This window comes from Roseateles chitinivorans (assembly GCF_050632145.1).
Taxonomy (GTDB): Bacteria; Pseudomonadota; Gammaproteobacteria; order Burkholderiales; family Burkholderiaceae_C; genus Roseateles; species Roseateles chitinivorans_B.
Map to the genome: position 1 here is coordinate 4,674,269 of NZ_CP192577.1, position 57,671 is coordinate 4,731,939.

Annotated in this window: 48 protein-coding genes and 1 pseudogene (1 of these 49 cut by a window edge); 13 read left to right on the forward strand and 36 right to left on the reverse strand. The window is 70.9% G+C overall.

Going from position 1 to position 57,671, the window contains the following annotated elements:
- The 8 genes in view from ACQ86G_RS21510 to ACQ86G_RS21545 are tightly spaced (at most 2 nt apart) and all read left to right on the forward strand, a layout consistent with a single transcriptional unit that may run on beyond the window.
- Positions 1-754, forward strand: partial view of a hypothetical protein gene (locus tag ACQ86G_RS21510; RefSeq protein ID WP_431257213.1) — the 3' portion only. 680 nt of this gene lie to the left of the window's left edge; 754 of the gene's 1,434 nt are visible here — the last part of the coding sequence; the start codon falls outside the window, past its left edge; it ends in the stop codon at positions 752-754.
- Positions 755-756: 2 nt separating this feature from the next.
- Positions 757-1,440, forward strand: a complete 684-nt coding sequence (locus tag ACQ86G_RS21515) for a glycoside hydrolase family 24 protein (RefSeq protein WP_431257214.1) — start codon at positions 757-759, stop codon at positions 1,438-1,440.
- Entirely contained in the window at positions 1,437-1,688 is a 252-nt protein-coding gene (locus ACQ86G_RS21520; RefSeq protein ID WP_431257215.1) for a hypothetical protein, read from the forward strand. The genes ACQ86G_RS21515 and ACQ86G_RS21520 overlap by 4 nt, the downstream gene beginning before the upstream one ends.
- Before the next feature lie 2 nt (positions 1,689-1,690).
- Complete coding sequence (locus tag ACQ86G_RS21525; protein WP_431257216.1) at positions 1,691-1,846, forward strand: hypothetical protein; 156 nt, start codon at positions 1,691-1,693, stop codon at positions 1,844-1,846.
- The gene (locus ACQ86G_RS21530) at positions 1,846-2,232 is read left to right on the forward strand and encodes a hypothetical protein (protein WP_431257217.1); all 387 of its coding nucleotides are present in this window, start codon (positions 1,846-1,848) and stop codon (positions 2,230-2,232) included. Before ACQ86G_RS21525 ends, ACQ86G_RS21530 begins: the two co-directional genes overlap by 1 nt.
- Positions 2,232-2,618 (forward strand): hypothetical protein, encoded by a 387-nt coding sequence (locus ACQ86G_RS21535; protein WP_431257218.1) that lies wholly within the window; start codon positions 2,232-2,234, stop codon positions 2,616-2,618. The genes ACQ86G_RS21530 and ACQ86G_RS21535 overlap by 1 nt, the downstream gene beginning before the upstream one ends.
- Positions 2,615-2,761, forward strand: coding sequence for a hypothetical protein (locus ACQ86G_RS21540; RefSeq protein WP_431257219.1), 147 nt, complete (start codon positions 2,615-2,617; stop codon positions 2,759-2,761). The genes ACQ86G_RS21535 and ACQ86G_RS21540 overlap by 4 nt, the downstream gene beginning before the upstream one ends.
- Positions 2,758-2,913 (forward strand): hypothetical protein, encoded by a 156-nt coding sequence (locus ACQ86G_RS21545; protein WP_431257220.1) that lies wholly within the window; start codon positions 2,758-2,760, stop codon positions 2,911-2,913. The genes ACQ86G_RS21540 and ACQ86G_RS21545 overlap by 4 nt, the downstream gene beginning before the upstream one ends.
- A gap of 185 nt (positions 2,914-3,098) precedes the next feature.
- On the opposite strand, the gene ACQ86G_RS21550 is transcribed toward ACQ86G_RS21545, so the two are convergent.
- Positions 3,099-3,350 carry a hypothetical protein gene (locus ACQ86G_RS21550; protein WP_431257221.1) on the reverse strand — a complete coding sequence of 84 codons (252 nt, stop codon included), beginning with the start codon at positions 3,348-3,350 and terminating at the stop codon, positions 3,099-3,101.
- Between the two features lie 347 nt (positions 3,351-3,697).
- On the reverse strand, positions 3,698-4,144 hold the full coding sequence (locus ACQ86G_RS21555; RefSeq protein WP_431257222.1) for a hypothetical protein: 447 nt from the start codon (positions 4,142-4,144) through the stop codon (positions 3,698-3,700).
- Between the two features lie 418 nt (positions 4,145-4,562).
- On the opposite strand from ACQ86G_RS21555, the gene ACQ86G_RS21560 reads away from it, so the two are divergent.
- Positions 4,563-5,675 carry a hypothetical protein gene (locus ACQ86G_RS21560; RefSeq protein ID WP_431257223.1) on the forward strand — a complete coding sequence of 371 codons (1,113 nt, stop codon included), beginning with the start codon at positions 4,563-4,565 and terminating at the stop codon, positions 5,673-5,675.
- Positions 5,672-7,105, forward strand: a complete 1,434-nt coding sequence (locus ACQ86G_RS21565) for a hypothetical protein (RefSeq protein WP_431257224.1) — start codon at positions 5,672-5,674, stop codon at positions 7,103-7,105. The genes ACQ86G_RS21560 and ACQ86G_RS21565 overlap by 4 nt, the downstream gene beginning before the upstream one ends.
- A 1,190-nt stretch (positions 7,106-8,295) precedes the next feature.
- On the opposite strand, the gene ACQ86G_RS21570 is transcribed toward ACQ86G_RS21565, so the two are convergent.
- The 28 genes and pseudogenes from ACQ86G_RS21570 to ACQ86G_RS21705 all read right to left on the reverse strand — a co-directional run bounded on the left by ACQ86G_RS21570 (position 8,296) and on the right by ACQ86G_RS21705 (position 46,461).
- Positions 8,296-12,303, reverse strand: coding sequence for a BadF/BadG/BcrA/BcrD ATPase family protein (locus tag ACQ86G_RS21570; protein WP_431257225.1), 4,008 nt, complete (start codon positions 12,301-12,303; stop codon positions 8,296-8,298).
- Positions 12,300-12,644, reverse strand: coding sequence for a hypothetical protein (locus tag ACQ86G_RS21575; RefSeq protein WP_431257226.1), 345 nt, complete (start codon positions 12,642-12,644; stop codon positions 12,300-12,302). The genes ACQ86G_RS21570 and ACQ86G_RS21575 overlap by 4 nt, the downstream gene beginning before the upstream one ends.
- A 37-nt stretch (positions 12,645-12,681) precedes the next feature.
- A complete protein-coding gene (locus ACQ86G_RS21580) occupies positions 12,682-13,812 on the reverse strand; it encodes a prolipoprotein diacylglyceryl transferase family protein (protein WP_431257227.1) in 1,131 nt (376 codons plus the stop codon).
- 31 nt (positions 13,813-13,843) lie between these two features.
- Positions 13,844-14,320 carry a hypothetical protein gene (locus tag ACQ86G_RS21585; RefSeq protein ID WP_431257228.1) on the reverse strand — a complete coding sequence of 159 codons (477 nt, stop codon included), beginning with the start codon at positions 14,318-14,320 and terminating at the stop codon, positions 13,844-13,846.
- 58 nt (positions 14,321-14,378) lie between these two features.
- Positions 14,379-15,731 (reverse strand): eCIS core domain-containing protein, encoded by a 1,353-nt coding sequence (locus ACQ86G_RS21590; protein ID WP_431257229.1) that lies wholly within the window; start codon positions 15,729-15,731, stop codon positions 14,379-14,381.
- 859 nt (positions 15,732-16,590) lie between these two features.
- A complete protein-coding gene (locus ACQ86G_RS21595) occupies positions 16,591-19,131 on the reverse strand; it encodes an eCIS core domain-containing protein (RefSeq protein ID WP_431257230.1) in 2,541 nt (846 codons plus the stop codon).
- 1 nt (position 19,132) lies between these two features.
- Positions 19,133-20,974 (reverse strand): eCIS core domain-containing protein, encoded by a 1,842-nt coding sequence (locus ACQ86G_RS21600; protein ID WP_431261462.1) that lies wholly within the window; start codon positions 20,972-20,974, stop codon positions 19,133-19,135.
- Between the two features lie 198 nt (positions 20,975-21,172).
- Positions 21,173-22,735 carry an AHH domain-containing protein gene (locus ACQ86G_RS21605; protein WP_431261463.1) on the reverse strand — a complete coding sequence of 521 codons (1,563 nt, stop codon included), beginning with the start codon at positions 22,733-22,735 and terminating at the stop codon, positions 21,173-21,175.
- A 312-nt stretch (positions 22,736-23,047) separates the two neighbouring features.
- Positions 23,048-23,164 (reverse strand): annotated as a pseudogene (locus ACQ86G_RS21610) (DUF4157 domain-containing protein); the annotation flags it as partial.
- 180 nt (positions 23,165-23,344) lie between these two features.
- Positions 23,345-24,241, reverse strand: coding sequence for a hypothetical protein (locus tag ACQ86G_RS21615; RefSeq protein WP_431257231.1), 897 nt, complete (start codon positions 24,239-24,241; stop codon positions 23,345-23,347).
- Between the two features lie 11 nt (positions 24,242-24,252).
- Complete coding sequence (locus ACQ86G_RS21620; RefSeq protein ID WP_431257232.1) at positions 24,253-25,110, reverse strand: hypothetical protein; 858 nt, start codon at positions 25,108-25,110, stop codon at positions 24,253-24,255.
- A 20-nt stretch (positions 25,111-25,130) separates the two neighbouring features.
- Positions 25,131-27,290 (reverse strand): phage tail protein, encoded by a 2,160-nt coding sequence (locus ACQ86G_RS21625; protein ID WP_431257233.1) that lies wholly within the window; start codon positions 27,288-27,290, stop codon positions 25,131-25,133.
- Positions 27,291-27,294: 4 nt separating this feature from the next.
- Complete coding sequence (locus tag ACQ86G_RS21630; RefSeq protein ID WP_431257234.1) at positions 27,295-28,281, reverse strand: hypothetical protein; 987 nt, start codon at positions 28,279-28,281, stop codon at positions 27,295-27,297.
- A gap of 2,771 nt (positions 28,282-31,052) precedes the next feature.
- Complete coding sequence (locus ACQ86G_RS21635; RefSeq protein WP_431257235.1) at positions 31,053-33,410, reverse strand: putative baseplate assembly protein; 2,358 nt, start codon at positions 33,408-33,410, stop codon at positions 31,053-31,055.
- Between the two features lie 4 nt (positions 33,411-33,414).
- Complete coding sequence (locus ACQ86G_RS21640; RefSeq protein ID WP_431257236.1) at positions 33,415-36,951, reverse strand: putative baseplate assembly protein; 3,537 nt, start codon at positions 36,949-36,951, stop codon at positions 33,415-33,417.
- A complete protein-coding gene (locus ACQ86G_RS21645) occupies positions 36,948-37,361 on the reverse strand; it encodes a GPW/gp25 family protein (protein WP_431257237.1) in 414 nt (137 codons plus the stop codon). Before ACQ86G_RS21645 ends, ACQ86G_RS21640 begins: the two co-directional genes overlap by 4 nt.
- A 4-nt stretch (positions 37,362-37,365) precedes the next feature.
- A complete protein-coding gene (locus tag ACQ86G_RS21650; protein WP_431257238.1) occupies positions 37,366-37,647 on the reverse strand; it encodes a PAAR domain-containing protein in 282 nt (93 codons plus the stop codon).
- A gap of 15 nt (positions 37,648-37,662) precedes the next feature.
- On the reverse strand, positions 37,663-38,328 hold the full coding sequence (locus ACQ86G_RS21655) for a phage baseplate assembly protein V (RefSeq protein WP_431257239.1): 666 nt from the start codon (positions 38,326-38,328) through the stop codon (positions 37,663-37,665).
- Between the two features lie 27 nt (positions 38,329-38,355).
- Positions 38,356-39,552, reverse strand: coding sequence for a phage late control D family protein (locus ACQ86G_RS21660; protein WP_431257240.1), 1,197 nt, complete (start codon positions 39,550-39,552; stop codon positions 38,356-38,358).
- A complete protein-coding gene (locus ACQ86G_RS21665; RefSeq protein WP_431257241.1) occupies positions 39,549-40,202 on the reverse strand; it encodes a LysM peptidoglycan-binding domain-containing protein in 654 nt (217 codons plus the stop codon). Before ACQ86G_RS21665 ends, ACQ86G_RS21660 begins: the two co-directional genes overlap by 4 nt.
- A gap of 3 nt (positions 40,203-40,205) precedes the next feature.
- Positions 40,206-40,997: a hypothetical protein gene (locus ACQ86G_RS21670; protein ID WP_431257242.1), complete on the reverse strand. Its 792-nt coding sequence runs from the start codon at positions 40,995-40,997 to the stop codon at positions 40,206-40,208.
- 16 nt (positions 40,998-41,013) lie between these two features.
- Complete coding sequence (locus ACQ86G_RS21675) at positions 41,014-41,223, reverse strand: DUF6760 family protein (RefSeq protein ID WP_431257243.1); 210 nt, start codon at positions 41,221-41,223, stop codon at positions 41,014-41,016.
- Complete coding sequence (locus ACQ86G_RS21680) at positions 41,175-41,540, reverse strand: hypothetical protein (RefSeq protein WP_091724608.1); 366 nt, start codon at positions 41,538-41,540, stop codon at positions 41,175-41,177. The genes ACQ86G_RS21675 and ACQ86G_RS21680 overlap by 49 nt, the downstream gene beginning before the upstream one ends.
- Positions 41,541-41,553: 13 nt before the next feature.
- Positions 41,554-41,979 (reverse strand): phage tail protein, encoded by a 426-nt coding sequence (locus ACQ86G_RS21685; RefSeq protein WP_431257244.1) that lies wholly within the window; start codon positions 41,977-41,979, stop codon positions 41,554-41,556.
- Between the two features lie 11 nt (positions 41,980-41,990).
- The gene (locus ACQ86G_RS21690; RefSeq protein ID WP_431257245.1) at positions 41,991-42,929 is read right to left on the reverse strand and encodes a phage tail sheath family protein; all 939 of its coding nucleotides are present in this window, start codon (positions 42,927-42,929) and stop codon (positions 41,991-41,993) included.
- 258 nt (positions 42,930-43,187) lie between these two features.
- Positions 43,188-44,018, reverse strand: a complete 831-nt coding sequence (locus tag ACQ86G_RS21695) for a Pvc16 family protein (protein WP_431257246.1) — start codon at positions 44,016-44,018, stop codon at positions 43,188-43,190.
- Positions 44,008-46,200: an ATP-binding protein gene (locus ACQ86G_RS21700; protein WP_431257247.1), complete on the reverse strand. Its 2,193-nt coding sequence runs from the start codon at positions 46,198-46,200 to the stop codon at positions 44,008-44,010. The genes ACQ86G_RS21695 and ACQ86G_RS21700 overlap by 11 nt, the downstream gene beginning before the upstream one ends.
- 15 nt (positions 46,201-46,215) lie before the next feature.
- Positions 46,216-46,461, reverse strand: a complete 246-nt coding sequence (locus tag ACQ86G_RS21705; RefSeq protein WP_431257248.1) for a hypothetical protein — start codon at positions 46,459-46,461, stop codon at positions 46,216-46,218.
- Between the two features lie 314 nt (positions 46,462-46,775).
- Here ACQ86G_RS21705 and ACQ86G_RS21710 point away from each other — a divergent pair, with 314 nt between their 5' ends.
- Positions 46,776-47,873 (forward strand): sigma-54 interaction domain-containing protein, encoded by a 1,098-nt coding sequence (locus ACQ86G_RS21710; RefSeq protein WP_431257249.1) that lies wholly within the window; start codon positions 46,776-46,778, stop codon positions 47,871-47,873.
- 62 nt (positions 47,874-47,935) lie between these two features.
- On the opposite strand, the gene ACQ86G_RS21715 is transcribed toward ACQ86G_RS21710, so the two are convergent.
- The 5 genes from ACQ86G_RS21715 to ACQ86G_RS21735 form a co-directional block, all read right to left on the reverse strand.
- On the reverse strand, positions 47,936-49,477 hold the full coding sequence (locus ACQ86G_RS21715; RefSeq protein WP_431257250.1) for a methyl-accepting chemotaxis protein: 1,542 nt from the start codon (positions 49,475-49,477) through the stop codon (positions 47,936-47,938).
- Between the two features lie 199 nt (positions 49,478-49,676).
- The gene (locus ACQ86G_RS21720; RefSeq protein WP_431257251.1) at positions 49,677-50,189 is read right to left on the reverse strand and encodes an MBL fold metallo-hydrolase; all 513 of its coding nucleotides are present in this window, start codon (positions 50,187-50,189) and stop codon (positions 49,677-49,679) included.
- The gene (locus tag ACQ86G_RS21725; protein ID WP_431257252.1) at positions 50,171-50,659 is read right to left on the reverse strand and encodes an MBL fold metallo-hydrolase; all 489 of its coding nucleotides are present in this window, start codon (positions 50,657-50,659) and stop codon (positions 50,171-50,173) included. The genes ACQ86G_RS21720 and ACQ86G_RS21725 overlap by 19 nt, the downstream gene beginning before the upstream one ends.
- Positions 50,660-50,709: 50 nt before the next feature.
- Complete coding sequence (locus ACQ86G_RS21730) at positions 50,710-51,726, reverse strand: zinc-dependent alcohol dehydrogenase family protein (protein WP_431257253.1); 1,017 nt, start codon at positions 51,724-51,726, stop codon at positions 50,710-50,712.
- Between the two features lie 297 nt (positions 51,727-52,023).
- Positions 52,024-52,983: a LysR family transcriptional regulator gene (locus ACQ86G_RS21735; protein WP_431257254.1), complete on the reverse strand. Its 960-nt coding sequence runs from the start codon at positions 52,981-52,983 to the stop codon at positions 52,024-52,026.
- Between the two features lie 90 nt (positions 52,984-53,073).
- Here ACQ86G_RS21735 and ACQ86G_RS21740 point away from each other — a divergent pair, with 90 nt between their 5' ends.
- Positions 53,074-53,502 carry a nuclear transport factor 2 family protein gene (locus ACQ86G_RS21740; RefSeq protein WP_431257255.1) on the forward strand — a complete coding sequence of 143 codons (429 nt, stop codon included), beginning with the start codon at positions 53,074-53,076 and terminating at the stop codon, positions 53,500-53,502.
- 88 nt (positions 53,503-53,590) lie between these two features.
- Positions 53,591-55,165 (forward strand): cation:proton antiporter, encoded by a 1,575-nt coding sequence (locus ACQ86G_RS21745; RefSeq protein WP_431257256.1) that lies wholly within the window; start codon positions 53,591-53,593, stop codon positions 55,163-55,165.
- Positions 55,166-55,263: 98 nt separating this feature from the next.
- Here the strand turns inward: ACQ86G_RS21745 and ACQ86G_RS21750 are convergent, their stop codons facing one another.
- Positions 55,264-57,510: a diguanylate cyclase domain-containing protein gene (locus tag ACQ86G_RS21750; protein ID WP_431257257.1), complete on the reverse strand. Its 2,247-nt coding sequence runs from the start codon at positions 57,508-57,510 to the stop codon at positions 55,264-55,266.
- Positions 57,511-57,671 lie beyond the last annotated feature (161 nt).

A 57,671-nucleotide genomic window follows, 5' to 3' on the forward strand; every position in this document is an offset into this window, starting at 1 on the left:
CAAGGTGGATCAGTCGTGCATCTTCAGCGACACGCCCAACGGCCGAAGCGTGAAGATCACCAACGGCGTGAACATCACGATTGACACCCTGATCAGCGAGAACACGGGCGGAATCGAGCTGCTCGGGCTGTCGAACCGCAACATCGCGATCACCAACAGCTACCAAGAGAACACGGTCGGAACCGAGTGGGTCACTCTCACCGGGTCGGGCGTGGGCCTGCGCATGTACGGCAACTACGGGGTGGGCTATCGCATCACGCCGTCCGCCAACTGGGACCGCGTGGTGATCGGAGGAGACAACACCTTCGACATCGCATCGGGCGCAATCCCGGCTGGATGGAAGCTTCTGCGGGGTACTAGCATCCAGATCGTGGGCGGCGCCGAGACGACGACCGCCACGCTGGGCGGCGTCAACTTCACGGCCTGTCAGTGCACGCTGCCGCCGGGGATCTGGATGATCCAGGGCACCATGCAGACTATCAACAGCGCGGGTGCGACGCTGGTGAGCGCAGGGTTCCGGCTCACCAATTCGCCGGCCGCCAACGTGGTCGCGACGACGGGCGGCGGATTCATCTCTGACGAAATCCTGGTTGGGCCTTACAGCGCCGCCAACGCTGCATCGAGGCCTAGCCTGACCGTCATCTACGAGAACACGACGGGCGCGAACGAGACGTTCTATATGCGCGGCTTCATCAACATCAGCGCGGGGACGATTGCGTACAAGGGCGCCATGCGTGCCGTGCGGATCGGCTGACCATGAGGCCCGCCCAAGCCCTCGTCCTCACTGCGGCGGCCTCCGTGCTGATCGTGGCGTCTCGCCGCTCCGGCGGCCAGATCGAGGCCGGGGAGGGCGACTACCTCGGCGGCTTCAGCACCAGCGCGCTCATCGACTCCGGAGAATCGCTCTTGAACCAGATCACCCAGGCGCCGGCCAACGTCGACGGCGACACGGCGGCGCGCAACACCGCCGCATTCCTCACGATGCTCCAGTACGCAGAGGGCACAGCGGGACAGTTCGATCCGTACCGGGTCTGCTACGGCTACAGCCACACCATCCAGGACCTGAGCAACCACCCGGCCGTGACCGGCGAGTGGCGAGGCCAGCCGCTCTCGGACTCGATGTGTGAGCTCGCGGGCTTCGGCCCTGGCTGCGTCAGCTCCGCGGCCGGCGCATACCAGCTGATCAAGGGCACGTGGCTCAGCGTGCAGCGAGCGCTGAGCCTGCCCGACTTCTCCGGCCCGAGCCAGGACGCCGCGGCCGTGGAGCTGATCCGCCGCCGCGGCGCGCTGGAGGATGTGAAGGCAGGGCGCTTCACCACGGCCGTGGGCAAGTGCCGCAACGAGTGGGCCAGCCTGCCGGGCAACTACGCGCAGCAGGGGCAACGCAGCATCGAGACGCTCGCCGGCTGGTACGGCGAAGCCGGAGGGACCATCGCATGAACACGAATCAGCTCATGACCATCGGCGCCGTCGGCTTCGCCGGCTTCGCGCTGTACTACATCACGCGCACGCCGGGCAAGACCCTGGCGAGCCAGCCCGGCCAGCAGCAACGCGACGCCGGGCTACAGCAGTGGATCGACCAGCAGCTCCCCACCGATTGGTACAAGTCGGGCGTGTTCGATTACTCGGCGCGTGTCACCCCGGCCCTCAACGGATCGGCCCTCTTCGGCACCGGATACCTCTTCTGACCATGAAAACCGAACACATCATCGGCGGCCTCATCCTGGCCGTGCTGGCCTACCAGGCCGGCAAGAACAAGTCCGCGCAGCTCGCCGCGCAGGTCCCGTACAACGCCGTCAACACGCCCGCCGATTGGTGGACGTTCGCCGGCATGTGGAACACCTGATGGACGCGGGCGACGCCAAGGTGATCGCGATCGGCGCCGCCGTGGCGGTCGTCGGCGTGCTCGTGTGGAAGGGCGCCGGCAAGATCGGCGAAGTCCTGTCCACGGACCTCAATCCGGCCAGCGACAAGAACCTTGCCTATCGCGGCGTCAACGGCATCGGCTCATGGCTGTCGGGCGATCCGGATTGGTCGCTGGGCACCGCGATCTATGACGGGCTGCACAACGCGGACGGCTCGTTGAAAGAGGGCGGTTACGACTACTTCGGGTCGTACTGGCAGGGCCTCTACGCTGGCACCGCCAACAGCTCGGGGTCGAGTGTGGCCACACCGACGCCCACGCAGGCCGTGGACGAATACTTCAAGAATCCAAGCATGTGGGGCTTCTGATGATCGATCCATTGACCGTCCTGGCCGCCTTCGGGCCGCTCGCCGTCGACCTGGGCAAGTCGCTGATCAACCGGTTCGTGGCCACGGACAACTTCAAGCCGGCGTCCATCGCCGAATGGCTCCAGATGCGCACCAGCGAGCTGGAGCTGTTCAAGGCGATGCAGGACACCGGCGCCGGCCAGTCGTACCCGTGGGTGGAGGCCATCGTGAAGCTCCAGCGGCCGACCGTGGCCGTGCTGGTGCTGGGCACCTGGGCGTGGCAACAGATGACCCTGCCGGGCGGCGCAACGGCCGACTGCACGAACTTCGCATCGGCCGTCGGCTTCTACCTATTCGGCGACCGGACCCTGTTCTACGCCAAGCGGGCGGGAGGCCCGACGAAATGAGCGAAAGCCTGCTGATGGCCCTCGCGACGGTCGCCATCAACGGCGCCGTCACGTGGGGCGTGGTGTCCACCAAGCTCGCGTGGATGCGCCGCGACCTCGATGCGCATGACTCGCGGATCACCTACCTGGAGCGCCAGGCGTGAAGGCCCCCGCATTCGTTCCCAAGCCCGCGGAGATTGGCCGGGAGGCCATCATCGTCATGGGCGGTGCGCTGCTCGCGGCGCTCATCATCGGCCAGCTACCCGGCGTGCGCGCCTGGATCAAGAAGCAGTGGGACGGAGCGCCGCAGGTCTGACCTGCAGGACCGTCACAACCGGCGATGAACGCCGGCCGCCACCGCCAGAGATGACGGCGCTCGAGCCCCGGTGATGCTGGCGATGCCAGCTCGAGGACTTGCCGGCGACATCGCCACCGGGAGCGATGTGCGATCGCGTCGACCAGCGTCATGGCTGACGGTGCTACCAGGTGGATCCAGCAGCGTCAGAACTGGCGGGCCGGCACCGGACGCGCGAGAAGTTGGGCCGGTAATGGCGCGCTGAAGCTTGGCGTGTTGGCCGCACCGAAGTCCCCCAACACCAGCAGGCGCGCCAGCTCGCGCTCCAGGGCCGTCCTATCGCACCGCATCGCGTCCACCAGTTGGAGGGCGAGGCGTCGGCCTTCCTCTGCGTGCTGGACGCGATTGGCGGCCTCCCGCTGGCCGTAGCTGGGTGCCGCCAGATACAGGGCAAGCATGACCGGCCTCGGTGCGCGGTCGACCTTGAGCCAACGGTGGGCGGTGCTCCGTGAGACACCGAATGTGCGTGCCAGATTGGCGGCGGAAGGACGGGAAAAGTCGGACAAAAGCACCGACAGAGCCGGCATCCCGGCTGGAATTTGACCCCCTAACATGAAGCTCCCGAAGACGTCTAACGTCAGTTGTTCTTATTGACGTCCCAGCGTATGTGCGCTAACGAACGGCGATCAGACGATAAAACAGGGCTTCAGCCGCCAGCTTTAAAAGGCTGACAATGTGCATTATGTGACGTTATGGAAACGCACAAAGGCTGGTCCCGGCTCAGCCAGATCCGCTCTGCTGGACATCACTCGACGCTCCGCCCGGACGGAGTCGCCGCACCGGGCGTTGCGCGTCGAAACTGTCGCGCCAAAAATGCGCCCAACGCCCCTGCAAGCCAGCCGCCCAATAGAACGCAAAGAGTCGCCTCAATCACCAGCGCGTCCACCGCGCCATACGAGCCGTCGCTGAACTTCGCGGCCTCTCGATGTGGGTCAAAGTACTTCGCAACCTGCAGAGCAAGAAGCGAAGACAGATATCCCGCCACCGCTCCAACCACCACGGCGGTCCACCGACGGCGCTCGCCGTGGAGGAACAGCGCGATCAGTGACAAGCTGGTCAAGACCGACGTGCTGATCAAGTATGGCCATTGCATCTGAGGCACGCGGACAAAGGCAGTGATGATTGGCCACACTGCCGCGTTGACGATGACAACAGAAAAGATGATCAGCAGAGTGAACTGAGATCGTTTCATGGCGCGTGTCCTCGCAAGGCCTGCTCTTGTGCTTCGGCGGCATCAAGCGCGATGGCTTCGACCGCACTGTCGGTGGAGCGTCGGTAGTCTATCTATTTGCCCAGTCAGCGCCATCAGCAGGTAGGCCAGGGAGGCCAGGTAGTGCGACGCGTGGTCAGGGGACTACCCTCGCCTTCCGCGTTCTCCGCGCTCGGCGCGCCCACGATGAGCCGGCGCTCGACGCCGGGAACGATGCGTCCAAACGCGCACAGACGCTACCCGTTTCGAGGCATGTCCGTCGCCGCGGTCCCGATGGCGTTCATCGGCTTACACCTCGTACTGGCTCGACATTGACAGTCCCTGGCCTCGCCCGTAGCCTTCGCTGCCGAAGTTAAGCGTTTAACTTCCGACTAGACGCCCCTGGCGAAGGAGACCTCCCGTGAAGCCTTTCCACCGTACCCCGCACTGGCGGCAGACGGCCGTCATGGCCGCCGTGCTGGCCCTCGGCGCTTCTGCGCAAGCGCTTGACCTGAGCGCCGGCAATCGCCGCATGCCGCTGCCCGGTCTCTACGACTGGCGCAAGGCCGGCTACGACGAAGGCGCCACGCTGCCGACCGAGGCCGACGTCGCCACGACGATCTTCGCCGTCAACTTCGGCGTCACCGCCAACGACGGCAGCGACGACAGCGCGGCCCTGCAGGCGGCCATCGACTCCGGCGCCGGCGGCGGACCCCACGCCTACCGCAAGCTGGTGCTGCCGGCCGGCACGCTCAACCTCTCGCGCGAGATCCACGTCCGCTCCAGCTACCTGTGGATCGTCGGCGCCGGCAGCGACCCGGCCAGCGGCACCAGGCTGGTCTTCAAGCCCGACGCCAACACCCGCTACGACGTGCTGAGCGCGGACAAGAGCCAGCCCGACATGGCCGGCATGGGCTCGGGCGCCGGACAGATGGGCTGGGCCTGGCCCGGCCGCGGCATGTTCCGGGTGCAGACCACCGCCGTGCACGCCGACTACGCGAGCGACTACGCCGCCGCGCCGGCCAACCGCAAGGACATCTTCGAAGGCAGCGTGAACCAGCACTGGAAGGCCGGCGTGAAGGTGCGGCAGAGCGCGCCCTACGCCGCCTTGAAGGGCGCCACCGTCATCCCGCTGGACACCTCTGCGGCCATGTCGCGCTTCAGCGTCGGCGGCTACGTGCTGATCGCGGCCGCCAACACCCGCAAGATGTTCGTCGACGAGATGGGCGCCGATTGCGCGGCCACGCCCGACGAATGCGTGAACGGGTTGATGAAGTCGCAGATGTTCAAGGTCGTCGCGGTGGACGCGGCGAACCGCACGCTCACCCTCGACAAGCCGCTGGAGTTCGATCTCAACCGCGACAACGTGGCCGACGGATCGGCCACCCTGCCCTCCACCGAGGGAGGCCCCGGGGTCGCGTACTACAGCAAGGCCGTGCCGCTGCAGGTGGTGCGCGGGGTCGGCTTCTCGAACCTCTACGCCGAGATGGCGCTCAACGGCCTGCCCAAGCTGGGGGCGGCAACTATGCGGTGACGCCCGCCCAGGCGATCCACAACTACGGCAACCTCGCGCCGGAGTACGCGATGCACGGCATCGTCTTCAAGTGGGTGGCCGACGCCTTCGTGCGCGACGTGAAGCTGGCCATGACCGGCTCGCATCCGATCGTCACCGAGTTCGCCAAGAACATCCAGGTGCAGGACAACGCGATCGACGGCGCCTGGAACAAGGGCAAGGGCGGCAACGGCTACATGCGCGGCAGCAAGGTGTGGGACTCGCTCTACGCCAACAACCGGCTGAGCAACGTGCGCCACTTCACCTTCCAGTGGGCCGCCTCGGGCAACGTGGCGATCGCCAACCAGATGGACTGCGACCTGAACCTGCACGGCGGCTGGGAACGCAACAACCTGATCGAGCTCAACGTGAGCAAGGTGCCCTTCAACCACTCGTCGGGCAGCTGCACCGCCAACTGCGGCGGCGAAGGCGGCGCCGGCGACACGGGGACCTGGTATCCGGTCTACTGGTCCACCGGCCGCAAGGCGCACTGGGCCGGGGCCACCGGGCCGAAGAACGTCTTCTACAACAACGTGATGAAGAAGGAGCGCGACGCCAACGGCGACCGCATCGGCGACGGTTTCAACGGCACCGACTCCGACTACCTGCCGTACTACAGGACCGACGGCAGCAGGCAGCACGTGATCTTCCAGTTCGGCGTCGATTCGGGCAACGAGGCGGTCTACAAGCACCTGGAGACCGCGCCCGGCGCGAAACTCGCCGACTGGGGCGGTGGCGAGACGCTGGACTACGCGATGAGCCCGCGCAATGGGGTCAACAGCAGCCGGACCGATGGCGCCAGCGCGTCGCTGTTCTTGCTGAACGTCGCCGCGCCTGCGCCTGCGCCTGCGCCTGCGCCTGCACCTGCACCTGCGCCTGCACCTGCGCCTGCACCTGCGCCTGCACCTGCGCCTGCACCTGCACCTGCACCTGCACCTGCACCTGCGCCTGCGCCTGCGCCGGGCCAGATCGAAGTCAAGGCGGTCTTGAACCAGGACGACGGCAAGCAGACGAAATACAACCTCGCGCTGCGCAACCGCGGTACCGCGCCGCTGTCGAACCTGAAGGCCCGCCTCTACGTCGACGTTTCGGAATTGCTCGCCAGCAACCACGCGCCGTCGACCGTGGTCTGCGAGGAACGATCTGGCTCCAGCCTGCCGCTCTTCTCCTGCAGCGCCTTGAAGCCGTATGCCGGCAACGTGTACTACGCGGAGCTGGACTTCGGCAGCTACCAGCTCGCGGCCGGCGTGACGCTCAACTACAACATCACCTTGCGCCTGTCGGATTGGGCCCCGGTGTGGAATGCGGCGAACGACTACTCGCATGCCGGACTGAACGCGAGCACGGCGGTCGTCACCTCGCGCATTCCCGTGTTCAGCGGCAACACCTTGGTGGGCGGCGCCAACCCGTGATCGTTGCCATCGAGGGCCCCGGCCAGGACGTCACCATCGATGGCCAAGGGCTGGCCGGGCCCTCTGATCTCAGCCGCCGGGAGAAAATGGCAGCTTAACGAACGCTGATGCCGATCTCCCGTTCGGCAGCCGCCAGCCGCTTGGCCTTGAACAAGTCGCGCAGCACCCGGCTGTGCGCATTGGCCGCACCGTCGCCGGTGGTCTCGATGCTGCAGAAGATCGCCTGGGGGTACTTCTCCGTCACCAGCGCCTGCACGCCGTCGGACACGCCGGACGACGGCATGCAGCCGAAGGGCTTGACGCTCACCACCATGTGGGCCTTGCGTGCGGTGACGCTCTGGATCAGCTTGCCGACCTCCATGTGCCCCTCGCCGCCGCGCAGGTGGTTGTCGTAGAACGGGTGCGACAGCGTCGCGATCTCGTCGAGGTTGCACAGCCGGCGCGCCGGCAGGCCCAGCACCGCGGCGTACATCGCGTAGCAGCCCCGCAGGCCGGCCTCCGCCGCGCGCGCCGCCGCCAGCCGCCGCCACGGCGACCTGCCCGCCAGTCCATGCCGGCCGCCATCGTCCCGCGTGAGCGTCATGCGCCGCCGGGTGTCCCAGCGCATCTGCCAGAGGTTGTAGAGCAGCCAGGCGGTGACCGGCTGCACCAGCACCTCGGCGCCCTCGGACTCGAGGAAGGCCTGCAGCCGGTAGTTGCCGTCCCCTTCGGTGGTCATCGCCCAGAACTCGCCGATCACCGACACCTTCGGCTTCACCCGCGCGCGGTCGAGCTCGATGGCGCCCAGCAACCGCCGGCAACGCCACAGCGCCGCCAGGACGCTGCCGCGCGCCGCCAGCGCGTCATGCAGCATCGCCTTGCAGCGCTCCAGCGCCGCCGCCGTCGCGCCCGGCACGCGCTCATAGGGCCGCAGCCGGTAGCCCATCGCGTTGAGCACGTCGCCCGCCACCACCGCGCGCAGCAGCGCGAAGAAGAAGCGCCGGTCCAGCAACAGCCCGTCGCCCTCGCCGCAGGCCTGTCGCAGTCCGCCCTGCTGCTGGAACAGCAGCACGCGGAAACCCTCGAAGCCGGCATCGCGCAGCGCCTTGCGGTACTCGGTCGCGTAGGTCCCGAAGCGGCAGGGGCCGCAGGCCCCGGCGGTGACGAAGACATGCCGCTCGACGATCTCGCGCGGGGTCAGGCCTTGCTCGTCACGCAGCCGCTGCAGGTGATGGACCAGGTTGCCGACGGTGAAGTAGGTGGGATTGCACTGGCCGCGATTGCCGAACTCGCGCCCGACACGCAAGGCCTCGTTGTCCGGCGTGCCGAGCACCTCCACCCGATAGCCGATGCCCCGCAGCGCGCCTTGGATCAGCAGGTCCTGCGCCTGCGTCAGACCGCCGCACAACAGCGTCGTGCCGGCGCGCTCGTCGCGCGTGAAGGGCCGCGGCGCCGGGTCCCGCCACTGCGTCACCGGCGCTTCGGTCAGTCCCAGTCGCGCGCGCTCCTCGCGCTCGAAGGCCTCGAGTTCGCGTTCGATCTCCGCCGCTCGCGCCAGCTCGTCGCGCAGCCAGATCACCGGGCGATCGCCCTCGTCCATCGATCTCATGACGCTCTCCGATGGATGGTGATCGGATGGACCTTGACCGCGGTGTCGCAAGCCCGACCGGTGGTCGGCTCCAGGGGCTCGAATCGAGGCACCGTCTCCTCGCCCAGCCACGCCGCGTAGTCCCGCCCCTCGCCCCGCCCCTCGCCTTCTGGCCCCCTGCCCGGGCTCGCGCGCGCAGCTCGCGCCGTTTCGCCTCGATGCGGCGCGCCAGCTCGTCCTTCGCGGCATGCAGGTCCTGCAACCGCTCCGCGTGGCGCTGCAGCGTATGACCATAAGTGCGCACGCGGATCTTCAGCGAGCCCGACGGCTTGTTGGCATCCAGGTCGTGCAGCGCCGAATACGGCGTCGCGCTCGCCGCCACGATGTTGTCGATCATTCCGTAGGTCGGTGCGTCGTGGCCGCACTTGAAGCTCGACAGGTCCAGCACCACCAGGTTGGGATGCCGGGCGGCGAACTTGGCGGCCCAGACCTTCTCGGCGCTGTTGGTCGAGTAGGCCTCGGGCCAGACATCGGCCACGCCCAGCGGGTCGCCGCCCTCCCCGGCGAAGAAGCGCGCCAGCCACTGGGGATCCTTGGGGATGGAGCGGATCGACAGCACCGGGTAACCCAGCGCCTGGAACTCGTCGAGCACGCCATGGTGCAGTCCCGGATCCGCGTGATACGGCCGTGCCAGCAACAGGATGCCGACCCGTCCTTCGTCCTCGAGCTGCGCCAGCAGCTGCATGCCGCGGCGCTGCATCTCGCTGTCGAAGGCGCGCAGCGCCGCCCACCCCTCGTCGACGGCGAAGTCGCTCTCGTCGCGCGTGATGCCCAGGCGCTCGCCCCAGGCCTCGAACATCTGCTGCTTCATGAAGTGGGGCTCGCACAGCGAGATCGCCGGGTCGACATAGACCACGCCGTCCCGCGCGAAGTGGTCGACCTCCTGCGTGAAGGCCGCGCGCATCACCTTGGGCACGCCCGCCACGATCGGGCAGGCGGTCGTGTCGGGCAGACCGCGCACGAAGCTCGGCACATGCGTCAGGCAGGGGAAGAACAGGAAGTCCAGCGGCCGCTCCCGGTGCTTCACCTTCAGCAGGTCGTGGATGTGCGCCTGCACCACCTTCGACGGGAAACACGGATCGATGGCCCCGTAGCGGCTGCCGGCCTCCCACAGCTCCCCGCTCGTGACGTCGGAGAACACGATCTGGCGCGCGGGCACGCCCAGCGCCTCGAAGTAGGCGCGCCACAGCGGCGCGGTCGAGTACATGTTCAGCACCCGCGGCATGCCGATGCGCAGGCCGGCCCGTCGTGCCGCGCCGTCCGAGCGCTCGAAGCCGCGCGCCGCGCGGGCGCGCCAAGGCAGCAGCGCGGCCGCTCCCCCACCGCGTGAGCGTCGCACCGGATCGACGGGCGAGCCGGCCTCGGGCAACGGTCGCGGCGCGGCACCCGCCTTGAACGCCAGGCCGGCTTCGTAGTCGACCAGGTTGGGGAACTGCGCCTTCAGCGACTTGCGGTGCGACACCAGCGCCTTGAGCGCGTCCTTGGACTCGACGGTCCCGTGCTCGCAGGAGAAGCCGGCGATGTAGCGGCTGTTGCGGCCCTGCGGGGTCGCCGCGTCGATGAAGGTGCGCCGGCAGGCGTTGGCGCAGAAGTGGCAGACGGTGCCCTCGTCGCTGCGGGAGGTCCAGGCCAGGCCGATCGCCGCGTCCACGCCGACGAAGCGGCTGTGGCCGCGTCGCGCGACGACGCGGCGCGCCTCCAGCGCCGCGCCGATGGCGCCGGCCTCGCCGCAATGCGGATGCACGCGCACGACCGCGCCCGGCACGCGCTCGACGAGGTAGTCGTGCTGCGCCTTCACCGCGGCCAGGTTGTGCTGCGTCCCGCCCTGCAGCACGAACACGCGGCCGAGCTCCGCCAGCCGCGGCAACTGCACGACGTACTGCCAGATGTTCTTCGGCAGCACCAGCGCGAGGCCGGCCATCAGTTCCTCCTTGCCGTAGCCCTCCTTCTGGAAGGTCACGCGGTCGGTGTCGAGGAACACGGCGCAGCCGTAGTTGAAGCGCGGGCTCATCCGCGCCCGGAAGGCCAGCGCCGCGTAGTCGGGGAGCGCGACGCCGAATTGGCTCGCCATCGCCTGCAGCAGCATGCCGTTCCCGGCCGAGCACTGGTTGGACAGGCGGAAGTTGCGGATCTCGCCGCCGGCCATGAACAGCACCTTGATGTCCTGGCCGCCGACGTCGCAGACCACGTCGACATCGTCGAAGGCCTGACGCGCCGACATCATGTGCGCCACCGTCTCGACGATGTTGGCGTCGACCTGGAGCGTCTCCTCCAGCAGGTCCCCCGCGTACCCGGTCGCGCCGGCGCCCAGCACGTCCAGCACCGCGCCCTGCCCGGCCACGAAGCCGCGCGCGCGGCGCAGGATCTCCTGCACGTCGGCCAGCGGATTGCCGCGCGAGAGCTGGTAGTCCTTGAAGAGGACCTCGCCGTCCTCGTCGACCAGCACCGCCTTGGACGAGGTCGACCCGCCGTCGATGCCGAGGAAGGCGCGCACCCGCCGGCCCGGCGGGAAGACCGCCGGTACGAACGGCACCTGGCGGAAGCGCTCGATGAAGGCGTCGCGCTCCTCGTCGCTGGCCACCAGCCCGGGCCCCTGCGCCGGCAGCACGCGCGCGCCGCGACCGCGCGCGATAGCGGCGCGCAGCGCCCCTGCGCCGGCGTAGCGGCCGATGTCCGCCGCCTCCTGCATCCCGTACACCGCGGCGCCGTAGGCCGCATACAGCGCGGCGTTCCCGGGCACGAGGACGAGGTCCTCGATCGCGGCGCCTGTCGGCAACGCGATCCCGCGCGAGGCCCACAGCTCGGCGATGCGCTGGCGCCAGCAGGCCTGCAGGAACGGCAGGTAGGTGTTGGGACCACCCAGCAGCAGCACGCGCGGCTGCAGCGTGTGGCCGCGGGTCAGCACCGTGAGATTCTGCGCCACGATCGCGTCGGCCAGCGAGCACATGACCTCCACCGACGGGATGCCGGCCTTGAGCAGGCCGACGATGTCGGTCTCGGCGAAGACGCCGCACTTGGCCGCGACCGGGTGCAGCCTGGCGGGCTCCCAGGCGAGCGTGCCCAGCACCTCGGGCGCGAGCGCGGCCTTGAGCACGCATTTGTCGATCGTCGCGCCGGTGCCGGACGCGCACTTGTCGTTCATCGACGCGATCACGCGCCGGTCCGCGCCCGATGCGCCCGATGCGCCGGTCGGCGCGGGCTTGTAGATGATGATCTTGGCGTCCTGGCCGCCAAGCTCGATCACGCTGCCCACGTCCGGATGCAGGGCCTCGACGGCGAGCGTGACCGCGTTGACCTCCTGCACGAACTTCGCGCCGAGCAGCGGCGCCAGCGGCGGACCGCCGGAACCGGTGACGAAGGCGCGCGTGGTGTCGGCGTCCAGCTCGCCGAAGCGGGCCTCGATCGCGGTCAACTGCGCGTCCAGCGCGTCGGCCTGCCGCGTCTCGTGGCGGCGGTAGTCGGACCAGAGGATCTCGCGGCTGGCCGCGTCGACGACCACGGTCTTGACGGTGGTGGAGCCGATGTCGATGCCCAGGATCCGCAGGTCGGGACGCGATTCGGGGCGTGTCATCGCCGCTCCTCGATCAGGACGACGGTCTCGTCCGGCGGCGGCAGGCCGCGCAACCGCCGCCACGCGAGCTGCAGGCGACGCTGCCAGGCCGCGGCCGCGGCCGCGGCCGCGGGCGCCGGCACCAAGGCCAACGGCGCCTCCTGCGCCGGCGCTTCCTGCATGGGCCCGTCAGGCATCGGCACCACCGGCAGGGCCGGCGACAGCCCCAGCATCCTCACCACCTCGCGGTTGCCCACGCTGCGCTGCAGCCGCAGCACCGACCGGGCCCAGACGGCCTGGCCGCCGCGCGACGACACGGGCGGTGCCGCGAGACGGAGCGGTTCGGGATTGAGGTCCGGCATGGTGTCTCCTCGAAAGCCGCGGAAGCCGCGGAAGGGATCAGCGCGGGGTGTCCCGCACGATCAGGTGGAAGATGCCGCGCGCGCCGCGCAGCAGGGCCCGCGCGCCGCGCGCGCCGACCAGATTCGCGATCAATCCGGACAGGACGCGGGCCTCCCGGTCATCCAGGGCGCGTCCCGCGTGCGAGAGCGCGTACAGCGTCGACGGGCGGCCGTCCACCGACCCCAGCGCCTGGCACGAGACGCCGAAGGCCTGCGAGGTGCGCCGCACCGCGATCGGTCCGTGCGGCGACCGGGCCAGCGCTTGCAGCAGCCGCGCGACCTCGTCCGCGTGACGGGGCGCCAGGATGCGGTGCCGCGCGCGACCCGTCAGCGCCAGCACCGCCAGGCCGATCGCCGTCGCCAGGCCCACGCCGAAGTGCCAGTCGGCGCGCGGCAGCCGGCCCTGCCATTCGCCGGCGCGCACCGCTGCCATCAACACGGCCGAGGTCCACTGCGCCTCCGAGAAGCGCCCCCAGTACGGCCGGGCCGCGTCGCCGCGCAGTTCCTCGAGCCCGATCCGCACCGCGCAATAGCTGACCCCATGCAGGGCGAGCACGCTGCCCGCCGGGGCGCCGCGCCAGGCGATCGCGCTGCCCGCGACGACGATGGCGGCGACGAGCAGCGACTCCAGCCCCTGGACCGGGAACAGCCGCACGCCGACATAGCAGGCGGGGAAGCCCTCGCCGGCATGCGACTCGCTGTAGCGCACGCCCCAGTGGTGCGGCCGGCCATGGCAGCAGCCGACCATCAGGCAGCCCTGCCGCCCGAACACCAGGAAGGCGCCCAGCCACAGCGCGTTGAGGTCCAGCACGCGCAGCACCGGCGCACCCAGCGCCTGCAGCAGCAGCGCGCTCGTGGCCAGGATGGCGATCTCGTGGTGATAGAAGACCAGTGTTTCCTGACCGGTGAGGACCTTGGTCGCCATCGCCAGCACGAAGGCGGTCGCCAGGCCGCTGGCCAGCAGGCAGGGGACGATCCAGAGCGGCAGCCGCAGGTGCCAGGTCAGCACCGACACCAGCGTCGTGGCCACCACCAGACCGACGGCGCCGCAGACCTGGAAGCTCGACACGCGGCGGCCAAGGATCGTCATCCGCGGCGGCGGCCAGGATCCAGGGCGTGGGGCGGACATGGCGCGACTCCATCCTGCGTGGCAACCGACTTCAACTGCCGCCGAGGGTGAGCACCCTGGCCATCGACTGCACGCCCGACGCCCGCACCGGCAACGCCCGGACGCCCTCGGTGTCCTGGCTGGCCACGATGCCGCCGTCCTCGAAAACGGCGTCGGCGTCCGACGCGATCGTCAGGTCGATGCCGAGCCACTGCTCGATGAGCCGGTCCTCCAGGTGCAGTTCCTGAGCGGCCAGCATCGGGATCGTCAGCGAATCGCGTGGCCGCGCGCCGGTCAGCGTGACCGGCAGCCCCGTCACCCGCACCCGGACGCCGGGTGCCAGGCGCAGCAGCTGGAAGCTGCCCGGACCGAGGAAACGCGCGATCCGCACGCGGCCCGGGCCCGGCAGCTCCATCACCTCGACCGCCGAGGCGAACAGCGGTCCGAGCGCTCCCGGCGTCTCCAGGATCAGCGGCAGCACGAACCAGAGCGGTTGCGCGCCGGTGTTGGCCAGCGCCACGTCCAGCAACGCATCGACGAACGGCGGGGGCGCTGCTCGAAGCCGCGCAAGACCAGGGTCGCGTCGCTCATGGCATGTCCTTCAGTTCCTGCACCTTGTCAGGGTCGAGGTTCTTGCGGGCGCCGGGGTTGTAGCCGCCCTTGCGCTCCTTGCCCCGGATCGTGTACGGCGGGGCGTCGAGGATGTCCTGGTACGAAGCGAGCCGCTCCGGGAAGACGCCGCTGTTGAGGTCGTACGCCGCCGGGAGCTTGCCGCCGTTGGCCTTGCGGATGCCGTCGAGCCGCGCTTCGTCCCACTGCGTCCGAGGCTGGTTGTAGTCGGCCATCATGTTCATGTACATCTGCCGCTCCGTCACCTTCTTCTGGCCGAGACCCTCCCACAACTGGTCGCCATTGGGCGCGCGGTCGCTGCGCAGCATCGCGTTCTCGCCCTGGTAGACGCCGGCCGGATGCTTCAGCAGGTACTGCGGATGGTTGTAGAAGTAGTGCCATTCACCGACGACCGCCGGCCGGTTGCCGATGGTGCCGATGTCGGGGTCGTTCTTGTGCCGCAGGACACCGTCGGACAGCGCGTTCGAGCCGTTCTGGCCGAGCTCCAGCAACAGCCCGCCGGGCGTGTCCTCCGACCCGAAGAGCTCGTCGAACTTCGCGTCCCCGATGCCGGCGCGCACCGCGTCGACCTCCGAGACGATGGCCGTCGCGTAGCACTCGGCGATCGTCAGGCCCTTCAGCCAGGCCTTCACGCCGGCCGAGGCGCTGCGGCCCTTCTTCAGCCGCCATTGGTAGGTATCGATCCGCTCCCAGTAGTCGGGGTTGGCGTAGCCCTTGGCGTAGTCCTTCTCCCACTCGTCGGGGAAGGCGGACTCGTAGCCCTGCGCGTACCAGACACCCGAGTCCCTGGTGTGCGGCCCCTTGTTGGCGGCGATCATGCAGGACACCGCGTGCGCGCCGAGCGCTTCCTCGGTGATCGGTATCTCCGGCGTGGCCTTGGGCACCGGGTCGCGGCGGCCGCAGCGCTGCAGCCGGAGCCCCGACTTGAGCCGCGGCATCGCGCCCTGCGCGACCTTCGCAAGGCCCTTGCGGGCGCCCGTCGCGATCGACACCACCGCACTGACGGCGGCGGTGTCGGCGTCCTGCTCCAGCGCCTCGGTGCCCTCGCCGGCCGCGCGCGAGTGGCGCTGCAGCGCCTCGCCCCGACCCTGCTGCACCACGTGCGCCAGTTCATGCGCCAGCAGCGCCTGGCCAACGAGGCTGTCGGGCTGGTATTCGCCGGTGTTGAAGGCCACGTGCGATCCGACGGTGAAGGCGCGGGCATTGAGCTGCTCCGCGGTGCGGCCCGCCCGGGCATCGGTATGCAGCCGCACCTGGCCGAAGCCGACGCCGAAGGCCGATTCCATCCGCGAGCGCACCGCGCCGGGCATCGCGCGCCCCCGCCGAGTTGCGTGCGGACCGACACAGGATCCGTCTCGCGCGCCCCGCCCGGCCGTGCCTTGAAGAACATGCCGCCGAACGCGCCCAGGAGGTCGCCACCCATCGCGCCACCGTCGGGCACGTCCTCGGGCACGCCGGTGACCTGGCCGGTCTTGGCGTAGGTCTGCGCGCTGCGCCTGGCCCGCGCCGCCACCGCCCGGATGTAGTCGCGCGCGTCCATCGCGCCGGCGGTCTCCGGTGCGTACCGGGTCAGGGACCGCTCGATCTGGGCGGCGCCGCGGTCGGCGTAGTAACCCAGCCAGTGGTCGATCCACGGGCAGCCCTGCGAGTCGCGCCCGGTGCCCGCCAGCCCTTCGTCGATGGCGGCGCACAGGTCGACGCGCAGCGCGTCGAGGAACTCGCCCTTGCGCATCTGTCCCGGTTGGACCTCGCCGCTGTCCTCCGCCAACAAGGCGCCGCGTCCGGACGAAGCGGTCGACGAGGACGACTCGGCCTGGGACGGGGCCTTGGCCGGCGCCGGCATCGTGCCCGCCTCGACAGCGGCCGGCTCGGCCGCGCTCACCGCGTCCACAGCGCTCTCCTGGGGCGCCCGCCGGATCGTCGTGCCCTCCCGAAGCGGCGTGCTGGCGGCCAAGGACCAGCCCGGCCCTGCGCCGGCGGCGCCCGGACCCTTCGCCACCGCGCGCGCGACGCGGTCCGCCTCGGCCTCGAACGCGTCGTCGCGCGGGCCCACGGGCTCGGTGTACCGGCCTTGCCCCCGTGCGCCGCGCAACGCGCGGCCGACGGTCGACGGAGTCGACGAAGTCGTGGCGGTCCTGGAAGTGGTCGGTGTCCGTTTCATGCTGCCGCCTATCTGCGCCGCCCGCCGCTGCCGCGGTTGCGGATCGCGTCGCCGCGCTCGCCCAGCGCCTTCTCCAGGTTGGCGTTGGCGCCCGGCACCGTCGAGCCCGTCGCCTCGCGCAGCGTCTTGTCCTTCGGGTCCCAGCCGACGGTGCGCTCGGCATCGGCCTTGGACGCCTCCACGGTGGCGTTGGTCACCCACAGATCCTTGCCCTTGCGCGTGAGGTGCCCCAGCGCATGGCCGGCGTCGATGCGGTTCTCGACGATCGCTTCGTCGGTGGCGCGCACCGCCACGTGGAAGGCCTTCAGCGACGCGCCGGCCTGCTGCAGCAGGTGCGCGCCCAGCATCGCGAAGCCGGTGCAGACCAGCGGCCGCAGGCCGAAGATCGACAGCGGTCGCGTGTACAGCTCCGCCACGCCGCTGACCTTCATGTCGTCGAACTTGTCGATCACGCGGTGATAGAAGTAGGCCCCGGCGTAGCTGTCGTAGGCGTCGATGACCTCGTCATTGCCCTTGCCCTTGAGCGCCTTGAAGAAGTCCTCGGCATTGCCCAGCGTCGGCACCGGCGAGGCCGGCTTGACCTGGGCCGCCGCCATCTTGGCCCGCACCGCGAGCTGCTGCTCCAGCACCGACGCGTAGAGGACGAAGACATCGAAGCCCATCGTCTCGCGGCCGTCGCCGAAGACCAGGTTGAAGTCCTGGCCCAGGTTGCCCTGCTTGCCGGCCAGGTAGGCCTTGATCTCGTCGTCGGTCGGCGCGGCGACGCGGCCCGGCGCGTTCAGCGCCAGGAAGCTTCGCAGCACGAAGAGGATGCGGCCCAGCGCCGGCGGCAGCTGCGAGGACCGGGTCTTCAGGTCGCGGACCAGCTCCTTGACCGACCGCACATGCTTGCGGATCCCGTCGTAGGCGTCGTCGATGGCGCCCGTGTCGTTCCGCAGCCCTGCGAGCGCCGTGGCGATGGCGTCGGTGTGTTCCTTGATCGCGGCGACGTCCAGCGTCTGGCTCAAGGCCGTCACCCGCGTGTCGACCTCGTTGGAGGCGTCGATCGCGCGGTTCAGCGACAGCCGGGTCTGGTCGGCGGCCAGGCGCTGGTCCAGGCTGTCGCCGCCCGTGGGGCCGCTGGTCGAGCGCGCCGCCTTGGTCTTGGCGACGATCTCGTCGAGCTGCGGCCCGAGCTCGTCCAGCGCCTGGCTGCTGAAGGGCGCGCTCGCCTTGCCCAGCAGCTCGATGGCCTCGGCCACCCGGGCGGCCTCGGCCGGGGCCAGTTCTTTCACGCCCCGGATGTCGGGCACGCCCTGCTGCTTCTGCTGGCCCGCCGCCCAGGCGCTGACATCGCGCAGGCGCTCGCCGGCGCCGGACAGCGACTGCTGGCGCTCCTGCAACAGGGTGAGCTTGACCTTGGCCGGCGCCCCTTGCGCGCCGGGCACCGCCGTCTTGGGCTTGCTCGCGCAGCGCTGCAGGCTCAGCCCCGAGCGCAGGCGCGGACGGGCCTCGCGATGCAGGCCGGACACCGAGCCGGCGTCCCACAGCGTCGCCGCCACGCCGGCGGCGGCGGCGTCCGCGTCGTGCTCGAGCGCCGCCTCTGGCGCGCCGGAGACCGCGGCCTCGCGGGCCGGGCTAGCCGCCGCTTCGCCGCCCTGCCCTTGCTGCACCACGTGCGCGAGCTCATGCGCGATCAGCGCGTCGCCCGCCGGCGTGCCCGGCTGGAACTCGCCGCCACCGAAGGCGATGTGCGGGCCGATCGCGAAGGCGCGCGCGTTGAGCCGATTCGACAACCGCGCCGCGTTGCCGTCGGTGTGCAGCCGCACGGCGGAGAAGCGGGTGCCGAAAGCGCCTTCCATGCGCGCGCGCAGGCCGCCGCCGAGCGATTCGCCGCGGCCCAGTTGCTCACGCACGGAGACCGGGTCGGCCGCATGCGCGCCGCCGGAGCGCGGCTTGAAGAACATCGCGCCCAGACCGGCGAGCAAACCGCCGCCCGCCGCGCCGGGCATCTCGTCGGGCAGGCCGGTGACCTCGCCCGTGCGGGCCCAGCGCTGCGCGCTCTGGCTGACGCGCGCGGTGATCAAGCGGAGGTACTGCGCGGCGCTTGGGACACCGGCGGCCTCGGGGGCGTAGCGCAGGAGTGCGCGTTCGATGTCGACGGCGTCGCGGGTCTCGTAGTAGCCGAGCCAGTGCTCGATCCACGGGCAGCCTTCGGAGTCGCGACCGGTGCCCGCCAGCGCGGCGTCGACCGCGGCGCAGATGCCGGCGCGCAAGGCGGCCATGAACTCGCCCTTGCGCATCTGTCCGGGAGACGCGTTGACGTCGTCGGCCACCAGCAGCGGCGAGGCGCCCGTCGCCGCGGGAGGAGGCGCAGGGAGACCGGGGTCGGTGGCGGCGGACCAGCCGGACGGGCCGGGCAGCGGCCATCGCCGGCCTTGCAGCACCGCGTCGGCGATGCGGTCGGCCTCGTGCCCGACGGGGTCGTTGGCCGGCGCGACCGTCTCCTTGAGGGACGGCACGCGCGCGGTGGCCGAGGCCGGTTGCGTGGCTGCCCGGGTCGCGTCCATGTCAGGGCGGGCCGAACACGGCCTTGACCTGTTCCGCGAAGAACTTCTTGTCGCGTTCCAGGAGCGAAGGCGACGCGTCGACGCGCGCCTTCAGGTGCGCCACCACGGCCTTCGCGACCTCCGGATGCAACGCCTTCTTCAGCACGTTGAGCTGACGCGGCACATCAAAGTCCGGGTCGTCGCTCGGATTGGGCGGCGCGGTGCCGGTCTCGGGATGGGCGTAACGGCGCTCGCGCAGCTCGGCGAAGATCTCGGTCTCCGCGTACTCGTAGGTGTCGAAGAACTTCTGCCGCAGCACCGGATCGGTCTTCCACTTCTTGCGCTCGGCCTCAGGCATGTGCTCCAGCGCCGCGCTCATGATCTCGGTCGCGTAGGCCTTGCCGTACTCGAAGTGCCCGCCGAGCTCGTGCGCCACGTTGGGCCACACGTTCTTCGCATCCTTCTCGGCCAGTTCCACCCATTGCATGCCGACCTTGAGCTCGTCGCCGAGCTGCGCGCCGAAGTAGCCCAGCTCCAGCGCGTCCTTGGGGTCGAACTTCAGGCGCCTGCCCTTCATCACCGTCTCCAGCTCGGTGCCGGCGACGCTGGTCACGACCTTCTTCCAGGCGGCATCGGCGCGCTTCTTCCAGTCGTCCTGCACCTTGGCGTCGAGCTTGGTCCAGGCATCGGCCGGCTTGGGCGGATCGGCGGCCTTGGTCTCGCTCTTGATGATGTCGTCGACGGAGACCGTCGGCGGCGTGACCGGCGGCGGCAGGCCGGACTTCTTCGCCACCTCCTCGGCCTCCTTGCGCTTGCGGTCCTCCGTGTCCTTGCGCTGCTGCTCGAGGAAGTCGTACTGCAGCCCGCCGAGCCGTTTGATCTCGGCCTCGCGCGCCTTCTCGGACTCGGACTTGCAGCGCTGCAGCCGCAGCCCGCTGCGCGTGGGTGGGCCGCCATGGCGCACCGGCGGACCGGCGCGGCCCTTGCCGTAGAGCGTCGACAGCGCGCCGAGTGCCGAGCGGTCGGCCTCTTCCTCGAGGCCGGGCGATTCACCCCGGTCACGGCCCGCGTCCGACGCCCGCGCGCCGGCCTGCTGCGCCACGTGGGCCAGTTCATGCGCGATCAACGCGTCCCCGTGCGGCGTACCCGGCTGGAACTCGCCCGAGCCGAAGGCGACATCGCGGCCGATGGTGAAGGCCCGCGCGTTGAGGCGGTCCGCCGCCTGCGCGGCCGTCGCGTCCGTGTGCAGGCGCACGTGGCCCAGGCCCATGCCGAGCGCGGATTCCATCCGTCCCCGCACCGGCCCCGGCATCGGCTCGCCGCTGCCCAGCCCCGCGCGCACCGAGACCGGATCCGCCGATCGCGCACCGCCGGGGCGCGCCTTGAAAGACAGGCGGCCGAAGATCGCCAGCGGGCCGCCGCCCGCCATCGCGGCCAGGCCCGGCAGGCCCGGCAGGTCCGGGGGCGCGTCGACGATCTCGCCGGTCTTGGCCCAGACCTGCGCGCTGCGCCGCACGCGCGCCGTGACGAGACCGATGACGTCCTGCGCATCGCGCGCGCCGCGGGCCTCGGGGGCGTATCGCTGCAGTGCGCGTTCGACGTCCCCGTTGCTTCTCTCAGCGTAGTAGCCGAACCAGTGGTCTATCCACGGGCAACCCTGGCTGTCGCGGCCTGTTCCGCTCAGCGCCGCGTCCACCGCCGAGCAGATGTCCCCGCGAAGCGCGGCGAGGAACTCGCTCTTGCGCATCTGCCCGGGGGCCGGCTCGGCATCGTCCGCCGCCAGCAGCGACGCCGGGCGAGCCTGCGGCCCGCTCGCCGCAGACCATCCGGCTTGCTCCGGCCGATGCCAGTCTCCGCCTTGCATCACCGAGTCGGCGATGCGGTCGGCCTGGCGGCCGGGCTCGTCATGGGAGGGGGGACGCCTGGCCTGAGCGTGTCCTGTCCCGCGCCAGGGGCTGGCACGACCTTGCCTCGATGAGCACCGATGTCTGGACGGGATGACTGACTCGCGTGATTCATCGCATGCTCGCTCGCTGTTTCCGTGACCGCCACGGCGGTCCCGTCACCTCGCGTAGACGCCTTCCCCCAGCCGCGTCCGGATGGCCTCAAGCGCCCGGCGGACCCCGCTGGCGCCGCCCGCCTGCTCGGCTTCGCGGAGCTCGGCCGTGATCAGCCTCATCGCGCGGCTGGTATGGACCTTCGAATGGATCTCCGTGGTCGACACATTGGCGATCGAAGAGTCCTTCGGCAACCAGATGCCGTTCTCCGCGTCGTTGATCCCGACCTCCGCCCTGGCAAGGATCTCGCGTGCCTCTTCCGCTTCCTTCATGCCCTTGGGAATCATGTGATGCGCCTCGTGGCCCGGCGGGCGGGGACCGAGCGTCTTCTCCAGTCGCGACGCGAGGAGCTCGGCATCGCTCATCTCGGCAGTGCGCGCCTTGATCCCCGGGGAATAACCGTCGGGCGCCTTCTTGGTCACTGTTCTTCCGGCCTCCGCCGCGTCGCCGAGGACTTCGGCCGTCTTGGCAGACTGCGCTTCGAAGCCTTGAATCACCGACTCGAGTTCCGCGGCATTCTTCTGGCTCATCAGATACCGCGAAAGCTCCGCGCCCTTCGCGCTCCCCTGGGACCGCTCCAGGACCGCGATCGCACGCTCCATCCGGGCGATCTGGTCCTCGGTCGCGAAGCTCGGGTACTCGATCGCCGACGCGGCCTTCATCGACTTGCCGGCGGCCGCGGGAGAACCGGGCAGACGCGGCGCCTCGGGCGGCGTTGCCGCGGGCGTGACGGCGTTGGACGGATGCACCTTCGGCGTCCGGAGGTCGGCGACGGTCGTCGGCGTGGTGCGGGCGCCGCTGACCATGCGCGACTCCATGTTGGTCGAGACCGTGCCGCCGACGCCCTTGCCCACGCCGGCCGCGGCCTGCTCGCCGGCCGCCGCCTCGCTGAAGACTGCCACCAGCGCGTCGAACGCCTCGATCGCCTTGTCCACCACGCCCTTGAAGAACTTGAGCGCTCCATCGACCGCCTTGCGCAGCAGCGCGCCGGCCTCCACGAACACGCCCTTGATCCATCCGAACGCCTGCACCGCCTTGCCCGCCACGAACTCCGCGGCCTTGCCCACCAGGCTGGCGCCCTTGGCGATCAGGTTGCCGATCGCCTCGCTGAACACCAGCATCAGCACCTGCGCGACGAGCGTGCCGACCACCTCCCCGATGCCCTTGCCCATCTCGTAGAAGTCCTTGCCCAGCAGGTCGAAGATCGCATGCGCCCCGCTCGCCCCCATGTCCCGCGCCTTGGATTGGGCCATCTGCATCAGGTTGTCGAGCAGTCCGGAGAACTTCTGCACGGTGCCCTTCGGATCGGTCACGAAGCGCGCCAGCGCACCACCCAGTTCCCCCATCAACGCGTTGAGCCGGACGTTGAGCTCCGCGATCTTGCGTTGCCGTTCCGGACTCACGGCGATCCCCAGCGGCGACCACTTCGCCAGCCACTCCAGCCCGGACAGGCCGAGCTTGACCAGGCCGACCACGCCCTTGACCAGGTCGGTGATCGGGCTGACCAGGCCGATGACCAGGCCGACGAGGTATCCGCCATAGAACCTGGCCGCGTTCCACGGCACCATCAGTTCCGCGAGATGGGCCTTCGCGGCGTCCGCGCGCCCGGCCCGGACATCGGACTTCAACCCGCCCACGAAGCCCTCGAGCACGGCCTTGATGAACGGCCAGGACGCGTCGCTGGTGGCCTGGCGTCCCACCGTGTCGATCAGCCCCGTCCCCAGCGAATACGGTGCCTCTTCCTCCGGCGCGCACTGGATGCGCTGCACGGGCAAGGCCGGTACTTCGGACGCCGGCTGCGCGCGGGCATCCTGCTCATGGGCGGAATCGGGCGCGTCGATCACGGGTTCCCGCGTCGCCACCGCCCAATGCTGTTGCGCGACATGTCGCAGTTCATGTCGCAGCAGGGCGCGCCCGTGCGGCGACTCCGGCGCATACCGTCCCGCGCCGAAGGCGATGTCGCTGCCCACGGTGTAGGCCGACGCATGCAAGGCGCTGGCGGCGGCATGTCCCCCGGATCGTCATGCACGCGAACGTGACCGAAACCGAACCCGTAACGCTGCGCGGCCTCCTGCTGCACCTCGGGCGGCAGGGGCCGTCCGCCCGTTCCGCGCAACGCGTCGACCGCGCGCTCGGAGGGCGTCTTTCGCGTGGGCGTTCGCACGGTCGTCCCGTCCTCACGCGGGTCGGGCCGGATCCGCCTTCGTCCTCGTCTTCGTCGCCGCCTCCGTCGCCGTTGTTGCCTCCGTCGACGCCGTGGCCGACCCGGGCCTGGTCTCGGGCCGCACCACCTCGTTGCAGTTCCACCAGTACGGCCCGGTCGTGCGCAGCTGCCGCCGGCAGGCGCAGTTGTCGGGCGCGCTCACCTTGCCTTGCTCATCCACCGTGACCTTGGCCAGCACCACCCACGGATCGGTCGGGCATGGCGGGCAATCCGGGATCGCGCCCGGTTCCATGAACTGCGCCATCGACGGCGGCTCGGCGTGCGACTCCGGGCAGGTGTCGAGCACGCACAACTCATACCCGTCCTGCCAGCGCGAGAACTCGCATCCGGTGTCGTCGCAGCCGCAACCCACCGGCTGCACCCGCACCGGCCTCGCGGCCACCTGCCGGTACCGCACCGCGACGAACAGCGCCGCGCCGGGATCCCGCGTGGACACGGTGCGGTCGGGGCACAAGGGGTCGATCGCGATGTCGTCGCAGGCATCCCCGCCGACGGCCGACACGCAACGGGTGCGGAGGTCGAAGCACACGTCGCGCTCGATCACGATCTCGTCGCCCTGCGGCCCGAGCAGGTAGCCCGGATGCACCACCACGCGCCAGGCCTGCTGGCTGGCGTCGACGCGGGCGCCGCACACCACGCCCCAGCCGTGCAGGTAGCGGTTCATGCGGCGCAGCCGGTCGCGGAAGTAGTCCTGTCCCAGCGTGAGATCGTCGGGCGTGATGAGCTGCCGGGGGAAGAAACGCGGCCGCTCGATCCCGCCGCGCGCGCCGGTGCCCGGTCCGCCCGTCGCGGTGCCGCCGCAACCCCCACCGCAGCCGCAGTCGCCCGAGCCTGTCGTCATTGAAGCCATGGTCGTTCCTTTCAGTACTTGCCGCCGCGCCGGGCCTGCGACTCATGGCTGAGCGCCAGCACCAGTTCCCACAGCACGTCGGCGCCGTAGACGATCGGCCGGACCGCGATGTCGATGTCCGACAGCTCCAGCGTCTGCCCCGCCGCGGGCAGATGCAGGTTGGCCAGCGTGATGCAGCCCGCGCCGGTGTCGCAGTCGCAGGGCCGGCTGACCCATTCCGCCAGCGCCTGGTAGTTCACGCTGTTGCCCTTGATCAGGCCCGGGATGTCGGCGTCCACCGGGATGTGCGGCGCCTTGCCGGGCCGCAGCGCCAGCGAGTAGCCCTCCCGGATCGCCCCCGGCGCGCAGCGCGTGGTGGTGTCGCAGCCGCCGGCCATCACCGGCTCCGGATCGGTGCGGCACTCCTCGTAGCAGACCACCAGGTGCATCCAGTCGTCGTCGCAGTGGCCCTCGCCGTTGCGGCCGTCGCTGCGGCCGCCGCCATGGCCGCCGTTGCGCTGGCCCCGGGCGGCCGCTGCCGCGTTGGCCGCGGCACCGGTCGGCAGCGGATCCGACCCGGACTCGGCCGGCGGCGCCTCGCGCGACGGCACCGCCAGCGGCCTGGACCGCGTCGGCACGACGATCTCGCGCCCCTGCTTGTCCAGCGCCAGCCCGGCCATCACGACCACGCTGTGGTCGTCCTCGCCCAGCTGCACGTCCAGCCCGCACACCACGCCGAAGCCGGCGACCAGGCGGTTGAGCATCCACTGCTTGCGCTTGAAGTAGGCCTGCTCGGATTCGAAATGACGAACGTCGAGCAATTGACCGTGGAAGTAGCGCGGACGCGAAAAGCTTCGCAGCGCCTCGCATTCGACCGATTCGTCTCGCATGTGCCTTCTCCTGATGGCCATCAAAGTTGCGCCCGCGCACCCACGCGGCTGTCCACGCCCAGGCGCGCGCGCGGCTCGCCGCCCAGCACCAGCGCGCCCTCGCCCAACGGTCCCGGCTCGGGCGGGCCGCCGCCCAGCAGCGTGTCCACGCCCAGGCTCGCCTGGTATCCCACCCGCAGCCCCGGCGCGATCGCGCACAGCTGCCACAGCGTGTGCGCCGGTTTCTCGCGTTCGACGATCTCCCGCACCCGCGCCAGCGTGTCCGCGCAGTGCAGGTCGCGCGGATAGAGCCGCACCAGGAAGCGGTAGGCCGCCTCCTCGAACAGCGGCGTGCCGAAGGCGTCGGACGCGATCAGCCGCGACCGGTCCAGCGTCGCGGTGCTGCCCAGCACCGCGCCCTGCGGTTCCGACGCCGGCAGCACCGTGTTGAATCCCAGCACCGACTCCCCGCCGTCGGCCCAGGTCCCCGCCTGTCCCGGCTTGCAGGAGCTCGACGGCGCCGGCAGCGCCCACCAGCCCAGCGCCTGCAGCGGTTCCTCGATCACGGCGCGCACGCCCGCCTCGTCGCGCAGCGCCTCGCCCAGCCCGGCCGCGGTGCCGCGCCGCGCATGACGCGCCCAGGCGCCGGCGATCGACGCGCGGCGCGTGGCCTCGTCCTGGGTCTGCGACAGCGGCACGGCCAGGAACCCGGCCAGCCAGTCCAGCGCCGCCTCCGGCGCGCCCGCCGGATCGAGCAGCGCCGGCAGCTCGCCGGTGGTCGTCTCGATCTCGCGGAAGAAGCTCTCGAACAGGCTGAGGTAACGCAGCAGGAAGTTGTCCCGCGGCCGGTCCGGATACAGCGACGGCGGGCGCTCCCGGTAGATCGCCGGCAGATCCGGCAGGTAGCTGGCCTGATCGAAATCCACGCGCGCCTGACGCAGCACCGGCGTGCCGTGCAGGTCGTTGGCGAAGCGCGCGCCGATCCACAGCGCCCGCTGCGGCCCGGCGTCGTCCAGGTCGATGAAGAAGTCGGTCACGTCGGCACCGACCGCGCGCCACGGCGCGGCGAAGCTGCCGTCCGCCGTCGGCGGCGGCACGGGCGCAGCCAGCGCCCCCGTCGCGACGTGGAAGCTCACATGGCTGCCCGCGGGCAGGTCGATGCCGGCGTGCAGCCGGTTCCAGACATGGTCCAGCGTGTCGACGGTGATCGCCTCGCTCCACAACCAGCCTTCGGCCGCATGGCTGCCCTGCGGCGTCAGCCGCAGCGGCGCGAGGCCTCCGCCGGGCGAGACCCACAGCGCGCCACCGCCGCTGTGGCCGTCGCTGTCGCCACGCCCATCGACCGCGAGCGCGGCGACCGGTCCTTCATACCCCGCGGCATCGCCGGCGTGGAAGAAGGACCCGTCCTGGGCTCGCGACCAGACCGAGATCCGTCGCCGCCCCGGATCGCCGATGAACAGCGAGTCGCCGGACACGGCCAGCGCGATGGCGCCTTCGATGCCGGTGGGAACGCTCTCGATAGTCGCGCCCTGCGGCGTGAACGCGGTGACCTGATGCGTCCGGGCGTCCAGCACCCACAGCCGTCCGTCCGACCACGCCAGCGCGCAGGGATAGTCCGCCTGCCCGCTGGCCCGCACCGCGTCGCCGAAAGCCGGCAACGGGTCGCCCCAGGCGGTCAGGCACGCCACCCGTCCGGCATCCAGGTCGGCGACGTAGAGCTGCCCGGCCTCGTCCAGCGCCAGCGACACCGGCCGCTGGAAGCCCTCCAGCACCTCCACCAGCGCCAGACTGGCGAGGTCGAAGACCTGCACCCGATGATGGCCGGCGTCGGCGACGTACAGCGCGCCGCGCGCCTGCGCGATCGCCAGGCCCGCGGGCGCGTCCAGGCGCGTCGCATCGCTGCCCGGTCCGCCCAGGCACGGCACCGGCCCGACGGCGCCGAAGCAGTCCTCGATCCACGACACCACGCCCCGCCAGGGATCGGTGAAGAACACGGTGCCGCCTGCATCGACGGCCAGGCCGCCCTGCGGCTGCACGGCGGCGAGCGTCTCCAGCGCCGCGGGCAGTGCGCCCTCGAACGCCGGCAGCGCCGCCAGGCGCAGCGCGCCATCGTCGCCCCGCGCGAGGCCGTGCCAATGGAAACGCGGCCACAGGCCGTCCTCGTTGAGGTGACGGAAGGGTCGGAGGTCTGGTGCGCCCATGGCTTCAGCCCTCCACGCCGATCCACTCGATGCGCCATTCGTCGCGCACCTGCTTGAGCAACTGCCTGCGGAAGTCCTCGCTCTGCGGATCGGGATCGTCCGCGCCGGGCGGCAGGCTGGCCAGCAGCGAGTCCGGCACCAGCATCGAGAACTTGAAGCGGGCCTTGTCCGCCGCCAGCAGCATCACGAAACCGTCGACCAGGCGCACCACGTCGTGAGTGCCGACGTCGAAACTGAAATCGCGCCGGCCCAGCACTTGCGCCGAGTAGCAGGGCATGGTCCGGAAACCGGCCGAGGTGGTGTCGACCACCGCCTCCAGCTGCAGCCCGAAGCCCGAGGCGCCCGCGCCCGCCGCCGGCATCGTCCAGGCCGGCCTGGCGACCAGGCCGCTGGCCACGTACGGCTGCGCCGCCGGCCGCGCGTTGCGCCGCTGCGCCAGCGACAGCGGCTGCTCCAGCCGGCAATTGAGCACCTGCGCCCGCGCCAGGCGCAGCTGGGTGCCGTTGACGACCGCGTCGCGCAGCTTCGCGTCGGTGGGCAGGTAGTCCGGCGCCGGACCCAGCCGAACCCAGCAGAACACCGGCGTCTCGCGCAGCCGGATGGCACCGCCGGAGGCGCCGCACACGCCGTCGCGCGTCTCGGCCACCTCCAGCGCCTCGGTGGGATAGGACACCGTCAGGTCGAAGAACACCGGCGCGCCGAAGTCGTCGCCGGCCACCGGCGGCACCGGTTGCACCACCGCGTCGGCCAGCACGATCTCGCGGCCGCGGGCGTCGATCGCGTAGCCGGGCTGGATCGAGACCTCGCGCGCGCCCTTGGCGCCGGTGGTCGCGAAACCCGCGCCGATGCCGGGCTGGTGCAGGCTCTGGTTGTGCAGCCAGCGCATCTGGCGGTTGAAGTCGTCCAGCTCCTGCAGGTCCGACGCGAACAGGCGCTGGCCGTTGAAGAAGCTGCTGCGCTCCGCGAAACGGGTGTCACCGATGAGGGCCATGATGTCCGGTTCCTTCCTCAGGGGTCAGGCGCAGGGATCGCCGGGGGTCTGCCCGGGGCAGTCGGCCACGGGCCGGAATTCCTGCTGGCAGCCGAACCAGCGCACCACCAGCCGCTTCTTCTGCGCGAAGGTGACGAAGGCCGCCGTGAAGTCGCTGTTGAAGCTGGTGATCAGCGACAGCGTCTCCGGCCGGAAGCGGTAGGCCGGCGTCGTCGTCGGCGTGGCCACGTACAGGTGCAGCTCGGTGTCGATCGGGAACGGCCAGGCCGCGCGCGACTGGTAGACGCCGGTGTTCAGGTCCAGCCCGTACAGGGTCACGATCGCGCGGCCGTCCAGTCCCCCGGCCGAGTCCATCCGCACCAGCGGCTGCCACGCCGCCGGGTAGTCCATCGGCCGCGCCGGGTCCCAGCTCAGCGACGCCGGGCCGACCAGTCCGCCGTCGATCCAGCCCTGGTCCACGATGCCGTCGCCCTGTGCCAGCGTGGGCACCACCGTGACGGTGTTGCCGACGATCTGCTGCACGAAGGCCCCGTTGGAGACATCGGCGTGATGGACGAGCAGGCCCGCGACATCGTTCGGGCCGACGACGAGCTCGCCGTCGACATCGAGTTCCCGGGGATCGGCGTCGACGCGGGTGATGCGCGCGCTGTCGCGCCAGTGCACCGTCGCGAGCCGGTCGCCGGTGCGCAGCACACCCGGCGATCCGGACAGCACCAGGTCCGCTCCGCCGATCGCCGCCACCTGCACCACCGCGGTCTCCAGCGACACGCCGCCGGCGGTCGGCCACGCCATCACGCAGTCGCCGACGGCGAAGGCGGCGGACTCGGCCAGCGTGATCCGCGTCTCGTCGGTCTGTTGCGCCACCACCGTCGCGACGCGGCCGAAGCGGCCGACGGCCAGCAGGTCCAGCCGGCGGGCCGTCTCCGCCAGCGCGGACCCCAGGCCCAGCAGCGTGTCCGTCACCGCGGTCACCGCGGCCACCGAGGCCGGCGGCGTCGATTCGGTGCCGTCGGCCACGCGCAGCCGCAGCACGTCCTTCACCCGCGCGGCGTTCGCGCGTCCGACCCGGACTTCGTTCGGGCGCTTGGGCTCGAAGGCGTCGATCGTCGTGGCGCAGCACCAGTCCGCCGCCACCAGCCGGTCGCCCGACGCCAGTCCCAGTCGCGCGCTGAGCACCAGCGCCTTACGCGTCTTCACGATCTTGTCGACCACGGCGACCAGGGACAGATCCCGCATCGGCGCCACGACGTCGCCGACGGCGAACGGCGCGACGTCGCTGACGACCACCTCGCTGCCGGCCTTCGGGACCAGGCGCTGGATCGTCAGCCCGCCCGACAGCGGCACCGCGCGCGCCAGCGTGGCCACCTCGGCCGCCGCCGGCGGCGGTTGCAGCTCGAGCTTCGCACCGTCGCTCACCGTCACCTCGGGCGCCGTCGCCAGCGGCTGCCGGTCCGCGTCGAGCAGCACCACCCGCGCGCCCTTGTCCAGCCCTTGCGGCGCCGACTTCAGCTCCAGCTGCAACGACTTGCCGTCGGCCGACAGCGTCGCGCGCTTGATGTCGATGGCATCGACCATCCGCGCCACGTGCAGCTCGTCGCTTTCCTTCCAATTCGGCGGTGGCTGCTCCACGGTCATCCGGCCGGCGCTCGCGCCGTCGATCAGCGCGACGACGCCGTCCGCGTCACGGCGCAGCACGTCGCCCTTCTTGATCGCCGGCGCGGCGGTGTACTCGGCCCGCACCGCCGCGCTGTCGTCGCTCACGGTCACCACGTCGGCCAGGCGTGGCAGGTTGCCCAGCGCCAGCACGCTGTCGTTGGCGCGCACGCCGTCCAGCGGCGCGGCGAGCGTCATCGTCGACCCCTCGGCTCTGGTCAAGGACACGGCCGTGCGAGCCCGGGGCCGCAGCAGCGCGATGACGTCGTTCGGCTTGAAGACGGCCGCGTCGTCCAGGTCGATGGAGAGCTGATCGCCGACGCCCCGCCGGATCGCCGAGACCCGCGCCTGGCCGTACCACGCAGCCACGCGGCGGCGCCCGATCTCGGCCATCAACAGGCGGAAGGTGAAGCCGTCGACGGCCGGATCGGCCACCTCGGGGAAGAAGGCCGGCGCGAACTCGGCCTTGGCCAGGTTCCAGCTGCGCGCCTGCACGTTGGCCACGTAGCGCGGCACCTCGGTGAAGCCGCTGGCGGAGGTGTCGACCCGCGTCTGCACGCCGACCACCTTGCCGACGATGCCGCCGCGGCCGTCGGGGGACTCGACGATCCACGGTTCCCAGGGCGTGCCGCCCTCGACCGTCTCGCCGCGCGCCAGCCGCGGCCGGGCCAGCGGCCGGACCCGGGGCGGGCGGAAGTCGGTGTTCAGGCCGCCGTCGTAGCGGGCCAGCACCGCGCCGTCCGGCGCTTCGTTCGCGGCGATCGGCACCCAGGCCAGTTCCACGTCGCTCTCGAGCAGGCGCGCGTCGTCCAGGGCGCAGCCGGGCTCCTCGGGCACGCAGCAAGTCCCGCTTCCGTTGCCGTTGCCGTTGCCACTTCCGCCGTTGCCGCCGCGACCCGTGGCGCGCAGGCGCAACACCAGCCAGGCGGCTTCGGTGGGCAGCGGCACGCGGCGCGCGCGCTGCAGGATCAGCTCGCGCCCGCGGCGGTCGTAGGCCAGCCCGCAGGCGACCTCGATGCCGGTCTCCTCACCGGCCACCTGGCCGGTCCCGTCGGTGACCATTTCACCCGTCACCGGATCGGTCACCGGACCGGTGCCGGGATTGGCGCTCAGGTCAGTCACCGGCCGCGCGACCAGGCCGAAGGCGATCCCGCCCGTCTCATGCAGCGCGCGGTTGTGCAGCTGGCGGCGCAGCGCCTCGAAGCGCTGCTGGTCGCGCGCGTCGCGGCTGCGCAGCGTCTGGCCCTGCCAGTACTGCAGCCGCTCGAGATCCCGGCGGTACGGCGTCGACATGTCAGGCCACCTCGATGTTGTGGCGGCCGGCGGCGACCAGCCCGTCCGGACGCAGGCGAGACATTGCCGCAGCTCGGCGCGCAGCCCTCGGCGACGAGCTCGAGCGCGATCACGTGATCCACGCCCGGCGTCTGGTCGATCACCTGCATCACCTCGGCGCGGTAGACGTCGCGGCCCAGCGGCCAGCCGGCGGCGTCGGGGCCGCCGGTCACCGGGTCGAAGAAGGCATCCAGCGCCGCCGACACGGCGGTGCTCAGCCTCTGGCGGTCGATGCCGTCCAGCGCCTGGACGCGGGCGCGGACCGCCACCTCCAGGTAGCCCGGTCCTGCCACCGCCACGCGCGTGCCCAGCACCCGGCGCGTCTCCAGCCGCGCGGCGACCCGATCCAGGAATCCCAGGCTCGGGAACGGCCGGCCGCGCGGCAGGAACGGCAGCACGATCACGGTGACCATGCCGGGGGCGCTCACACAGGCCAGGCCGGGACAGAAGTTGGGCAGCGCGATGGCGCGGGCCACGCGCAGGCCGGGCGTGGCGAGCGCGAGCGCCTCGAAGTCCTCGCGCGTCACCGCGCGCAGGCGGGCCTCGCGTTGCTCGATCGCGCGGCCCAGCGCATGCGCCAGGGGCTCGGCCGGCGCGGCGTCCTCCAGCACGATCGGCACGCCGGCGGCGATCCGCCCGATCGCGCCGGCATCCGGCAGGAACACGCGGTTGCGCGGGCTGTCGGCCAGGCCGTCGATGCGGGCGACCGCCGGCGCGGGCCGCGTCGACGCGTGGAACGCGAAGACCTGGCAGCCGCGGGGCAAGACCCGGCCCCGCTCGCCATCGCCGCCGATGAGGTCGCCGCTGGTCGGATCGAGCGTGAAGTGCGCGTCCGTGCGTGAGGAGGCGCTGAAGTCGTCCACCCGGGTCCAGGCGCGCGGATGGCCGTCCTCGACGGTGAAGAGCCGGAGCGACGCCTCGACCACCGGCCGCTGCGCGAGCGTCAGGCGCTGGGACGGCTCGCCGCTGCCCGCGCCGGCGAGCGTGCCGTCGACGGCCAGCAGGCCGGGGTCGGTCGCGGTGGCCGCGGTGTACGCGAGCACGGTGAAGACCGGCGCGCCGTCCGGGACATCCGAGGCGTCCACCGTCAGCGCGACGATCCGCCCCTGCTGCAGCGTCAGGCGCAGCGCGGCGCCCTGCCCGGGCGTGATCGGTCCGCCGGTCGCGACGGTGCCGGGCGCGATCGGCCAGGAGGTCCAGACCGGCGTCGATTGCACCAGCTGGACGCCATTGAGCAGCAGCCGCTGAAGGCGCGGCGCGGCATCGAAGGCGCCGTCGACCAGCCGGGCCCGCACCCAGCACTGCGGCTGCGCGACGCGGCCCAGCGCCGACGCCTTCATCGCCGCGCCCGGCCGCAGCCGCAGCGCACCGCTGAGGCTGAACGAGCGCGTGTCGTCGTCGACCTCCAGCGGCAGCCAACGGCCGGCGGCGCCGTCGTCGGCGAAGTACTCCCAGGCCAGGCGCGCGCTGTGGTGGATGAGCGGCGCGCCGATCGGCGTCTCCGCATTCGAGAGTCGGTCCCGCTCGTCCAACCGCGCCTGATCGCCGTCGATGCAGACGAACACCTGGGACCAGCGCCCCGCCGGCAACGCGCGGTCGAAGCCGATCTGGCATTCCGCGCCGACCGCCGGGTCGTCGCCGAAGGCTGCGAACGGCTCTTGCCGCGACCAGGCCGCCGTCAGGTTCTGGAAGCCGGCCGCGTCCTTGCGCTGCACGGCGCGCAGCACGGCGTCGACGACCTCGACCGGCGCGGTCGTGCGCAGCGGTGCCGCCGTGGCGTCCAGCCGCCTGCCGTCGAATTCGGTGCCCGCCGGCAACACGACCGGCAACGCAACAGGCGGTGGCGATGGCGCCGGCGACGGACCTGCCGCGATGCGCAGCTCGCTCACCAGCGTCGCGGGCCGCGGCGGCGCGCACCGGATGTCCATCAGCGCCAGCAGGCGCCGCTTCTGCGCCTCGGTGAAGCGGTTGAGGCGGTAGAGGTCCGTCTCGGCCACCGACGCCAGCAGCTCCATCAGCGTGATGCCGGGGTCCGACGCGTTGTGGTCGGTCCACTCGGGCGCGACCAGCGGGATCAGCGCCCGGCCCTGTTCGACCAGGTCCGACCAGCGGCGATCGTCGAGTTGAGGCAGGGGGATGCTCATGGCGTCACGCTTCCGATTCGTCCAGGCGCAGGACCAGGGTCCCGGCCGCCACCACCGCGTCGTCGGGCACGCGCACCGACTCGCCCTGCGGCACGCCGTCCAGGACGAGGTCGAGCGCCTCGATGTGATCGACGCCCGGCGTGCGCTCGAGCTCGGCGGCCACGTCCGAGACGTACACGTCGCGCCCCAGCGTCCAGCCGGTGCCGCCCGGCCCGCCGACCACCGGATGCAGGAAGCGCTCGAGCGTCTCGCGCACCGCGCGCTCGACCATGCCGGCCTGGCTCGGATCGAGCGGCACGATGCGGGCCGACACGCCCACCGGCAGATAGGTCGGGCCGGTCACGTGGATGCGGTGCAGCGCGGCGAGATCGGCGGGCGCCCGCGCCTCGATGTGGCGGCGCACCTGTTCGCGCAGGCCGAAGGACGGTTGCGGCCGCGCATCCAGGCTGCCCGGCACGATCAGCACCGTCACCCAGCCCGGCAGCGTCTGCCCGCCGGGACTGCGGCCGGCGATGGCGCGCACCATCTTCACCGCCGGCGAGGCCTCGACCGCCAGCGTCTCGTAGTCCGACGGCGTCAGCGCGCGGCCGCGATGACGCACCGTGCGCGGCCCGCGGTCCAGCACCGCCGACGGCGCCTCCCCGTCCGCGCCGCCCTCGGCCGCGCGCGGGTTGAAGACCGCCTCGATGCCGGGCACGACGCCGAGCAGTTGCGCGATCGCGCGGGCCGGCACGTTGCCGCGGGAGCCGCCGCCGACGCTCATCCGGCGCGCCAGGATCGCCGCGCCGGCCGGCGGCACGCGGCCCGACACGCCGTCGCCGAAGCGCACCCGCCCGCTGGCGCCGTCCAGCGCGTAATGGCGGTCCGTCGGCGACGAGAAGAACAGCTGCTCGCGCCGCTCCCACAGCACCCAGGCCTCGGTGACCTGCTTGTGCCGGTTGCGGGTCAGCCGCAGCGGGCCGAGCGACACGCCGGGCTCGGTCGACTCGACCGCCAGCAGCCGCTCCAGCCGCGCCAGCACGCCGCTGTCGCCCTGCCAGAGTTCCATCGCCAGGATCCGCCACTCGACGTTGGCGCGCGCGCCGCCGAGCTCGCGCACCTCGAGGCGCTCGCCGGCCAGCACCGGCGTCTGCGTCAGCAGGAACACCTGGTCCGGCGTGCCGTTGCTGGTGCCCAGCGGCAGGTCGTGGAGCGTGTGGCGCTCGCTGGCCCACACCGCGTTGACATGCAGGCCGGCGAAGACCGGCTCGCCCGGCGGGCCGTCCTCCTTGAGCCGGGCGCGCAGCCAGTGGCGCGGCGTGCCGAACCGCGCCAGCTCGGCGTCGTCGGCCTGCGCCAGCACGTTGACGATGCCCGGACGGCGCAGCGCGCCGGTCTCGTCGTCGGCCGGCGTGCGCGTCCAGGCGTCGCCGTTCCAGTACTCCCAGACCAGCGCCGGACCGACCGGCGTGTCCGGCGCCTCGACGACGTCGATGAACAGGCCGAGCTGGTCGACCGGCGGCGCCTTGTCGAAGCCCAGGTACAGCGCCGGCGTCAGGTCGCCGACCCGCTCGAACAGGGCGAAGGTCGTGCCGGGCCACATCGCCTCGGCCGTGCGGTCGACGAAGCGGAAGTCGTTGCGGGCCAGCACGCGTTCCGCATGGAAGGGCCCGTACTGCCAGGTGTAGCCGATCGAGAACGCGCCCAGCACCGGCGGCTGCGCGACGACGTAGGTGAAGGTGTTGACCGCGCCGCCCGCCGCGTCGGCGTTGAAGCCGACGGTGCGGCTGAAGCCGTAGGAGCCGCTCTGCAGGCGCACGCGCACCCAGCGCGCCTCCTGCTGGTTGACGCTGACCGGCGCCATGTCGATCGGCACGGTGAAGTCGATGACCTCGGTGCGGTCGAGGTCGCACGGCGAGCCGGACAGGCTCGAGGTCACCGGCAGCGGCGCCCAGAGCCGGCCGTTCCAGTACTCCCAGTCGAGCTGGTGCGCCAGCGCGGCGGAACCGGCGATCGCGCCCTGGTCCTGCGGCGACAGGCTGCGACCGACGAACAGCCGCACCTTCGCCAGCGGCTTGCCGAAGGCCTCCTCGCTGGTGAAGTAGAAGGCCGAGCCCGGCTGCGGCTGCTGGCCCAGCGGATAGAAGGGCTTGCTGACGTCGAGCGCGGCGCCGTCGGCGAAGGCCTTGTCCGGCGCGAGGCCGGTGACCGACAGCGTCAGGTCCACCACGCTGCGGAGGGCCGACGGCGCGGGACGCGCGTGCCGCGAGGCCTCCGGCGCGGTGAAGACGATGCCGGCGAAGGCGACGCTGAACAGGTAGTCGCGCGTGAAGTTGACGTTGGCGATCAGGTAGGCGCCGGTCTTGCCGGTCGGCTGCGAGGTGTAGGCCGCGCGCGTCGGATCGGCCGGATCGGTCAGCCGCACCACGGCGCCCTCGACCGGCTGGCCCGCGTCGTTGCGGACGATGCCGCCGAGGCTGTTGGGCGCGGACGGCACCGGCGACTCCGTGATCGAGGGCCCCTCCGCCGTGGCCTGCCCCCTCTCGGCCTGCGGCGCCGCCGGCTCGCCGACCGCGATGCGTCCGCGCAGCGCGCCGTTGACGGTGCTGGACAGCCGGATCGTGTCGACCTCGGGCAGCGACTGGCCCGGATCGGGCGGCAGCGACTCGTCCAGCCGCGCGCGCAGCCAGTAGCCCTCGATGCCGTTCACCGTCGTCTTGCCGGCGGAGGCGCAGTCGGTCACCAGCTGGAAGCTGCCGCTCTGCGTCAGGCCGTTGGTGCTGTCGACATCGGTGACGACGATGTCGACACCCTGGTCGTCCAGGTCCTTGTCGTCGTCCTTGTCCTCCTCGTCATCGGCGACGTCGCTCGTCGCAGAGCCGCGGCACTCGGTGCTGGTGTCGACGAAACCGCGCCAGGTCGCACCGTCCCAGTACTCCCAGACGATGTCCAGCGGCGTGGTCGCGTCGTGCTGCAGCTCGAACTCGACCGACAGCTTGACCCGGCCCGACAGCGCCAGCAGCACCGGATGGGACAGGTAGAGCTCATGCGGCGTCGGCTTCAGCAGCCGCGCGGCGAAAGGCTCGACCGGCTGGCCGGCGAGGTAGGCCGCGCCGTGGTCGACGTACTGGTCGCGGCCGGGCCACAGGCTCACCAGTTCCACCAGGCGGCCGGCGGTGACGCCGACGGCGCGTTCGGTCTCGAACAGCACCTGCTCGCTGCTGCCGGCTGGCGGCGGCGCGCCGACCGGTGTGCGGGCCGGCGCCGAGCCGCCCGTCGCCTGGTCGGACAGCCGGAACACGACCGGCGCGCGCGCCTCCTGCGCGGGCACCAGGCCCAGCCCGGCGACGTCCAGGAAACCCAGTTTGAGCTTGTCCGGCACCTGGTCCAGGCGCTGCGTCAGCGCCTCCAGGTAGCGGGCCGCGATCGCGGCCAGGCCGGTGCCGGCGCCGCGGTCCGCCGCCAGCCATTCCGGCGTGTAGCCGGCGCGGCGAGCGAGCAGCTGCGCCAGCAGCGCCGGCGCATCGCGGCCGTCGAGTTCGACGCGGGGCGGGGTGTTCACTGCGCCGATCCTTCCTCGATGTAGAACGGGTAGACCAGGTTCGCGTGCGAGTTGGTCGCCCGCACGCGGTAGCTCATCTCGATGCGCACCTTGCCGGTGTCGGCGACATCGGCGACGGCGGTCACCGCCGTCACGTCGATGCGCGGCTCCCAGTCGACCAGCGCCTCCAGCACGCGCTGGCGGATCGCCTCCAGCGTGGCCGGGTTCAGCGGCTCGAAGACGAAGGCGTTCAGGCCGGCGCCGAAGTCGGGCCGCATCACGCGCTCGCCGGGATTGGTGCCGACGATGATCAGGATCGCTTGACGCACGTCCTCGTCGTAGGCGGCGGTGGCGGTCTGGCCGGCCACGATGCCGACCGGGAACGCCCAGCCCTGGCCGAGGAAGGTGGACGGGCTCTGCGCGGCGGCCATGGCGTCAGCCTCCGATCTCGACCAGCGGGCAGCCCATCACGATGGGCGCGCCGCAGCCGCTCATGTCGCCCACGCGCGCGGCCGGCCGGCCGCCGATCAGCACCGTGGCGCTGCCCTTGGCGATCGGCGTGGGCGGATGCGGGCCCGCGGCCGGCGGCATCGAGCAGGCGTGCAGGTCGCCCACGACCGCGGCGGGCATGCCGCCGATGAGCACCATCGCCACGCCGGGGCCGGTGATGACGCCGGGATGGCCGGTGGGGTCGCCGACGCGGGCTGCGGGTGGCATGGTGTCGTCCCTGCGTCAGTTGAGCTTGATCGGCAGGCCCTGCACGCTGCAGGGTCCGGCGGACTGGATGTTGACGATGCTGCCCTTGATGTCGACCTGCGTGCCCTCCAGCGCGATCTGCAGCGCCTTGAGCTCGATCTTCAGCGCCGACTGCACGGTGATCGTCTGCGTCTTGTTGTCCAGCGCGATCGACAGCGTGCCCGCGGTGTTCTCCAGCTTGATCTGCAGCGGATCGATCGTGACCTTCTGGCGGGTGCTGGTGGTGATCGTGATCGACTGCAGCGCGTCGTCGAACTCCACCTCGTGCCCGACGCCGCCGGCCAGGCCGGTCTTGATCAGGCGCTTGACCAGGAAGTCGCTCTGCAGCGTCAGCGGCGGGCGGTCCCGGGTGCTCCACAGCCCGCCCAGGACGTAGGCGGCGGCCGCGTCGTTCTGCGCGAACGCCACCAGCACCTCGTCGTCCACCTGCGGCACCCAGAGGAAGCCGCGGCCCGAGCCGCCGCCCATCGACGGCAGCCGGCACCAGGGCTCCATGCCCGGGATCGACGGGATGCGCACCTGCACCCGCCCTTCCGACATCGCGTCGAAGTTGCTGGTCACGACGCCGGGCGAGATCGCGAAGCCCTCCTTCAGCGATTCGACGCCGAGCTGGTCCAGCCGCTCGAAGAGTTGTTCATCCATGGTGGGTGTCCCTGCTCCTGTCGTCGCTCACACGGTGAACTGGCCTTGCAGCCGCACCAGGCCGCCGCGCCCCTTGGGCAGCGGCACCGCGCCGAACCACACTTCCTTGCGCGCCTGGAAACTGGTGCGATAGCCGCTGCCGTCCAGCGTGTGCGTGGCCGAGGTGATCCGGTACAGGCCGCCGAACTGCTCGCCCAGCCCCTCGAGGTTGACGACGCGGCTGGCCTTGATGCGGGGATCGCCGACGGTGCTGCCGGAACCGGTCAGCCGGTTGTTGAGCTTGGGCAGCAGCTCGGAGAGGATCTTGGACGGCGCGGTGGCGTAGCTGGTGGGCTTGATCGTGGTGACCTTGCCCGGCGCGAGCAGCTCGCCGAGCTGGCCGCCCGGCGTGATCGAGAGCTTGAACATCGCGCGGTCGTAATCCCAGTTCAGCGCGATGGTGAAGTCCATCTTGATGCTGTCGACCCAGACCTTGGCGGCCACGCCCTCGATCTCGCCCACGGTCGTGATGCGCGGCGTGAAGTCGGTCAGCGAGGCACCCCACTTCAGCGTCAGGCTGGGCGCGTAGTCCTGGATCAGGAACTGGAACTTGAGCACGCGGCCATGCGGCTCGGCCGTGTGGTCGATGTACATCTGCCAGCCGTTCTCCTTGGCCACCTGGCTCAGGAACTGGAAGTCGCTGACGCCGCTCTGGCGCCGCACGCCCATCTGCGCGAACTGCGGGAAGGTCAGGTAGGTGGCCAGGCCCACCAGCGTCGACAGCGTGCCGCCGACCGGGTCCAGCGCCGGGATCAGCGCGTTGGTGCCGGCCACCAGCGCCGCCACCGCCGAGTCCGGCAGCGGGAAGTTGCCCACCGTGGGGATCTTGATCGCGAAGGCGCGGTCCTTGGTGCCGACGGTGAGCCGCTGCAGGTAGTCCTGCGCGGTGAGCCGGATCATCGGGATGCCGCTGGACGGGAACGAGGGCTCCACGCCGGTGATCTCGCCGACGAACACTTCCTCCAGCGGCCCCGGCGCATACCCGAGCGACAGCCGGAACTCGTTGTCGACCTGCAGCAGCGGATGGTCCAGCCATTGCAGCGAGGTGTTGGCGATGCTCAGCTCGACCTGGTCCGCACCCTCCATGCCGTCGGTGTGGCTCAGGCTGACGATGGAGGCGCGTAGCGCCGCGGGGATCACGTCGCCGTTGATGCGGATCGTGCATTCCGGGGCGAGGCGGCTCATGAAGTCACCTCCCCGGTGGCCGGATCGGTGAAGGGCAGCGCCGGCACGCGCAGCGCCTGCCCGGGCACGAGGCTTCGCGGATCGTCGATGCCGTTGACGATCGCGATCGGACGCCACAGCGCCGGGTCCTCGTAGAAGCGCCAGGCGATCGACGCGAGCGTGTCGCCGCGCTGCACCGTCCAGCCCTTGCTGAAGTCGGCCGTCTGGCGGTTGACCTCCTTGGCCTCGCGCTCGGGGTCGATGAACTCGCTGAAGCTGACGGTGATGCGGGCCCGCGTCGGCCGGCCGTCCTCGAGGAACTTGATGAACTTCTGGTTCGCCCGCGTCAGCACGCAGCGCAACTGCAGCGAGCCCCAGGCCACGCGCAGCACCGGCGGCGCATGCAGCTCGGAATCGATCTTGAGCAGGTCCACCACCTTCTGCGTCTGGTCGCGAACGTCGGCGCGGGTGTCGGTGGTGTCGAAGAACAACTCCATCTCCAGCGTGCGCAGGTTGCCGTGCACGAACTGCAGGATCGGCGAGCCCAGCCCCGGGATCGCCTGCGAGGCGAAGTTGTTGTCCTTGTTGAGGCTGTACTCCTCGGGATTGAACATGACGTCGAACTGCGCCCCGGTGTGCTCGACGGTGATGCGGGCCTTGGCGAGTGCCATCGCTCAGACCCTCCCCATCCGTTCGCGCCAGGCGACCAGGCGGCGGTCGATCTGCTGGATCACCAGGCCGGTCAGCGCATCGACGTCCACCGCGGGCGCGGCGGGTGCCGGGCGCGGCGCGGACGGCTGCTGGCGCGCGGCCTGCGCGGTGACCGGCGCCTGGGCCTCGGCGGCGCGCGCGGCCGCGCGTCCCGGCGCGGCCAGCACCGCCGCGGACGGGGGCGGTGGCAGCTCCTCGCGCGTGGCGCCGCGGCGCAGGCGCGTCGCGATCTCCGCCGCATGCGCGGCCGCGACCGGTGCGATCGACTGCACGGCGGCACGCAGCACCGGCGCGGACGGCGACGCCGCCAGCATCGGCCGCGCGCTGGCCTCACCGGCCCGCACGAACAGGGGCGCGGCAGCGCGATGCGTCAAGGGCACGCTGGCCATCGCGCCCGGATGTCCGGGCGCGCCGTCCGGTCCCGCCGGGCCGGGCCGCCCCGGCCGGCCATCCGGTCCGGCGCCCGCGACGGTCATGCGTGGGATCTCGGCGGGCGTCCGCGACGCACTCGCGGGCATCGGCTGGCGCAGCACCATCGGCGTCGACGGCTGGGCGCGCAGGCTCAGCGGGAAGCGCGCCGTGACCGCCAGCCGCAGGTGCTGGTGGACGACCGGTCCCGCGTGCACCTGCACGACGGTGCCGGAGGCGCCGGCGCCGGCGCCGCGCCGCAGCGCCATGGCGCCGGCCGCGCGCCATGCGTCGACGCGGCCATGCCGCGCGCGCAGACGCCCCGCCCATGCTTGCCATCGGTTCACGTCGACTCCTGTCGTGTCATTGAACGGCTTCGCTGTTGGCTCTGTCGTTGATCGCGGAGATCTCCTCCACCCAGCGCTGGCGCTCCTTGTGCTCGAGCAGGAGCACGTCCTGGTGCGACCAGTGGAAGTGGTAGGCGACGAAGGCTACCTCCCTGTACAGCGCGGACAGGGGGTAGCCTACGATCCCCCCGGGCTGTTCATCTCCATCGCGAACTCGTGCGCGCACTTCGGGCAGGCGGCCTCGATCGTGGCGCGGCCGCTGCGGTTGATGCGGTTGTAGAACTCCTGCAGGTAGGCCAGGTCGGCCGCGTACAGCCCCTCGACCACCTTGGGCGTGACCTGCCCCACCGAGCCCAGCCGCGACAGCACGCGCGACAGCAGGATGATGGTCAGGTAGGCCTCGTTGCCCTGCACCCGCGGGTCGCGCAGCGGCAGGATCTCGTCGGCCGCGGTGGCCAGGCGCATCACGCCTTCGCGGTGCAGGTCGCCGTCGGCGTCGACGTAGCCCAGCGGCAGCGTGAACTCGAACTCGGTCTGGAACATGGTGCTCCCCGGTTCAGGCGCGCTCGACGCGTTCGCAGCTCACCGTCAGCGCGTCCAGCGACACATCGTTGCCCTTGGCGTTGAAGTCCGGCCCGTCGTACTTGCTGGGCCAGGCGCTGAAGAAGTTCCAGCGCACCTTCTCCTGCCCCGCGTCGTCCTGCAGGATGATCGAGCCGTTGCGCCGGTCGATGGTCCCGTTGATCGCGGCCAGGTGCCAGTCGTAGAGCTCGCGCGAATCGGTCACGCCCCACTTCAGCGTGATGTCGGGATAGGACACCTTGCCGGGGAGCTTGCGCACGGTGGCGGCCTCGCCGCCCTCGCGGTACTCGACCACCTCGATGTTGGAGCCGAAGCCGCTGCACTCCGCGAAGCCGCCCTGCACGATGCCGTCGATCTCCACCAGGAAGCGGAAGTTGCGATAGGGATCTTTTCTGGCCATGTCTGCTCTCCTCAGGCGCCGGTGTTCTGCTGGATGCGGAAGATGACGAATTCCGCGGGCTTGACGACCGCCACGCCGATCTCGGTGATGACGCGGCCGGCCTCGCGCTCGCTGGCCGGGTTGGTCTCGAGGTCGCACTTGACGAAGAAGGCTTCCTTCGGTGTCGCGCCGAACAGCGCGCCGTCGCGCCACTGGTTGTAGAGGAAGTCGCTGACCGAGCGGATGATCCGCTGCCACAGCGCCGCCGAGTTGGGCTCGAAGACGACGAACTGCGTGCCCTCGTCGATCGATTCCTTCAGGAAGTTCATGAAGCGCCGCACGTTGAGGTAGCGGTACTCCCCGTTGCGGTCGCCGCCGAGCGTGCGCGCGCCGTAGACCATCGGCGAGCCGCCGAAGGGCCGGATCACGTTGATGCCGGGCGGGTTCAGGCTGACCTGCTTGTCCTTGCCCATCGGGCGCTCCAGGTCGACGATGCCGATCACGCCCTCGTTGGCCGGTGCCTTGTGCACGCCGCGCGTGGCGTCCACGCGGGCCCAGATGCCGGCCACGTGGCCGCTGGGCGGCTGGTCGATCAGCTCGGTCTCCGGCCCGGAGCCGGTGAACAGCGGATTGAACACCTTGACCCACGGGAAGTAGATCGCGCCGTAGCTGAACTTGTCCGGCGTGGACGGGCCGCCGCCGGGCATCGGGCCGCCGTAGATGTCGGCGGGCGTGCTGTCGGAGGCCGGCGCGTGCTCGCCGTCGAGCACGGCCACCCGGTCCTGCATCTCGAAGCAGTGGTCCATCAGCTGGACCTTGGCGGCGGTGCCCTGCGCGCCGGGCGCGGCGACGATGGCGATGTCGTCGAAGGCCTTGAGCGTCTCCAGCGGCGCCTGCAGGTTGGCCAGGCCGCCGGCGGCGACCGGCACCACGTAGCAGGTGGTGCCGCCGTTGGCGAAGAAGCCGAACACCGCCAGCGCCAGCGTGCGGTTGGCGGTGGTGTGGATGGGGGTCGTCGGCGTGGCGCCGGCGCCGACGATGAAGGTCGCGAACTCCCCCAGTTGGTGAACTTCTTCGGTTTGCCGACATCGGCCGGATCGAGCCGGTCGGCCACGCCGATGAAGGCGGCCGTGCTGGTGCCCACGCCGGCGATCGGCCGGGCGACGGGCGGGACTTCCTCGACGTAGACCCCGGGTGCGAAATAGTTAGCCATCGATGCCCTCTCTCGGTCAGATCAACTGCACGTCGTAGCCCGCGACCGCAGCGGCCGGGACGACGATGGCATGGTCCCGCGTGACGGCGCCCGCCGTCACGCGCAGGGTGTAGCTGCCCGCCGCGATGGCCGACAGCGAGAACTTGCCGTCGGCGTCGGTCAGCGTGCTGCGGCCGCGCCCCAGCAGCTGGACGCCGGCATTGGCCACCGGCGCCGACGCGTTGTCGCGCACCACGCCGCCGATGCGGAAGAACGGCGCGTCCAGCGCCGTGCCTTCGGGCAGCGATGCCAGGCGGATCTCGCTGGTGATGACGCTGGGATAGGTCTCGGTCTCGAAGACCTCCAGCGACACCGTCACCGACAGCAGCAGCGAGGTCCTGATGCGGTTGCCGATCGCGGCCCAGAACTCCGCCGGATTGCGCACGCCGTCGGGCTGCACCAGCAGCATCGGCAGCGGCGGCTCCTGCGCCTGCAGCGCCGGTGTCAGGAAGGCCGGCGGGATCACCGGCGAACCGGCGATCAGCTGCAGCACCTGGCCCAGCAGCTGATGTTCCTGCTTGGGCAGGTCGGTGCCGCCGACCGGCCAGGCGGTGACCAGGTAGAGGCAGTTGGCGCGCCACGCCGGCGGCACCACCACCGACTGGCCGCCGACGCGGCGCGTCACCGGCTCGTTGTTGCGCAGCTCCACGTGCTCGCGCACCTCGAACAGGAACAGGTTGACCGTGGTCTGGTCGAGCGCGTACGGATCGGTCGGCCGGTCGAAGCGGATCGCCGCGTCGCGCAGCGGCGGCGCCAGCCCCGGCTGCTTGAAGAAGGCTTCCAGGCTGTCGGTGACCTCATGCAGCATGACGATCTCCCGCCGCGGCCAGCGCCTCCACGCGCGCGGCGTAGGGGCCGAACTCGCTGCCGGCGACACGCCGGCCGGACTTCTCGATCTCGCGCCGCGCGGCCCACAGCAGGTGCTCGGTCCTGAGCTCGCCGCCCTGCTCCGCCGCGAGGAACGCCGCGGCCACCGCGATGTTCTTCACCGCGCCGCCGGGCACCTTGAAGTGGGCGGCCAGGAAGCCCAGGTCCAGGTCCTGGCTGCGCGGCACCTTGGGCGGCCAGATCGATTCCCACAGCCGGCGCCGGCTGTCCTCGTCGGGGAACGGGAAGTCCACGATGAAGCCGAGCCGGCGGGTGAAGGCCACGTCCAGGTTCTGCCGCAGGTTGGTGGCCAGGATGCTCAGGCCTTCGTGTTCATCGAGCTTCTGCAGCAGGTAGGCGACTTCGATGTTGGCGTAGCGGTCATGCGCGTCCTGCACCGTGGTGCGCTTGCCGAAGAGCGCGTCGCATTCGTCGAAGAACAGGATCGCGTTGCCGGCGCGCGCCTCGAGGAACAGGCGGTCGATGCTCTTCTCGGTCTCGCCGATGTACTTGCTGACGACCTGCGACAGGTCGATCTTGAACAGGTCCAGCCCGAGGTCGTTGGCGATGACCTCCACCGCCATCGTCTTGCCGGTGCCGGGCGGTCCGCTGAACAGCGCGCTCAGGCCCTTGCCGACGGAGAGCTTGCGGTCGAAGCCCCAATCGCCGAACACCACATGGCGCAGGCGCGCCTGGCGACAGATCTCCTTCAGCTGGGCGATCGCGTCCGGCGGCAGCACGAGGTCGGCCCAGACATGCAGCGGGGCGAGCTTGCGCGCCAGCGTGCCGGGGTCGCGCGAGAGCTGCTGGCGCGCGGCCCGCGCCAGCGCGGCCGCGTCGGGCGTGGACTGCGCCAGGGCGGACTGGCGCGCCGCATGCGCCGTGGCGGCAGCGATCTGCGCCTCGTCGAGCGGATAACGCGCGGCGAGATCGTCCAGGGCGCGGGCATCGAGATCGATGCGTTGGCCGCGCAGGCCGGAGGCCCAGGCGGCGCGGCGGTCGCGGAAGCCGGGCGCGGCCACCGGCACCGACGCCATGCCGCGAAAGCGCGGATCGCAGGGCCGCGCGCCCGACATCACGATCGTCAGCCCCGCCGCCGGCGTCTGCGCCGCGAGCGCCTGCGCCAGCGTGCCGCGCTCCGCGTTCGTCAGCGCGTCATGGCCCTGCAGGTGGACCACCGCCGACAGCAGGTGCGCTTCGCGCAGCAGCAGCTCGAGCGTGGTGGCGAACTGGTCCGGCGGATCGGCGGCGCGGACGAGGTCGACGACGATCAGCGATTGCCCCAGCCGCGCCGCGAGCTTCGCCGCCGCGGCGTCCTGACCCGCATGCGGCTCGCCTTCCAGGTAGAACTGCGGTCCGCTGCCGTCGGCCAGCGCCTTGGACAGGCTCAGCGCCAGCGTGTCCGCCGACCCGCCCTCGCCGCCCTCGCCGCCTTCGCCGACCTCGGGCGCCGCGGTGAACCGCGCCACGCCTCGCAAGCGCGCATCCAGCCAGGGCTGGCCGAGCAGCAGGCGCACCACCGGTTCCTCGAGCTTGATCGCATGCGACAGCAGCGGCGTGCCGAGGGCGCCGGCATCGCCGACCAGTTGCACCAGCCGGTGCCGCACCAGCGGCGCCTCGGGCCCGAAGCGGGCACGCGCGAGGATCTTGGCGTCGCGCGACGCGCACAGCAGGTTGAGCACCAGGTCGACGGTGGGCCGGCGCCGCGTCACGTCGTCCTGCAGGTAGGCATAGAGCCGCTCGTAGCGCAGGTCGACCTCGGGCGCGAGCGCGACCAGCACGATGTCCAGATCGATGGTGTCGAGCCCGAAGGCCTGCTGCAGCCATGGGAAACGCGAACTCTCGGGCATCGGCGGCAGCGCGGCCGGCTCCACGGCGCCGGCGCCGGGCCCATGGCCGGCCAGCCACGGTTCGCCGGGTCCCTGACGCACGAGCCGCTGCACGTCCTGCGTCGTGACGTAGAGGCCGCGGTAGGGCTCGGGCTGCGCGCCCGCGGCCGCCGGCACCGCCGCGGCATCGGCCGCATTGACGGCGCGTTCGAGCATGCGATCGAGCCGGCCGAGCGCGGCCCACAGGCCTTCCATCTGGAAGTCCGCGGGGCGGTTCGAGGTGACGGCGGGCATGGCGTTGCGTGTCCATCAATGCCGCGCGGGCGGCAAGGCGCGATAGACGGTGCTGCCGTCCACGTGGGTGATGAGCTCGATGCGGCCGTCGGCCACCAGCAGCACCAACGCCGCCTCGGCAGCGCTGCGCAGGTCGTCGCGCTGCTGTCGCACCAGCCACCAATCGCAGATGCCATCGAGGGAATCGCAGGCACCGGGATGCGCGACGACGTAGCGCAGAATCATCGCGGCCACGTCGGCGCTGGACGGAGGGGTGGTCATGCGGGCAGACCATGCGTAAACCGTGCCAGGTCCTTGGCCTGCCTCAAGTCCTTGATTTGATTGAGGCGGGCGTGATGCTCGTCACCTCGTCCGAGTCACCGCCGACACGGGTCCGCGCGACCGCGGACAACGCGGCGATGCCGTCGTGGCGGGCCTGGCGACGGCCTGTGTCGATCGCGACACGGCCGTGCCGCGATGGCACGCATGGCCCGATCGCGCCTGTGTTGTAACGGTCGTCGACATTAGGGAGACGCTCGGCAAACGGCCTTCCGTACACTGCCAGCCGACCGATGTCCGGCCAGGGAGGCGACACGATGAGCACACCAACCAAGGCGCGACCGGGGACGCTGGACGCGATGCTCGTGGGCAGGTCCGCGGGCTTGCGCAAGGCGCTGGACCTGGTGGCGCGGTATGCCGATTGCGCGGCGCCGGTGCTGGTGGTCGGCGAGACTGGCACCGGCAAGGAACTGGTGGCCCGCGCCATCCATTACCTCGGCCCGCGGCGCGATGGCGCCTTCATTCCGGTCAATTGCGGCGCGCTGCCGGACACGCTGATCGAGAGCGAGCTGTTCGGCCACGCGCGCGGCGCATTCACCGACGCGGCGCGCACGCGCCGAGGCCTGGTGCGCGAGGCCGAAGGCGGCACGCTGTTCCTCGACGAGATCGAGGCGCTGTCCCCGCGCGGCCAGGTGGTGCTGCTGCGCTTCCTGCAGGACGCGTCGTTCCGCGCGGTCGGCGACGACCAGACGCACCAGGCCGACGTGCGCGTCGTCGCGGCCTGCAACGTCGATCTGTTCTCGCTGTCGCAGCAAGGCGGTTTCCGCTCGGACCTGTTCTTCCGGCTGGACGTGCTGCGGGTGGACCTGCCGCCGCTGCGCGAGCGCCCGGAGGACCTCGACCTGCTGGTGCCGCACCTGTTGCGCGGCATGGCGCAGGCCACCACGGGGCCGCCCAAGGCGATCAGCGACGAGGCGCTGGCGCTGCTGCGCTCGCTGAGCTGGCCGGGCAACGTGCGCGAGCTCGAGCACACGCTGGTGCGGGCGTCCCTGAGCACGACGGAGGGCTGCATCGACGTCGACACGCTGCTCACCAGCTCACCGGGGCTGCGGGAAGCGGCGCAGCGCAGTGGCGAACGCGGGCACGATCGTGGCTGCGCGTCGCTGCGCGAGGCCAAGCGCGCGGCGGTGGTCAACGTCGAGCGTCAGTTCGTGATGGAGGCGATGGCCGTCGGCAACGGCAACATCAGCGAGGCCGCGCGCCTGTGCAACATGCAGCGGGCCACGCTGAGCAAGCTCGTGAAGAAACACGGCGATGCGCTGGCCTGCCGGGACCGCGCCGCGACCAAGCCGGCGGACGCCGGCCGGTCGCTCTACCTGACGTCCACCTTGCCGACCATCCCGGCCTCGAAGTGACGACGACACGGCGCTGGACCCCGAGCCGCGCCACTGGTGCGCCCCGTAACGACGGCGGCCCGCTACTCCGCCAGACGGAAGCGCTGGACCGATTCGGCCAGTCGGGCGGTCTGCTCCTGCAGGCTGGACGCCGCGGCGGCGCTTTCCTCCACCAGCGCCGCGTTCTGCTGCGTCATCTGGTCGAGCTGGACGACGGAGTCGTTGACCTGGCCGATGCCGGTGGACTGCTCGCTGGTGGCGACCGTGATCTCGCCGATGATGTCGCTCACCCGCTGGACCGACGCCACGATCTCCTGCATCGTCTGGCCGGCGTTGCCGACCAGCCGGGTGCTCGCATCGACGCGGTCGACGGAGTCGCCGATCAGCACCTTGATCTCCCGGGCGGCCTCGGCGCTGCGCTGCGCCAGGCTGCGCACCTCGCCCGCCACGACGGCGAAGCCGCGGCCCTGCTCACCCGCACGGGCAGCCTCGACCGCCGCGTTCAGCGCCAGGATGTTGGTCTGGAACGCGATGCCGTCGATCGTGCCGATGATGTCGCCGATGCGCCTGGACGAGGCCTGCATCTCGTCCATCGTCGAGACGACCTGTGAGACGACCTCGCCGCCCTTGAGCGCCACGGCGGTGGCGGACGTGGCGAGCTGGTTCGCGGTGCGCGCCGACTCGGCGGTCTGCCGCACCGTGCCGTTGAGCTGCTCCATGGCGCTGGCTGCCTGCTGCAGGTTGCCCGCCGTCTGCTCGGTGCGCTGGCTCAGGTCCAGGTTGCCGATGGCGATCTCGGCGCTGGCGGTGGAGATGCTGTCCGTCGCGTGCCGGATGCCGCCGATGGTCTGCGACAGCGTGGATTGCATGCTGGCCAGCGCGACCAGCAGTTGCCCGACCTCGTCCGTCGAATGGGTGACGAGCCGCGCGGTGAGGTCACCCGTGGCCACGCGTTGCGCGGCCGCCAGCGCCGCCCCCAGCGGCGCGGTCACGCTGCGCGTGATGAGCCACGCGAAGACGCCGCCCGACAGCAGCAGCAGGATCCCGAGCGCGGGCAGCAGCACGCGGCTGCTGGCATTGGTGGCGGCCACGGCGGCCGCGGCGCTGTCGATCTGGTCGCGCTGGTACTGCAGCAGCTTTTCGAACACTTCCGAGTAGGCCGTGCTGGACGGCACGAAGCGTTCCTCGAAGTACTTGGCGGCCTCCGGCTCCTTGCCGTCCTTCTTGAGGGCGTAGATGTCGTCCCGCGCGGCGAGGAAGGCCTTGCGACGCACGGCCATCTCCTCCATCAGCGCCTTCTCGGCATCGTCCTTGACCATGCCTTCCACCTGGCGCTGCTTGTCGCCGGACACCTTGGAGGAGGTCACGGTCTCCGGGCCGAAGTACTCGAGCAGGCCGGTGTCGCGGCTCTTGGCGATCGCCGTGATCCGGCGGATGGCCACGGCGCTGTTGCGGTACCAGTCGGAGATCAGCCGCTCCTTGGCCAGTGGCTCGGCCAGGAGGGTCTGGGTCGTGGACGCCTGGCTCTGCAGCCGCCACATGGCGATCGACAACGCGATCAACGCGAGCGCCAGGACGGTTCCGAAAGCAAGGGCCAGACGGGGCCCGATGTTGAGCTTCTTCACTGTCGACACTCCCTGGAAGGTGATGTGGCGCCTGTCCCGCGTTCAGCGCTCTCGACGGAGATCGGGAGGGGGCGGAGCGCCGATCATCGTCAAAAACGGGGCCGGGGCCAAGCCTGCATGCGGGGGAAGCAATCCCGCAGGAAGGCTGGGCGCCGGGTACCAGGTCTTGCGCGAAAGGGCCGCGCCGCTCATGGCAGGCTCACTTCGCGCACAAGCGCGTGTGGTTGACCATGATCTCCATCGGGATCCAGTCCTTCAGGTCCCAGTCGGGGTGCTGCGCCACCAGGACCGGTGTCAGCTCCTTCTGGATCTTCGCGAGCTCGTCACCCGCGTCGCAGCGGCGGATCACCTCGTGCCGGACCAGGTCCATGTGCGCGGCCAGGTCGTCGATGTCCTTGACGGTACCGACCTTGCCATGACCCGGGATCACCACGGTCGGTTTCTCCCGGCTCACGGTCCGCAGGATCTCGCGCCAGTGCGTCGGATCGACGTCCGTGTCGTTCAGGTCGGGGAACCACGGCATGATCGGGAAGGACCGGCTTTCGAGCAGGTCGCCGAGGATGACCACGCCTTGCGCCGGGATCGAGACGACCTGATCGCCGAGCGTGTGCCCCGCGCTGTAGTGGTCGAGCCTGACCACGCGTCCGCCGAGATCGATGGACGCCTCGTTCTCGTACACCACATCCGGCGGCGTCAGGTGGACCTCCCGCATCGCCTGGCCCACGCCCAGCTTGTCGGCGAAGAAGCGGCGATAGGTTTCCCCTTCTTCAGCAGTTCGTCGCGCTGCGCGCGGTTGTAGATGATGGTCGCCTGCCCCTTGAAGACCTGGGCGCCGAAGCCGTGCTCGGGATGGAAGTGGGTGACCGTGAGGTAGAGCTTGCGATGGCCCGCCAGCTTCCTGGCGGTCCGGAGGACCGCTTGCGCGCTCTCCACGCCCAGGCCCGTGTCCACGACCAGCGCCGCATCGCGGCCCGTGATGAGGGTGACGTTGGGAACAAGGAACACCTGCTGCCGGTCCTCGATCACGTGCACGCCAGGACTGACCTCGACCAGGTTGCCCGGATCGACGATCTTTTCGCGGGACACGTCCTGAGGACTGCCTTGACCAGCGGCCAGGGCGACCGCACCGGGCACCAGGCCCATCACCAGGCCCATGACCAGACCGGATATCAAACCGGACATCAGGACCTGGACCACGCGGCGCAGGCGCCGGATCGGAGCACGGCGCGCGTTCATTTGAGGCTCACCACCACTTTGCCGAAGGCGCTGCCGGACGCGAGGCGCTCGTAGGCGTTCGTCGCCTCGGCGTAAGGGAACACGCTGTCGACGACCGGGGTCAGGCCGGTCGTGTCGATGAAGCGCACGAGGTCCTCGGTCATGCGACGGCTGCCGACCATCAGGCCGCCCAGCGTCTTCTTGCCGCCGACCAGCGCCCCGGGCGACAGCTTGACATCGCCCCAGCCGCTCACACCGCCGATGACCACGACGCGTCCGCCAAAGCGGACCGCGGCCAGGGAGCGCGCCAGCGTGTCCTGGCCCCCGACTTCGAGCACCAGATCGACGCCCTCGCCCCCCGTCAACCGGAGTACCTCGTCCTGCCACTCCGCATGCTCGGCGTAGTTGACGACGCCCCGTGCGCCGAGACGTTCCGCCTCAGCCAGCTTGCCGTTGCTGGACGAGGTGACGATGGCGTGCAGACCGGCCGCCTTCGCGAGTTGCAGGGCCCAGGTCGCGACACTGCCCGTCCCCAGGATCAGCACGGAGGCCCCCGGCCTCAGGCCCCCTTGGACAAAGAGGGCATTCCAGGCCGTCACGCCGGCGCAGGCGATGGACGCCGCGCCCGCATCGGAGAGCCGCGCGGGCGCGTGGACCAGGGCGGTCTCGGGCGCCACCAGCTGCTCGGCCAGGGTGCCGTCGAGCTGGGCGCCGAAGGAACGGACCTGGCTCTCGCGGGTTCCTTCACCGTCGATCCAGTCCGGCCAGAAGGTCGCGATCACGTGATCGCCGACAGCGACCCGCGTGACCGACGGGCCCACCGCCACCACGGTGCCCACGCCGTCGGACAACGGGGTGATGGCGTCGCCGGTGAGGCCGCCGTACTGGCCGCGCGCAATCGCGAGGTCGCGGGCGTTCAGCGCGGCGGCATGCAGCGCCACGCGGACGTCGAAGGCACCCAGCGGCCTCTCCGGCACCTGCTCCTGACGAAGTCCTGCGATGCCGGCACCGGGAACGAGACGATAGGCTTTCATGAATGGGATCTTTCTGACGCTGGGTTGAAACGGGAATGGGGACGCTTCAGGCAAAGCGCTGCCCGTGCCACCGCCCGGTGGCAAGAGAAACAAGGAATGGCATCGGCTCGACGGCCGCTGGCGGCTACATCACGGAAGACAGGTCGCGTCGAACGACGGGGGCGAGTTCCGGATCAATCAATGGGATTCGATGTTATTGACAGCGGTGAAGCGCCAGTGCCGACATCTCTTCCCGGCATTGGATCCCTGGTCTCTACAATTCACCGATGAGGAACCCTTTCAGCGCCATCCCGACGTTCATCGCGGTCGACGGTCAGGCGTTCCTCGAGGCTGGTCGAGGCGGTGTCCGGCTGAGGGCGCACCGTGCCCGTCGGCGCCCGACACCCACCCGTGTCGCAGGCCGTCGATGACGGCCCTCACGGCCTGTCGCGGCCGGACCGGCGCGAACACATGCATCTCGTACCTCGGCAGTGCTTCCCGCAGGCGCAGCGGCACCACGGCGTTGCCGGACACGCTGCCCAGGAGTGCCGGGTGCGGCAGGACGCAGAGCAGGTCGCTGCGGGTCATCAGATGAAGAAGGCTGGCGTAATCCGGGCATGAGACGGCCACGCGCGGCGGCTTCATGCGTCGCACGGCGAATGCCTCCTGCAGCACGTCCACGGGGCCGCTCACGCTGGGCCCCACGATGGCCCACGACGCCGCTTGAAGGTCCTGCAGCGATTGAACGCGCGCCAGCGGATGCGCCCGGCGCGCGTAGACCAGCGGCGCGATCTGATACAGCGCTTCCGCCGTCAGGCCGGCCGTCCGGCATCCCCGCGGCTTCGGCGAGATCACCAGATCGAGCTCGCCGCCTTGCAGCCGGGCCAGCAGCCGACCTTCGTCGGCGCTGTGCATCTCCAGACGCCGGCGCGGGCGATCGTGGCACCACTGGGCGTGGAGCGCCGGGCCGCACACCAGTGCGGCCGATGGCGTCACGCCGACCCGCAGGCGCTCATGGTGTCCGGGTGCCGCGCGCGGTGCCGCCAGAGTCTCGAACCGCTCGGCGATCCCGGCACGCTCGGCCGCCGCTTTCAGCGCGACCCCGGTGGGTTGCAGCGTGCGCCCCGACCGGACGAACAGGGGCGTCGTGAACTCACGCTGGAGTTGCCGCATGCCGTGGCTGATGGCCGGCTGAGACACGCCGGCGGCCCGCGCCGCAGCAGCGAAGCTGCCATGCTCGATCACGAGCTCGAGGTAGTGCAGGTAGCGCCAATTCATAAACGACTTTAATGGATCGTCAGCCTCCCGGCTTGCGGCGCGATCGCGTGACTGGAACGATCCACGCTTTCAACCAGCGACGGACGGACCATGGATGCTTCCCAGTTGGACACGGTGCGCGCCTACCTGCGCCACCTGCACGCCAGCGACACGGCGGGCTTGATCTCGAGCTTCGAGGAGGACGGCCTCGTCCACTCCCCGTTCCTCGGCACGATGCTCGCGCGCGACTTCTTTCCCAAGCTCGCGCAGGCGTCCAGCAAGAGCGTGATCACGCTGATCGACCTGTTCGCTTCCGTGCAGGCGACGGACCAGGATGTGCGCATCGCCGCGTACTTCCGCTATGACTGGACGCTCAGCGACGGACGTCCCGTCGACTTCACCTGCGTGGACGTGTTTGCCTTCCGACCGGGCAGCCGCCGCATCCAGAGCATGCACATCGTCTACGACACGCATCCGCTGCGCGAGCAGGTCGGTGACAAGTACGCGCCGGTGCCGGCATCAGCAGCATCGCCGGCATGAGGGCGCGCGTGCCGCTGGCACCTGGAGCGGCAGGCGTGCCGGACACCTCTCGACGATTCCCGCGGCGGCATGCTGAGATACTGGCCCCGTGCACGAGCTGGAACAGATCATCGTCCTCTTCGTCGCGGCGGTCCTCCTGGCCGCCGCCGCGAGGAAACTCGGCGCCCCGTCGCCCGTGTTCCTCGCGCTCGGCGGCGCGGCGCTGGCGTTGGTGCCAGGGGCGCCGCAACTCACCTTGCCGCCGGACCTGGTGCTCGCCCTGTTCGTGGCGCCCATCCTGGTCGACGCCGGCTACGACGCCTCGCTGCGCGATCTGAAGGACAACTGGCTGCCGCTGACGAGCCTGGTCGTCGTCACGGTCGGGCTCACCACCGCGGCGGTCGCCCTGGTCGCCCACACGCTGGTCCCCACCCTGCCCTGGGCGGCGGCCATCGCCTTGGGGGCCATCGTCGCGCCGCCGGATGCCGTGGCGGCCACGGCGGTCCTGCGCCCGCTGCATCCGCCTCAACGCATCCTGGGCGTGCTCGAGGGCGAGAGCCTCCTCAACGATGCCAGCGCGCTGCTGATCTACCGATTGGCGGTCGGCGCCATCGCCTCGGGGGGCTTCGTCGTCCAGGCGGTGGCGCCCGCATTCATCCTCAGCGTCGTCGGGAGCCTCATCGCCGGGCCAGTGCTCGGCTTCCTGACGCAACGGCTGCTGGAGCGGGTCCAGCACATTCCGACAGCCATCCTCCTGCAGTTCGTCGGCACCGTCGCGGTGTGGCAGCTCTCCGAGCGCTTCGGGCTGTCGGGAGTGCTCACCACGGTCGGTTTCGCCATGACGCTGGCGCGCATCGCGCCGGCCCGCATCGAGGCACGCGTGCGCGTGCCCACCAATGCCGTCTGGGCGACGGTGGTGTTCGCGCTCAACCTGCTCGCCTTCATCTTCATCGGGCTGCAGCTGCGCCCTGTCCTCATCGAGCTTCCCCAGGCGACCCGGGACCAGTACCTGTCGGTGGCCGCGGCCGTGCTGGCGACCGTCATCGCCGTGCGCTTCGTGTGGCACATGACCTTCAATCACCTGCTCCAGTTTCTCGGAGGCCGCCACAGCCTGCGCGCCGCGCGGCTCATGCTCAGGCCTACCGTGGGCAGCGGACTCGTCATCTCCTGGGCCGGCATGCGCGGCGTCGTCACGCTGGCGGCGGCGCTGGCGCTGCCCGCGAAGTTTCCGGGCCGCGACCTCATCCTGCTGACCGCCTTCCTCGTCGTCCTGGGCACGCTGCTGATCCAGGGGCTGACGCTCAAGCCGCTGCTGCGCGCACTCAAGCTGCGCGACGACGACCCTGTCGGCGAGGAGGAGGCCGCCGCGCGACAACGCATGCTGGAGGCCGCGCTGGCGCGCATCCCGGCGGACAGATCCGCGGCGCTCGACCTCGCGCGCAAGAACCTGAAGATGCACCTGGGAGGCCCGCTGCACGACCCGGGAAGCGCCGCTGCCTCGTTCGGGGCCGACTACGACACGGCGTACGAGGACGCCCTCGGCGCCGCCCGCCAGACCTTGATCGGCATGCGAGACGCCGCGGAGATCGGCGACGACGCCTTTCACGCGCTCGAGAACGAACTGGATTGGCTCGAAGCCACGGATCCCTTGCGTGCCGCGAATGCGGATGCCATGCCCTCGTAGTGGCCGAGTAGTGGCCGAGTAGTGGCCGAGTAGCGGCCGAGTAGCGGCCTAGTGACGCCCTCGTGACGCCCTCATGGACGCGCCCGTGTGTCGAGGCGTCAGGCCGCCTGGGCCGACATGCAGCGTGCCCGTCCCGCCGATTTGGCCTGGTAGAGGCAGTGGTCCGCGAGCTCGATGAGGGACTGCTTGGTCATGTCGATGCGAGGAAGCGCCGTGGCCGCGCCGATGCTGACGGTCACGTGCGCTCCGGCGCCCTCCGCGCCGTGACGCAGCTGCAGCTTGCGTACTTCCTGCTGGATGCGCTCGGCGACAACGGTCGCGAGGGACAGGTCGGTGGACGGCAGGACGAGCACGAACTCCTCGCCGCCATAGCGCGCGACGATGTCGTGCTCGCCGCGGACCGCGCTGCGGAGTGCCTGGGCGATCTGCCGCAGGCACTCGTCGCCCATGACGTGCCCGTGCAGGTCGTTGTATTTCTTGAAGTGGTCGACGTCGCACAGGAGCACCGACAGCGGTCGCTGCCGCGCCAGGTGCTGGCCCCATTGATTCTCGAAATGCGTGTCGAAGGCCGTCCGGTTGAACAGCTGCGTCAGCCCGTCGTGGAACGCGGTGTGCTGCAGCGAGGCATTGGCGAGGCGCAACGCCTGTTCGGCCTTCAAGGTCTCCGCGACCTGAGCCTCCAGCGCCGCGGTCCGCGCCTTGACCTGGCCTTCGAGTTGCAGCGCGTAGTCCCGGGCGGCGATGGTGTTCTCGACCTGGCTGATGGCGTGGCTGAGGGTGTGGCTGAAGCTGGTATCGGGGTACGGCCCCCACCAGGCAGGCGGCTCGTACACCATCAGGCCGTAGTGGATCGCGTTGACAAGCAGCGGTGTCAACACCAGCAGGTCGCCGGTGAGCCGCTGCCACACCGGCGCCGGCAGGATGTCCTGGGTGGGATACCAGGCATCGTCCCCCGCTGCCGGGCCCGAGCTGTCCAGGACCACACGCGATCGATCCGGGAGCGCGGGCCCGAACCGCTCATAGAGCACCATCGCATAGCGGTCCAGGCCGACGTGCCTCAGGAACTTCGACAGCTCGAGCCGAAGATGCTCGTGGCTGTCGCAATTGAACAGCCACGGGACCATCTCGCCGAAGCCGGCGCGCAGACTGTGGCGCCGGGAGTTGTCCCGCTGGATCACCCCCGCGAGCGACGAGAGCGCGGCCAGTGCCAGCCTGGCCACCGTGGAGTTGACGTGAGCACGGTCGACGACGCCGGCGAACTGGTCCCGCCACATCGGGTATTCCACCTCGATGAGCGGGCGGCGGGACAGCGCCTCGTTCCACGCTTCCAGGAACGCCTGGTGCCGGTCCGCGTGCGGGGCCATGTCGTCGAACAGCGCCATCCATTGTCGGAGGGGCTCCGCCAGGTAGCTCTCGATGCCGTTGGCGGAGACCGCGGCAGCGCGTGGCATCGCGCTCGACATGGCGGGCCTGCCCCCGGCGCCGCAGGAGTCCCGCACGACCAGTTCCGCGAGGAGGACCCGCGTGTCGGGCCGGACCGGGGACGCGGGCGCCTGAAGCCTCGCGAGCAGCATCAGTGCCGCTTCCCTGCCTTGCTCGTAGACCGGCATGCGCACCGTGGTCAGCGCCGGCACCACGTGGTGGATCGCGTCGTCGAATCCGACCACCGCGATGTCCTGCGGGACGCGAAGCCCGGCGGCGTTGATGGCCCGGACGCAGCCGTCCGCCATGTCGTCGTTGGCGCAGACGATGGCCTGGACATCCCGCCGGCGCTCCAGGAGTTGCTGCACCAGGCGGAACGCCTTCACCGAGGCGAAGTCGCCCGTCATCAGCAGCTCGTCTTCAACGGGGAGGCCTCGACGCTCGAGGCTCGTGCGGAAGACCGACTCGCGCTCGTCCGAGTCGGCGTTGCCAGGGATGCCCCTCAACAGCGCGAGCGTGCGGTAACCCATCCCGTCGAGCAGGTGCGTCATCAGCGCCGACATGCCGGGGACGTTGTCGATCAGGACGTTGCCAGCCTGCTCCAGCGGGCGCCCGATGCTGACGACGGGCAGCGCGAAGCGCTGAATCCACGCGCTCAGGGCCTGGTCCGAGATCTGGGGACCGACCACCGTCGACAGGACGATCACGCCGCAGAAGTTCCGGGCATCGATCAGGTCGTAGACGTCGTTCGCGGGCGACGCCCCGGCATCGGGCGGTCGCAAGGCCTGGCCCAGGATCAGCAGTGAATCCACCCCGTTGTCGCGGAGCACGTCGCGGATCCCGCAGACGATCTTGATCTGGTACGTGTGCAGGTTGTTCGCAACGATCGCGACGCGGCGCGGGCGCATGTCTTGATGCGTCATCGAATCTCCCGGAGCCCGGGCTTCTCAGAGGTCCATCCGGCTACTGTAGCGCGCACCTGCATCATGGGCTTCACGGCGCCTGAACATTTGGCGGTGGCCACCCACCGCACACGCTCCCCGGCCTGGCGCACTGCTCGCCCCGGCGTCGGGCCGTCCCTGTT

Coding starts and splice junctions, on each gene's coding strand:
- ACQ86G_RS21540 (WP_431257219.1), top strand. CDS start 2,615: ATGAGCGAAAGCCTGCTGATGGCCCTCGCGACGGTCGCCATCAACGGC.
- ACQ86G_RS21615 (WP_431257231.1), bottom strand. CDS start 24,241: ATGGCTTCAATGACGACAGGCTCGGGCGACTGCGGCTGCGGTGGGGGT.
- ACQ86G_RS21655 (WP_431257239.1), bottom strand. CDS start 38,328: ATGGATGAACAACTCTTCGAGCGGCTGGACCAGCTCGGCGTCGAATCG.
- ACQ86G_RS21750 (WP_431257257.1), bottom strand. CDS start 57,510: ATGACGCATCAAGACATGCGCCCGCGCCGCGTCGCGATCGTTGCGAAC.
- ACQ86G_RS21550 (WP_431257221.1), bottom strand. CDS start 3,350: ATGCTTGCCCTGTATCTGGCGGCACCCAGCTACGGCCAGCGGGAGGCC.
- ACQ86G_RS21720 (WP_431257251.1), bottom strand. CDS start 50,189: ATGCGGGAGGTCCACCTGACGCCGCCGGATGTGGTGTACGAGAACGAG.
- ACQ86G_RS21555 (WP_431257222.1), bottom strand. CDS start 4,144: ATGAAACGATCTCAGTTCACTCTGCTGATCATCTTTTCTGTTGTCATC.
- ACQ86G_RS21740 (WP_431257255.1), top strand. CDS start 53,074: ATGGATGCTTCCCAGTTGGACACGGTGCGCGCCTACCTGCGCCACCTG.
- ACQ86G_RS21650 (WP_431257238.1), bottom strand. CDS start 37,647: ATGCCACCCGCAGCCCGCGTCGGCGACCCCACCGGCCATCCCGGCGTC.
- ACQ86G_RS21635 (WP_431257235.1), bottom strand. CDS start 33,410: ATGAGCATCCCCCTGCCTCAACTCGACGATCGCCGCTGGTCGGACCTG.
- ACQ86G_RS21645 (WP_431257237.1), bottom strand. CDS start 37,361: ATGGCCGCCGCGCAGAGCCCGTCCACCTTCCTCGGCCAGGGCTGGGCG.
- ACQ86G_RS21535 (WP_431257218.1), top strand. CDS start 2,232: ATGATCGATCCATTGACCGTCCTGGCCGCCTTCGGGCCGCTCGCCGTC.
- ACQ86G_RS21625 (WP_431257233.1), bottom strand. CDS start 27,290: ATGGGCGCACCAGACCTCCGACCCTTCCGTCACCTCAACGAGGACGGC.
- ACQ86G_RS21710 (WP_431257249.1), top strand. CDS start 46,776: ATGAGCACACCAACCAAGGCGCGACCGGGGACGCTGGACGCGATGCTC.
- ACQ86G_RS21695 (WP_431257246.1), bottom strand. CDS start 44,018: ATGCTGCATGAGGTCACCGACAGCCTGGAAGCCTTCTTCAAGCAGCCG.
- ACQ86G_RS21705 (WP_431257248.1), bottom strand. CDS start 46,461: ATGACCACCCCTCCGTCCAGCGCCGACGTGGCCGCGATGATTCTGCGC.
- ACQ86G_RS21685 (WP_431257244.1), bottom strand. CDS start 41,979: ATGGCCAGAAAAGATCCCTATCGCAACTTCCGCTTCCTGGTGGAGATC.
- ACQ86G_RS21595 (WP_431257230.1), bottom strand. CDS start 19,131: ATGGACGCGACCCGGGCAGCCACGCAACCGGCCTCGGCCACCGCGCGC.
- ACQ86G_RS21590 (WP_431257229.1), bottom strand. CDS start 15,731: ATGCCCGGCGCGGTGCGCTCGCGGATGGAATCGGCCTTCGGCGTCGGC.
- ACQ86G_RS21700 (WP_431257247.1), bottom strand. CDS start 46,200: ATGCCCGCCGTCACCTCGAACCGCCCCGCGGACTTCCAGATGGAAGGC.
- ACQ86G_RS21730 (WP_431257253.1), bottom strand. CDS start 51,726: ATGAAAGCCTATCGTCTCGTTCCCGGTGCCGGCATCGCAGGACTTCGT.
- ACQ86G_RS21680 (WP_091724608.1), bottom strand. CDS start 41,540: ATGTTCCAGACCGAGTTCGAGTTCACGCTGCCGCTGGGCTACGTCGAC.
- ACQ86G_RS21525 (WP_431257216.1), top strand. CDS start 1,691: ATGAAAACCGAACACATCATCGGCGGCCTCATCCTGGCCGTGCTGGCC.
- ACQ86G_RS21735 (WP_431257254.1), bottom strand. CDS start 52,983: ATGAATTGGCGCTACCTGCACTACCTCGAGCTCGTGATCGAGCATGGC.
- ACQ86G_RS21620 (WP_431257232.1), bottom strand. CDS start 25,110: ATGCGAGACGAATCGGTCGAATGCGAGGCGCTGCGAAGCTTTTCGCGT.
- ACQ86G_RS21530 (WP_431257217.1), top strand. CDS start 1,846: ATGGACGCGGGCGACGCCAAGGTGATCGCGATCGGCGCCGCCGTGGCG.
- ACQ86G_RS21515 (WP_431257214.1), top strand. CDS start 757: ATGAGGCCCGCCCAAGCCCTCGTCCTCACTGCGGCGGCCTCCGTGCTG.
- ACQ86G_RS21520 (WP_431257215.1), top strand. CDS start 1,437: ATGAACACGAATCAGCTCATGACCATCGGCGCCGTCGGCTTCGCCGGC.
- ACQ86G_RS21665 (WP_431257241.1), bottom strand. CDS start 40,202: ATGGCACTCGCCAAGGCCCGCATCACCGTCGAGCACACCGGGGCGCAG.
- ACQ86G_RS21580 (WP_431257227.1), bottom strand. CDS start 13,812: ATGTCCGCCCCACGCCCTGGATCCTGGCCGCCGCCGCGGATGACGATC.
- ACQ86G_RS21570 (WP_431257225.1), bottom strand. CDS start 12,303: ATGACACGCCCCGAATCGCGTCCCGACCTGCGGATCCTGGGCATCGAC.
- ACQ86G_RS21630 (WP_431257234.1), bottom strand. CDS start 28,281: ATGGCCCTCATCGGTGACACCCGTTTCGCGGAGCGCAGCAGCTTCTTC.
- ACQ86G_RS21575 (WP_431257226.1), bottom strand. CDS start 12,644: ATGCCGGACCTCAATCCCGAACCGCTCCGTCTCGCGGCACCGCCCGTG.
- ACQ86G_RS21605 (WP_431261463.1), bottom strand. CDS start 22,735: ATGGTGCCGTGGAACGCGGCCAGGTTCTATGGCGGATACCTCGTCGGC.
- ACQ86G_RS21725 (WP_431257252.1), bottom strand. CDS start 50,659: ATGTCCGGTTTGATATCCGGTCTGGTCATGGGCCTGGTGATGGGCCTG.
- ACQ86G_RS21600 (WP_431261462.1), bottom strand. CDS start 20,974: ATGCAAGGCGGAGACTGGCATCGGCCGGAGCAAGCCGGATGGTCTGCG.
- ACQ86G_RS21660 (WP_431257240.1), bottom strand. CDS start 39,552: ATGAGCCGCCTCGCCCCGGAATGCACGATCCGCATCAACGGCGACGTG.